Raw genomic sequence first — 56129 nt, forward strand, 5'->3', positions numbered from 1 at the left:
GTCTTTGATTACCTGAAACAGCACCTCCACCTACAGACCTCGTTCCCGAGGTCTGTGCAGGGCTACGCCCTGCACTACACTAGGGTGCTCCTGGGATACCAGTTGTTACAGCGGGGGTGGTGAGTTTCGTGATTCAGGTTAAGCACGTCTAGCTTTGCCCGTTTTTCGCTCTTTTAGAGCTCATCAGTGTAACTACCATATTTACAGAAACGGGTATGACAAAACAGATAGAGGTATGAGGCGGATCGCCAAGGTTTAAATCTGACGATCCGCCACCATACCAGAACAACCCGCAGGCTCAGAATCTGCCGGAAGCGGTCAACTTGAACAGTGTCCCGCCCACAAGAGCGAGAGCTCCACACATGATGACGCTCAGCTGAATGATTTTTCTGCATCTCTCACCTTCTTGTCACCCAGGAACATCTCCATGCCCTGGCTGGGCAAGAATGCTGTAAGGGTGGGGTGATGAGAGCAACTAGTTGCGGACGGTCTCGGTCACCGCCTTGGCAACATTGGTGGACTGAGTTGCCCCCACGACACGAGCGCGGGAGACGCCATTGCTGCCCGGAAGGGCGTAGAAGGCGGCAACGCGGTCGGTCTCGTCGATGAGATCTTCACCGGGATAGCGTCCGAGATAGTGTCCCATGATTGTTCTCCTCCTCACCGAGGACGTGGATGCCCCTAAGATGCACTGCTGCTGCACACAAAGTGAGGGATGAACTCGGGGAATTTCCCGGGCTTATCCCTCACTTTGTATCTATCTGTTTGTCAAAAAAACGTCTTTGAGGTTTCAAAGACCTATAAATTTTACCATACCGATCAACCATCCTGGCCCCCTGACCACCCTTTAGTAATAGTACCAGCGGTCCAGGCCAGAGGTGTTGGTCACATCCCGTATCTTCTTGGGCTGCCCGCCATCCAGGCTCAGCGCGTAGTCAGCCGTCTCTTGTTCGGTGTTGATACGGTAGACCACGGTTTTGTCAGTTACCCACCGGACCGGGTTCTTCAGGCCACTCTGGGTGTGTAGGACCTTGTCTTGCTTGGTGTCGAGTGTGTAGGCCAGCAGCACACCCTTGCCGTCGCGGTTGTCTATCCATAGGCTCTTCCGGCTGTCAGGGCTGTCTACGTAGACGCGTGACACCAAGTTACCTGGCTCGCCGCTCTGTTTGGTGGCGTCTTTGCTTCCTAGCTGGTAGCCATACCATTCGGACTGCGCCGAGGCCGTGATGTGGTCGTAGGCAGTGCGGAACATGGTCCACACCTCTTTGTTTATAATAATCTGCCGGTTTGCACCGTTGGCGTCTACCCTGAACAGGCTGACATTCACACCATTCTGGTAGGCGCTGGAGGGGGCATAGTATATTTTGTTAGCCGCAATCATGACGTCGTTAAAGTAGTTGGAGGCAGCTAGCTCCTTGTTGCCTTCTTCTTCGCTGTCATAGCTGATAAGACGGTGACGTTTGGGGTTAGCGGCACTTGCCCCAGAAGCTACCGACACATAAGCCAACCGACCGTCAGCCCAGCCCAGTACCTGGAGGCGTTCTGACGAAGCAATAGATTTGGTGGTGTTATCTACCAGATTAACAAGGGTCAGACTGCTCAGCAGATAGCCGTCTTTGTTGCGTTTGCCTTCGCGGGTGGACACCAGTACCGCCACTTCTTTGGTGGGGTGAGAAATCAGGACTATGTCGTCCCTTTCGGTTCCGGTGCCGGCCAGCACCAGCTGTTCGTTCTTGCCGTCTATGTCTACCTTATATAGGTCGTATTTGCCCGAGCGCTTGGAAACAAAGGCTTGTTTACGGGCCGGCACCAGGACGGCGGCAGTTTCGGACTTGGAGTCGGCGTCCACCTGCAGCTTTTCTTCCCGATATGTCTTGCCCTGCAGAGTAACCTCTATGGTGTCTGGCGGCTTGTCCATGGTCAGCAATATCTTGCCGTTCTCGTCAGAGAAAGCGCTGGAGTCGCCACTGATAGCCTCTACCTTGGACACAGGCTTGCCAGATAGAAAGTCAGTCACCACAAAGGCGTACTGCGTACCGGTTGGCTCCAGTTTGAATTCTCCCTGAGGGTTACTGCCCCACCCAACGGTTATTTTCTTGGTAACGCTTGAAAAGGCTCGCCTCTCTATGGTCAGCTGTTTGGCACCCAGCTTGACCTTTCCTAACTTTGCGTGGCCTTCGCCATCTGTCAAGGCCGTCGCACCGCCCACCGTCACCCGGACATTCTTGAGCGGCTGCTGGGTGCTTTGATCGGTCACATCCACCGTTACACCGCTACGAACACCCGCAGCGTTCAGCGTAAAGTAACGGCTAGGCGGCACCACCGCGATCATCAGCACAATAAGCAAAAGCGACCCTATGATGACTTTTTTGTGGTGGCCCACAAAATCCTTCAGGCGAGAACGCCACGAGGTCTTCTTGGCAGGCGGCACAGCAGCCAGTAGCTTGTCGTCTTCGGCAGCCAGTAGCTGGTCACTCTCGGTGGCTACGATATCGTCGACAGCCTTGCTGGTGGTGGGGTCCGAGTATTCCTCTGTTTCAGGCTGTGCCGGCTCTTCAGGAACGGGCGGCTCTTTCTTTTTGGCTACCACCTTTGGTGTTGGTTCTGGCTTGGACGGTTCTGCCGGTTCGTCCTTGAGGATCTTTATCTTCAGTGGTTCTTTGGGTACGGGCATTTCGCCCAATTCTGGCGCAGTGCCAGGGGTATCTACCGGCGAGTCGTCGTGCAGTACCTCTATTTTTCGGGTGCTGGTTTTATCGTCAGGTTCCATCATCTGACGGACACGTTCGTGCACGTTGTCATTTATTTCGTCAAAGTCTGGTTTATCAGGCATAGTATCCCTGATATTTTAACAGCTTATGGCTACTTTTTCTTGCGCTTGGATTTAGACTTCTTGGGCGGTTTCTTTTTGGGTGTAGATGTCTTTTGTGGAGGCGCTGCGGCTGGCTGGATGATCACTTCGGGCTTGGGCACCACTGTCTGTGTTTCGGTATCCAGGATGGTAGTGTCGGGCTCTGCCACCGGCATTGCTACCGGGCGGCGCTTGTCACGGCGGCGAAAGAAATATTCTGCAACTGCCACAATAATAATTGACGCAATAATGATAAAAGCAATGTTCATGCTGCCGCTGGGTGTAGCCACGGTCTCGCCCGGAGTTGTGGTTGTGCTGGGCACGGACAGCTGAGCGTTGGGATCGCTCAGTATTTCCTGCCCACTGGCATTCTGCGTACCAGTACCGGGCTGCAGGGTGCCTGGGGCAGTCTGCGGGTTACGCGTGGGTGGCTGAAAATCTTCCGCGTTGCTTGCGCCGTTGTTCGGGGCTTGGGTTGCTTGAGCTAGAACCATTGGGCTCTAGTATGTGGCCTTAGGCTTTTGTTTTCAACCTCACGCAAAGTTATTCACATTTTTTTAATGTTCCACAACCAAGGAGTTAACAGCGAGAATTCTCACAAAAGTCTTGACGAAGTATTATGCCAGCAGTAGGCTGAATATATGGTTCACTAAACCTCTCAAAGTTAGCGGCACTTTCCCCCCACCCCGGTGCCGGAAAAGCCAGCTGAGTTTGAGACCTAGTGTTCCAAAAAAGAAAACACTAAACCGCCTTGGCAAGTCTCCTTCCCCCAAAGAGGAGACTTGTCTTTTTATAAACACAGATTACAAGTCGAGAAATGTAGGCAAAAAACCACCGACGGCCTAGGCAGTCACGGGCGACTGGCTTTGTCAGGCGGCAGGTGGCTGCGCCGCGAAGCCCAGGGGTTAGAAGCCGCCGTAGCCGCCACCATACCCTTCAAACCGACCATTAGACCGATGATAATCAGTCACCTTAAACGGCGCCGCGTCCTTGGCAGTACTCTGGATATATAGCTCACTGCCCTTCTTGGAAGTCAGCAAATAATCCTCGCTAAACCAACCATAAGGGGTGAGTTCGCTCAGGCGAGCAACTTCGTCAGGCTCTTCGCCAGTAGCAGTCCCCAGGAACAGAGTGGACTTGCCATCACGAGACTCTGCCCAGAAGGTTCGTTTGCCTGACGGCGACAGAATATAGGTGTTGTACGGCTTGGATCCATCCTCGGCAGTGACGCTTGTGTCTTTAAAGGTGTCTTCTTCTAATTCAAACGCCTCGTTCTTGGTGTACTGGTAAGCCGTAAAGTACAGTTCTTGGGGCTTCTCTAGGCGAGCAGTTATATAGAACTGACGCCAGTACTGGTAGTACACGCCAGCAGGGATAGCCTTGAGAACTTTCTTATTACTGCCGTCGGGCTTGATAGAGATGATCGAAGGCTGCACCTTTGGTATGGTTGTATTGTATGAGTTGCCAACAGAAACATTGGTTGTATACACCACTTTGCCGTTCAGCAGATACACTTCGTTAAAGAGCGCCTGGAAGAAACCACCAGGCACAATCTCTGCGGTACTTTCGTCTAGTATGACTATTTGCTTGCTAGCGGCGTTATAGCTCTTGAGGGCTTCTTTTTTATTGTCGGTAGGGTATTTATCCTGGCGATCCACTTTGTAGATAAAGTGGTTGCCGTCCCAACCTTTGACGTCAAAGAAGGCGTTGCCCTCGTCCATAGTGGTCAGTTTGTCAGTAGCCGTTTCTATCAAGTACAGCTTGGACTTGTCACCATCGCGCCGCGACTTGAGAGCCAAGTACTTCCAGTCCCGCGAAGAGAGTAGGGTAGTCTCGGCGTCTTCCTTGCCTGTTCCGGCCAGCACTACCTGGCGGTCAGAACCGTCCAGATTAGTCTTGACCACGTCGATCTTGCCTGACTGCTTGCTCAAGAAATACACCTTGCCCGCCGGGCTAATGGACAGCTTGATGGTCTGTTCTACATTGATGTCGGCCGTCAGGTCATTGTAGCCCTCTAGCTTTACTGTAGCTTTTTCGGTCTTTTTGTCGGCTGGCAGCACCAGGACTGCTTCGCCGGTGTCGTTGGTCTTAGCCTCGGAGTCCAGTACTGTTACCACCGCCCCGGCCACACCTTTGCCTGTGATCTTATTGACTACCGCAACCGGTATCTGGCGACCAGTGGCTTCCATTTTTAGCTCAGTCTTGTTCTTAGAGTCAGTCAGTACTACTGTTACGTCCGCAGACAAATCTTTGTAGTACTTTTTGGTAACGGCCAGCTTTTGCTTGCCCAGCGGCGCATCAGACACTACTGCTTCGCCTTTTTCATTGGTTTTGGCGGTCTTTGTTGCCAGCTTTACGTCTGCCTGGCTGACTGGCTTGCCGGTCTCAGAATCCAAGACCGTCACAGTAAAGTTCTTTTGCATAAATAAGCCCAGCACTTTGTAACGTGACAAGGGAACAGCCAGCACTATCAAAACTACCACCAAGAAGGTGGCAGGAATGGTTATTTTCTTTTTAGAGGTATAGCCATGCCAAAGACGCTTGAGTTTGCCGTCACCTGATGTGTCCTTGGGCTTGGCTATGAGTGCCTCGGTTTTGTCTTCTGGCTCTACCACTTCCTCTGGCTCAACACTTAGATCCGGGGCTTCCGCCTCGGGTTCTTCTGCTTTCTTTTTTGTCATAGCGAAGTTCCTTGTTTGCTATCAGCATAGTGCTTCTGCTAATGACGTGCAATATGTAAGTGGCAAGGGGTAAAGATTTTAGGCTACTTCGGTTCTAGGAGCGGGATTTGTAGCGCGACACTGCCAGCGGCATAAATACCAACAGCATGCCGGCTACCCACAGCAAGAGCTTCCACCAGGCACCAGTGCTGGGCAGACCCAGCGCCAGCTCACGAGCGGCGTTCACGGCGTGTGTGACAGGCTGATTGCGGGCAAATACTTGCAGCCATGAAGGCATAGACTGAACGGGCACAAAGGCCGCACTGGCGAAGGTCAGGGGAAAGATAGATACAAAGCCAGCCATCTGGGCCGTCTCGGAATCTTTGACAGACAGGCCAACAAACCCAAGCATCCAGGCAAAGGCGTAGCTAAAGGCCAGTACGATCAGGACCGTCTCTATGGCACCCAGGAAACCGCCTAGGAACCGAAAGCCCAACAAGCTTCCTACCGTAATCATGATACTCATGGTGGCAATATTGCGGATCATGTCAGAGAACGTCCGGCCCGCCAACACGGCGCCCCGACTCATAGGCAGACTGCGAAAACGATCAACAATACCCTTACCCATATCCTCTGCCAAACCAACACCCGTATTGAGCGCACCAAATAGCGAAGACTGCACCAAGATACCAGGCAGCAAGTAGTTAATGTACTTGGCACCGGGGATGGCCGCCTCGTTACCAATGGCTCCACCAAACACAAAGTTAAACAACAAGAGGAACATGACGGGCTGCACGGACGAGAAAAATAGCAGTTGCGGTAGTCGCACGTAACGCAGCAGGTTGCGGCGCGTGATAGCCCACGTGTCAGTAACGTTATAGGTTATAGATTGAGCAAAGGTCATTTCTTGCCTCCCTTTTTCTTAGAATCTGTCCGAAGTCTCGCTCCCGATGCCAAAGCTGATCCATTTCGAGTGGCAATTCGTTCTGGCTTTCCTGGTGTAACCGTAGTTACGGTTGGAGAGCTAGGACGGATTGACGCCGGAATGGGCGGTTTTGGCGCGGGATTGGAGGCTTTGGATAGGTTCTTGGCATCCTTGGGTAGGTTCTTGGCATCTTTACCGGTAACTGCCAGAAAGACATCGTCCAGGCTAGGGCGGTGCAGGGCGATAGACTCGGGCGCAATCTTGGCAGCGTCTAGGGTCCGAACAACTTCTACCAGCTTTTTGCGTCCGTCACGCACGGGCAGGGTAATGGTGGCACCTTCTATCTTTGGATCTTTGGTGCCAAACATACGAACGGCCTGCGCAGCCTTCTCTACCTGGGATGGCTTGACTTCGAATTCTATGACGTCACCACCCATTTGGCTCTTCAGCTGGTCGCTGGTGCCTTCCACGATAACTTTGCCGTGGTCTATGACAGCAATCTGATCCGCCAGCTCATCTGCCTCTTCCAGGTACTGTGTGGTCAGTAGGATGCTGGTGCCATCCTGGACGAGTTCACGGATAGTGTCCCATAGATCCAGGCGAGTGCGGGGGTCTAGGCCAGTCGTGGGTTCGTCCAAAAACAGTATCTTGGGGCGAGCCACCAAGCTGCCACCCAGGTCCAGTCGACGGCGCATACCGCCAGAGTAGGTACGGGCTGGACGATTGGCAGCGTCGGTCAGGCCGAGGTTTTCCAAGATTTCATCGGCCCGTGCATAGGCTTCTTTTTTGCCCATGTGGTACAGCCGCCCCACCATGTATAGGTTCTCGCGGCCGGTCAAAAACTCGTCTACAGCAGCATACTGCCCAGCCAGCCCGATCATCTCACGCACACGATGTGGTTGCTTAACCACGTCTACGCCCATAACATGCAACGTTCCTTTGTCTGGGTTCATGAGCGTACTGAGCATACGCACCAGCGTAGTCTTGCCAGCGCCGTTAGGGCCCAGCAGGCCAAAAACTTTTCCTTGTTCTGCCCGGAGACTCACGCCATCCAGGGCTTTGACGTCGCCAAAATGTTTGTAGACGTCGGCTACTTCGAAAGCTATTTTCATATGTATAGTTAACTCGTTAAGTGTTATCGTCTCGTATTTTAGCTCTCGATACTTAACACGTCAAGTGTTTATCCACACAAACGGGCAGGGGACTAAAAAAGCGCTCCCTACTGCACTACTAACGACTTCAGAATAGCCTGGGCAACCGACAGAATCTTGTCACTCCCCCAGGCCTCGGGGTCAATAGCTATGCCCTCTTTGCACTCCTGGCCGCCATCACACTTCACAAAAGATACACCAATGATAGGTTCTGACTTGGCAACATCAGTTTTGGGAATATCCTGGCCTTTTTTATAACCCGCATCACCGGTGATATAGACCGCATCCACCCCTGTCGAGCCATCAAAGCCAGCAAAACTCAGGTAGGTCTCTTTGCGCTGGCTTTGCGAAGGCTGAGCATAGGCTATCTTTTGGGAGTCTACTACCGCCTTGCCTGTCGGGTTGGCAAACTTGGGCACTGTCGAGCCGGCAGTCACAATAGTTATAAGTACTTTGCCCGATTTTTTGCTGCCATCACTCGTAGTTATCTGGGCTGCGGGTGACTGCAGGGTAAGCTGCCCCTGCGTGGCATCGTCTTTCTGCCAGGTCTTGGGGTGGTCAATCGACATCTGAATATCCTGGGATACCAGGTGTTCGCTCAGTTCTTCGTCGACACTTTCTACGGGCTGCTGCTGTGGGGCTGACGGCTGGCCCGAGCCTTGCGACGGAGTGGACTGCCTGCGCAGCACCAAGAAATACATAGCGGCACCTATCGCCACCAGAACGACCAGTGCAATAAAAATAATGCCCTTTATTTTGCGTTTCTTTTTTTGCGCCTTTACGGGTTCTAGATTATGAATATAGTCAGCAGTCGATTGGCTGGCAGCAGCATATTCGTCCTGCTCTTCAGGAGGCTGCTGCGGAGGTGTTGGCGGTGGCCCTTGAACCGGGCCCTGCGGTTCCATACCTACTAGTATATCCTATAGCTATGGCAACAACCGCAAATGAACAGACTCTTACCTTGGCGATTCATTATTTATCGAAGGCCGACCCCAGTCTGGCCCCGGTTATCGCCAGCAGCCCCTTGCCTGACCTGCACCCACACCAGAACTACTATCAAGAGTTAGTGGATAGCATCATCAGCCAGCAGCTGAGCGTCAAAGCTGCCCGCACCATAGAGAAGCGCTTTTGCGAACTCTTTGGTGGCGCCGATTTCCCCCTGCCCGAACAGATCCTGACAAAAGACATAGAAGAGTTGCGCAGTGCTGGCCTAAGCCGCCCCAAGGCCGCGTATATTCGTGACCTAGCCCAGCACGTGGTAGACGGCAAAGTAAAGTTTGGCCACCTGGACAGCCTGTCTAACGACGAAGTTATTGCAGAGCTGACAGCCGTCAAAGGCATCGGCGAATGGACCGCCCACATGTTCCTGATGTTCTGCATGGGCCGCTTAGACGTGCTGCCCTCGGGCGACCTAGGCATTCGCAATGGTGTACGGGCCCTGTACGGCCTGGACCACTGCCCGCAATCTGACGAAGTCAAAGTACTTGCCCAGAAAAATCAGTGGCACCCTTATGAATCTGTTGCCGCCTGGTACCTGTGGCAATCCCTAGACAACGCGCCCGCTATTTAACGCAATGACCCTCAAGCCAAGCGGCTATTTCATTCACCGACAAATGGTCTGTTGCAACCTTTACTGCAAAATCCTCTAACTCACCCCGCTTAGCAGAAAATCGCTTCTTGTTCATCCGCAAGAACATGACACCACTCGTAATCCCCGTCCGTTTGTTGCCGTCAGCAAAAGGGTGGTCAGCAATAATATTGCGAACATAAACAGCCGCCTTCTCGTACAAGCTCGGATATTGCTCCACGCCGAAAGCTTCCTGCCGAACGGCGTGAGCAACCGACTTTATTCGTTCAATGTCACGCACGCCATGCGATCCACCATATCGCTCTACGAGCTGGAAGTGTACAAGCAGGATCTGCTCTTCAGTAAGATATGTAATCATCTCTGAGCAAGATTCTTTAGGTCCTGATCGTAGGTATCCATGAACTTCTCTAGATCGTTCATGAACTTCTCATGTTTGTTTTGTTTTGGCTTCTTGACATCAATCTGAGCATCGTCACCGATACGAAGCCCCAGCTCTTCGAGCTGCTTCTTTGGGATAATGACGCCGGCACTTGAGCCAACTTTTATAATCCTATAGGTCATAGCATTGATTATAACTATATTATAATAATGCGTCTACAAAATTATGCTTAGCCCAGAAGTTTTTCCAGTTCGGATTTTACCAGGTTCGAAATAAGTTCATGGCCTGTTTCGTTTGGATGAAGCCCGTCCACCAGCAGCTCGGGCTTGTCACGAAAGTGATTGAATAATCTCACCAGTGGAATATTCTGCTGGGTACAGAAGTCGCTCAGCATATTCTCGTACTCCAGAATACTTTCGTTAGTAAACACATAGTCGCCCCAAGAGACTGGTTTGGTTTTTGATTCATCACAAGCGGTCAGGCCGACAAATAGGATCTTGTCCGTATACTCCCTGATAGCATTCACAATATCCTGGAGGTCTTTAGGAAAGATTCTTGCCTCGTAACCCACCCTGAGACCGTGATCCCACATAGAGTCGTTGAGACCCACCGCCACTACGGCTACTACTTGCTGCTGGCGACTCCGGTAGAGTATCTCGCTGCCTATGCGCTCGGCTATATGTGGTGCTGCAGTACCGCCACTGACGCCCAGATTATAAACCTCGGGAATAGCAGCCCCTAAATCGCGTAGCTGTAGCTCATCATAATGACGCTTGATGCGAGCCACCCAGCCACCGCCTTCTACATCCCACATGCCGTACACAATGCTATCGCCAAAAACTAATATCCTCATGTCAGCTCCTTCAGCAAATCGTCTAGATGTCTCTTTACTTCTGCAACTTTGTTGCCAGACTTATTTTTAAAGTTGTGGTCTACATTTGGGATTTTTATGAGTCTTTTGTTGTCGCCCGGAATGGCATCGAATAATAGCTTTTGGTGAGCATAAGGCGTCGGCTCGTCATTGCTACCGGCCATCAGGAGCACGGGCATGGTCAGGGCTTTCGCGCCCTTCAGCAAATCGTGATTTTTCAAGTCCTCTACAAAACCCCAGCCCGGTCGCAGTAGTAGTCCGGGCCTGGACAGGCTTTCTCTTTCAAAGTAGCCTCTGTCCTTCCAGGCTTTCAAGAAGTCTGGATCGACAGTACCAACAAAGAGCTCTTGGTTTATGCACGCAGAAATAGGCGCTACACAAAAAACTTCGGCTGGATGATTTTCGGCGTACAGCGCCGTAGACATGCCGCCCATGCTGTGCCCCGCCAGACCAAATGGCTGCTTGAACCACTCTTGGGTGCGCGCCCAGGCAACCACGTCCTCTAGGTCTTCGTAGTAGTTAGTAATGGTCACATTGCGCATATCACCATCACTTTCACCAGTAGAGTTGGTGGCATCGAACCGGACCACCCGATAGCCGTTTTCTAAGAATGCCTCGGCAAAAGCCTGAATATGTTTCTGACCCATAAAGCCGCCTTGGCCGTGAGCCACAAACGCCAAGCCGGTCTCATGCTCGGGCTCATCCACCCGAATCACCAGCTTCAGACCATGCCGATTTTTGATCTCGGGGCGCTTCATCGGAGCGCTTGCGCCCTCCCCCCGGACTTCTTGATCAAATCATTGTCATAGGTATAGAGCGGCGAAGCATTGTTGAGCTCTGCATAAAATAGACTGCAACAATCAACCCAGGATAGCCGAGACTCTGTCTCATACAGCTTGAGGGCTCGCTTGATAAGCGGGCGATTACAGTTTATTGCCCTTTCGGCTACGATTCTGCTCAGGTTTTTGGTAATCGCGACTCTTGGAAATTTAGCAGACTGCAGCACGTACACAATTTCGGCAAACACCATATCAGAGACATGCAGGGTTAGTGTGCTATCGAGCAACCGCTGGGTTGCTGCCGATCGAGCGCTGTCCCTATCGAGCAACCAATCAAGCAGTACGTTAGTGTCAAGACTTGCTGATGTCGCCATATTTTTCTTTTACATGGGCAGCAAACCCGTCACCAGCCTTGTAATTTTTCAGTATATCCGTGGTCCCAAGTTTTTTCAGAAGTGCTTGGTTCATAGACCGAACTTCTTCGATAGAGGGCATTGGCTCAAGTGTGATAGCTCCGGTTTTGGCATCTTCCTCAAAACGAACCTCACTGCCCGGCTTAAGCCCGAGCTTTTCGCGTATATCCGCAGGGATGGTAGTCGTGCCCTTGCTGGTAATTCTTGAGGTATAGATCATGTATTACATGATACATGATGTAATACCTCGTGTCAATGGTATTACGGCGTCAAGCGATTCATATCGCGGGGGAAGAGTGTGGCCTCTTTGACATTGTTGAGGTTCAGAATTTTCTCTACAGTGCGCTCCAGTCCCCAGCCCCAGCCACCATGTGGTGGCATGCCGTGACGATACACGCTGAGCAGTGGTGCAAAGCCCGGATTTTTCGGATCGCCGCCCATGGCCTTTAGCTGTTTTAGTAGGCGGTCATAACGGTGTTCGCGCATGCTGAGGGTAGTGATCTCTACGCCACGAAATAGCAGGTCGGCGCGATCAGCGATCTCTGGATTTTCTTCGTTTGCACGGTGGTAGAACTTAAAGGTCTTGCTACGACTAGACCAGCCCGTTACCAGCACGGCCTCGCTACCCAGCTGTTTCTTGGCGTAGTCGCAGATCCAGCGTTCTTCTCCTGGAGCTAGGTCGTCCTCGCCCGTGTGGTCTTCTTTGGTGGCCTTCAGGAACTTCTCGTGAATTTCGTCGATACTAATACGGGGAATGTCCTGTGGTTTTTTGGGCAATGTAAAGCCCTGAATGTTCCACATCTTGAGTTCTTTGGCACACTCAGCCTCTGCATACCTAACCACCGTGAGCAGACAGCCGCCGGCTAGATTCTGTAGCTCGTCAAAATCTATAAAGCCGATCTCGGCATCAACAGACTGGTATTCGGTCATGTGGCGGGTGGTAGCGCTGGGTTCTGCCCGAAACACGGGGTTGGTTTCAAATACTCGCTCAAAAACGCCAACCATCATCTGCTTGTAGAACTGGGGCGACTGAGCCAGGGTGGCAGTTTTGCCAAAATAATCGAGCTTGAAGACTTCGGTGCCGCCCTCGGTAGCCTCGGCCAAAAGCTTGGGGGTGATGATCTCGGTAAAATCGTTGGCTGCAAAGAATGTACGAAAACCCTCTAGTACCTTGGCTTGGACTTTAAAAATAGCCGTCTCCTGTAAGTTGCGTAGTCCAATCGGGCGGTTGTCGAACAAGGTGTCTAGATTGTCGGGACGGTGGCTAAGGGGCTTGTCGATTTCTATAGGCGGTTCATCGGTGACAGGAATTACTACTTCCAGGGTGGGCTCGTGGATCTCGGCACCACCAGGGGCACGGTCGTCCTGAACCACTTGGCCTGTAATAGTCAAAACGGTGCCAATTTGCAGGCCACGTAGTTTCTCTACTTCATTTTTGTCCTCTACCAAGACCTGTATCAGGCCACTGCGGTCACGAATGTTTATAAAAGTCAGGCCGCCCATCAGACGCTTTTTGTGGATCCACCCCTGAACTTGAGCTGATGTACCGATATGGTCCTTCAGTTCGCGAGCTAGTGTTCTCATGTTTTTCTCCGAAAGTTAAGTGTCAGTAAAACGGCTGAAACGGGTCAGATGCCCCTGCTCGCCTAGCAGTGGCAGACCCGCAAATTTGTATCAGTGTTTACTCGTAACACAATCATTTGGCTTATTTTACCACCTCTGGCGGTTCTTCGGTAGGGGCTTCTGGTTCTTCTTGGGGCCTTTCGGGTTCATTGTTTTGGGTATGTTCTTTTTTGGCAGCCCGGGCAGCAACGGCTCGCATGTCGTCGTATCGGTCGAATTCATCAATAATAGGCTTGCCTATGGCCCGTTCCAGTATGTCCTCTATGGTGATAATACCTACAAACTCTTCAAAACTATTTACCACAATGAATAAGTGCCGTTTGGTTTTTAGTACAGCCTGCAGGGCGTCAGTGAGCGGTTGTTCTTCGTGCACATACATAACTTCTGCGTTCATATATTTTTCTATGTGTCCGCCGGACTTGGCCCGGATCAGGTCGCGCAAATACAAAATGCCAACAATGGTATCTTTTTTGTCAGCGTAGACCGGGAACCGCGAAAAACCACTGTCGTGGAGCTCGCTCATCAGCACCGTACCAACGGCTTCGGTGGCAGCTATCATTTTTACAGCCCGGCGCGGCACCATGGCCTGCACAACACTCACGTCACCGAATGTCAGAGCGTGCAGTGCAATCTCTAGCTCAGTTTTCTCGACCCGGTTGTCGGGCTGGGCTTGCTGATACTGCAACAGCTCTATGATGTCATTGCGATCATATAGTCCGGTATGAATAGTGACCGGCCAGTGACGCCCAAAAAAACCCGACAAGCCGTCGATAACAGGATGCAGATAACTGAGCAACCAAGCCAGTGCCGGCGCAAGTTTGCTAGCTGTCCAGGCGCTCAGCTTGGTAACGTTGCGGGCTGGCAGCCAGACAAATCCCGCCCAAATAACAAAAGCACTAACTATCACCGCAAACCAAGTTGGCGTACTGCGCGCTACCAGCACAAAGAACAATGCGTTGGTCACCCCGACAATAATCCACAGCACCGTGGTCAAGCTATGCCCATATGCCACTGCTTTATAGAGTGTCTTGGCTAGTTCGTCGCCTTCGCGTGCCCGCTTGCGCAGCTCGCGCTCTGGGACATGCCGATAGACCTTGAGCAGGCTAATAGAAGAAAGCGCCAGCAAAGCGGACACTAAAAGCACGATCATCATGAACTCATTTTACATCTCAAGTCTGTTAAGCAAAGCCTATTCTGATAAGTACGATTTGTCAGTTCTTGTACGAAGGCGTACCCGTAGGTACGCCGACAAGCAAGACTGGCAAAGCGCACACACCCCACAAAACAGATTTTGTGGGGACCTTGTTGTGCTATCAGAATGGCTTGAGGCTGGAGTGGAGATGTAAAATAAGTTCGCGCTCAATAGTAACAGACATGGACCCCATGATAATATGTACATACCAATTAAGGGGATATTTCATGAACAAACGCTTTATTGCTATTCTTGCCGCTTGTATCATTGCATTTGCCGGCTTGCTCATATTAACCAAAAAGGACAGCAAGACGCCTTCCGAGCAGACAGACAATAACCCAAGCTCCCAGCTGAGCAATCACATAAAAGGCCAAGGCACCACAGGCGTGACGCTTACCGAATACGGTGACTTTGCCTGCCCAGCCTGCTACCAATACTTCCCAATCGTGCAACAGGTCAAAGAAAAATACGGTGACCAGATCAAGTTCCAGTTCCGCCACTACCCACTGACCGAGATCCACCAGAACGCTCTGGTTAGCGCCCGGGCCGCCGAAGCAGCTGGCAAACAAAATAAGTTCTTTGAGATGCACGACCTGCTGTACCAAAACCAGCCGACCTGGCGCGACAGCAGCAATCCTACGCCACTGTTCGAGAATTATGCCAATCAGCTCGGCCTCGATCTGAGTAAGTTCAAAGAGGACGTAAAAAACAGCGTCACCAATGCCACAGTCCAGGCCGACCGTGCCGAGGCAAGACGACTCAACTACTCTTCTACCCCTACGTTTGAGGTAGATGGTAAGCAGGTCGAGAACCCACGTAGCCTCGAAGACTTTACAAAGCTGATAGACAACGCTATTAAAGAAAAACAGGCCCAGAAGCAACAGTAGTTGTTGCCTATTACAATGTTAAAACCGGCTCTTTGTGGCCGGTTTTAGTTTTTTGTTTTTGGTCCTAATGGGCTAGTAGGTTATAAATTGCTGCCATTTAGGACGCTTCACTTTTACTTGCACTCTCATACCTCGTGAAGACATTAGTTTTATTTTTACAGGCAAAGCCTGACTACTCCCTTTTTTCTCCTCACACCTCATGGAACACACCTAGTACCCTCTATTTTTTTGTAATGTTTTTGTCTTCGACGCGTCCTCAAACTGAACGCTAGAAGTAATTCAATAATACATAAGCATGATGTGGCCGTCAATGCCGCTTTTGGCTAGTTGCCCTTGCGGGTGGCGTGTGCTTCGGCAATCTTACTGTGTAGTTTCTTCATAGTCCTACTGGTCGACTGCTTGCTGTGGATCTCGCGAAACTCACGGTCCAGCTCGTCCAATTCTTCGTCGGTCATGTCCTCTAGATCCACGAATGCATCGCGGCCGCGTGTCGACAGTAGCAGCTCGTCCAGCTTTAGCTGCATAGCTTTGCCATCGCGGTTCTGCGTATTCTGAATAAGAAAAACCATCAGGAAGGTAGTGATTGTTGTACCGGTATTGATAAACAGCTGCCAGGTATTAGAAAACTCAAAGAATGGGCCAGTTACTGCCCAGCCAATGACCAACAAAAAGGCCAAGGTAAAGGCCGCAGCATGACCGGTGGCGATGGAAATCCTCGTAGCAATTTTTCTAAACACTTTTTGTACCTGATTATTTGTTATAGAATAACACTTATAGTTATCTAGAAAATAAAAATGCATGCATAACGTCTTTAATGAACTGAGTCTAATCATCGCCATCGGCGTGGCGGTCAGTTTATTCATGCGCACTATTCGGCAACCGCTGACTATTGCCTATATTCTGACAGGCGTGTTGGTGGGACCGGCTGCATTCGACCTGATCAGCTCACCCGACACGCTCGAGGTCTTTTCTAGTTTTGGCATAGCCCTGCTGCTATTGATTGTTGGCCTGGGGCTCAACCCGAGAGTCATCAAAGAAATTGGTAAGATTGCCGCCTATATAGCCATTATCAAGGTATTGCTGGTGACTGCCATTGGGTACATATTGTCTGGCTTCTTGGGCTTTACCACCACCGAGTCGCTCTATATTGGTATTGCACTGTCTTTCTCTAGCACCATTATCATCTTGAAGCTACTGACTGATAAGCGAGAGCAGACACGTATGTACGGAAAGGTCGCTATTGGTTATCTGCTGATCGAGGACATACTGGCCACCCTTATTCTGGTGGGAGTGTCTACGTCCAGTGGCGGCGAGGTGTCGATGACCGCCTTTATTCAGTTACTCCTGAAGAGTCTCCTGCTGATCAGTGGGCTCGTGCTATTCCGCATGCTCGTCCTGCCCAGACTCAACACCATTATTGCCAAGTCTCAGGAATTCTTGTTTTTGTTTGCCATTGGCTGGGGGCTAGGAATTGCTGCCCTGTTCAGCGCTGCCGGCTTCTCTCTGGAGATTGGCGCCCTGGTAGCGGGCGTTATGCTGGCTTCGCTGCCCTACGCCACCGAGATCTCGTCCCGACTCAAGCCGTTGCGTGACTTCTTTATTGTGCTGTTTTTTGTGCAGCTGGGCTCGCACCTAGAACTGAGCCAGATAATCGACGTGCTGCCCAGAGCCCTGCTGTTCTCGCTAGTGGTGCTGATTGCCAACCCACTGATTGTTATGGCCGTTATGGGACTGGGCGGCTATACAAAAAAGACCAGCTTCAAGGCCGGGCTGACTGGTGCCCAGGTCAGTGAGTTCTCGCTGATTTTGCTGCTGCTGGCCTTTGACCTGGGCCATATCAGCGAACAAATAACTACCCTTATCACCGTAGTCGCTTTTGTTACCATTGCCGTGAGCACTTATACCATCACCTATGCCGACTGGCTCTACGACTTTCTGGAGAAATATATTCGGCTATTTGAACGCTCCAAGATTAGCGAGCAAAAAGAGGTGCACCATCACTACGACCTTGCTCTGCTGGGGTATCAGAAAGGCGGGCATGAGTTTGTGCGGGTCTTTAATCAGCTCAAAAAACCCTATGTGGTCATAGACTACGACCCTAACATTATTGACGTGCTAGAGAGCAAGCGGATTAACTTTATGTATGGCGACGTGACCGACCTAGAGCTGCTGGATGAGGTGAATTTGCGACACGCCCACCTGATTATTTCGTCTATCACTGACTTTGCTACCAACGTCTTTATCAGCCGCTGGCTCGAGAAAGAAAACCAGCACGCGGTCTTTATATGCACCGCAGACACCGTGGAACAAGCCGCAGAACTGTACGAGCTTGGCGCTGCGTACGTTATGCTGCCCCACTACATTGGCTCTGAGAAAATCGGCGCCTTCATACGCAAGAGCGGCCTAAAAAAGACCGAGTTCAAAAAGTACCGCGAGAAACATCTGGCCTACCTGCAAGAACACTACGAGCTTATGCCCGATCCAGACCCAGATTCAACTGAAGCATAGAGCCCTTCTTGCTTAATGTAGGCGTACACCACTAGTGGCAAATCCCGTGGCTTGTGTCCCCGCCTGACGCTAATTCTGATAGCCCTGGACGAACAAGCCGGTAAGTCAGTAGACAAGATCTGGTAGTCCATGACTAGGGCCCGCGTACGCTGCACCGTGTCCAGCCGACGTTCGACCTCTGCCTTTTCATGAGTGCGCAGACCAATAATAAAACGCACCTGCCGCATCAGCTCTTCTACGTGCGGCCAGTCACCAAAATGACTCAGTGTGTCGTCGCCCATGATCAAGTACAGTTCTGCGCCCTTGAATCGTTCCATGAGCAGCGGCAGCGTATCTAGTGGCGTAAAGCGCTGCTGCTCTAGCAGGATAGACCCAAACCGTGGCTCGTGCTTGATAGCCAGACGAACCATAGCACTGCGATGCTCTAGTGCCTTGACGCCCTGCTTGCGCCGAGGCCGTGGCTCTATCAAAAAGAATACTTTTTCAAGATCGCACTCTTGGGCGGCGGCTGCCGCAAGCGCCAGGTGTCCTTCGTGAATGGGATCAAACGTCCCAAAATAAATCCCAACCTTTTTCATTACAGCTCTGCTGGAATACCTTCGCAGCATTTTGTGGGTAGGTGGCACTCCGGACATACAAAATGTCCGTGCACGGGCACGATGGGATAGTGTCCACAGTTATCGCAAAAGAATTCTGGGGACTGTTCTTTTACGAGCTGCTGGTAGGTCTCGTCGTCTGCTTGCATGGCCTTACCTGTTCACCGTGACTTCGCATTTGGGGCAACTGATGGTAGTGGGCGTCAGAATAGCGTTGACGACTTCTTTGCAAAACGGGCAGGTGACGCAGCGCATCAGGTCTGGCCGGGCCGCCAGCATATCGTCTGTAATAATACACAGCCCATCACAGTCGGCTACCTGCTGTTCATAGTGTTCTTTGGTCAGATGCGTGTGTGTCATATGTTGTCCTTTATTTTATCCGCTTAGGCCGCAAGTGGCATAGGCTCGGGCTCGACTATCTTTGGTTTGATGAGTTCTATCGTTGCAGGCGCCTTGGGCTTGGGCCGGGTTGTCAGCTTGGTAGGATCCTGGCCTTTGTCGAATTTGGCCTGACACTTGCGACAGACGCTACAGGGCCCAACTTCGGTTTGGCCTGGGCGAGTTGCACAGCTCATCACGCGGCAAATGCCTGCCTTCCACCCCCAAAGTTCCTTGGTGTTTTTCAAGTTGTTTGCCATGCTGTCCAGACCCAAGCCCAGTTCGGCCTCTTCTTCGTCGCTCAGTGATGCTCCACATATCACTACTACTTCTTCATGCTGACGGGCATCACTGATAATTCGCTGCGCCCGATCAAAGTCCCCGGTCAAAACTGCGTCTGATGCCCGCTGATAGTACGTGGCCGCCTTTTGCCCGAAACAGTCAGCGGCATATTCGGGCGCCATGGTACAAATGGCCCGCAAGGTGTGCAGGATTTTCTTGCCATACTGGCTATCGCGCTGGCGCTGTTCTATAAGGCCTTGGGCCACCAGTGCGTCCAACTTCTCTTCGTACGCAGCTATTCCGTCCAGGAGCTTCTCGGCCTGCTTTTCACGCGCCATAGATTCTTGGCGCACCTGGTCGTAGTTAACATGCAACGGGTTGGCACCAATAATTTCGCCGTAGCGAATGTTGGGGCCAGCGTGTTGGTCCAGTCGCTTTTGGATATCAACCACGCCGTTGGTGTAATCCTGGACGCTATATAAGAAAGGTGTTGCTAGCGCTGTGACGTCCGCTGTTTCCCGATGCATGGGCGTAATCCCCGCAGCCTTCAAGAATCCAAAAGTACTGCGCCAGGTACCATTACTGCGGCTCATCTGTTCGATGATCCGCGTATAAGTACCGTCTGGGTGAGCCACTAGGTGAGTCGAGCGCACCATGCCTTTTTTGTTATCTGGTCGGTAGCCCAAGTTGCGGGCACTTTTTTCCGGCATGTCCTCTGGGAAATCACTGGCCAGGGCTACTGCAGTCGATTCTGGCAGTTCGTCTGCAACAATAGCTTTTTGGACCGCCTGGATGGTCAGCTCTTCGCATATCTCCGGAAAACGACGTCGTTTTTCGGCCTCTGGCAGACGATCGCTCCAGCCTCGTAGCAACCGAGACAGTACTTGGGCATTGATCTCTTCGAATGTTCCATGGATTTCTATACGGGACAGGTGACCGGATTTGGTCAGACCCTCCCACAGGGCTGTGCGGGCATTGTCACGACGCTCTTGCTGAGCTACCTCGACATCGTTCAGGGATTCGCGGTTAGCAATAAGACCCCAGGCCTGTGCCTCTATGGCATCACGATCCACGAACTCAGCAGCATCACAGATACCTGGATGCTCTGGCCCTCGTGGCCGTTCCCCCGAAAAATCCCCCTCCATTGAACTCATTTCACACCTCACGTCTGTTAAGTGAAAGCCGTTCTGGCGAGTACAGTATGTCAGTTCTCGCGACAAAGCGTACCCGTAGGTACACTGCGAAGCGAAACTGCCATAGTGTGCCGTCAGAACGGCTTGAGGCTGGAGGGGAGATGTGAAATGAGTTCATAAAAAACCCTACTTTTTTCTTTGGTCTCGAAAAGCAGGGTATGATGGTCCGTTTGTGACGCTCCTGCTCGAGAGACTTAATCTACCGTGTCTGGCTTGGCGCATTCCTTTGAGGAGAGGCACCTTACAGTTGCGGCACAGCTCAGGATTCTCACCTGATTCCGGCATATTTTCACACATCACGCACCAGCCAGCTTGCTCCTGAGCAGAGCCCAGGACCCTGCTGTCTTCTTGGCACCCAGCACATTTTTTCTCTGCGATGCTCCCGCACCGTACTAAAGTACGGCTTGGTCCACTTCTCGAGAATAAAATGCACTGAGCACTCAAGTGCGAAATGCGTGTTTGTTAAACCTGAAGTGTTTTGCTGTTACTTCTACTAGTAGTATAGCTTATCGCGCTCACGCTATATGTAGTATTTTTGCCTGCAACTTGCCCTCCGTGCATAGTGCTACGCCAAGACTACTGTACAGAACTTATGGGATCAGGGTAGAGTACCCACTCCGCGACTGCCGTTTTAGCAAGGTGCGTCTTAGCTTGACTATGCCCCTCTGCTTTTGTAGATTTCCAAATTGAAAATCCTTCGGCTGTCCAGGGACGTTTTTCGGTAATCCATTGTTCTGGTCGAGCAATGGCAACCATAGGAACTCCCTGTCTCTGGGCAGCTACCGCCAATTGCAAATCTGAAGCATTACGCATTGGAAAATCCTCATCGAGGTCAAGTTTAATTGTATCCCGGCTCCACATTGTTGTTGCCGTGCCCAGTAGGTGCACCTGGCGTGCCTTGTCGAGTGGCTCATAGAAACGAAAGCGCTCATCACGCGACTCAACAAAATCTTCTACAGGGTGCAGAAACGTGGAGCCATGAACGCCGACAATAGCCTGCCCCCCCGAGCATCAAATTCGCGAACGAGCGTTGAGACGTAATCGTCCGGATAGCCTAGATCATCGTCAATAGTTAGGTAGTGAGTATGATCTTCCAGGCCATCTTTTCCGTCCATCCAGTAGAGTTTGCCTTCGGCACCGAGGTCACCTCGAGCATCACCAGAGAGCGTTGCTTCTTCAGGGCCAAGGAAGTCCGGCACCTCCACGAAGTTATTGAGGTAGACGCGCAAAACATCTACTTGTGGACGTATGGTTTCGACCACTTCTTCTAAATAGGGCAAACGATCCGGCATAGTAGCCATTCCTGCGACGAGCATATAGATACTCCATTTAAAGGATTAATTTTGTAACCTGACTAGGCGGCTATGTGAACGATTTCGCGAAAGCTCTCAATAATATGGGTGGGATGTAACCGCCTGAGCTCTTCAATGTCATAGAACTTGGCGTGCTCAGGTGGAAAGAACAGGACAGAATCAACCCCAGCGTTATTAGCGGCCCTGATATCACTGGCTGCGTCACCAACCATGACGGCTTCGACTTTTGTAGCACCGAATAGTTTTATCGCCCTCTCGATTGGTTCGGGGTTTGGCTTGTGGTGCGTGACATCATCACCGCACACGATTAGGTCAAACATATCTTGCAGCTTGTACTTTTCTAACAAAGGGTCGATCTGGCCATGACGTGAAGTTGTTACGAGTGCGATTTTTTTGCCTGCTTTATGGAGCATATCAAGTGTCACTAATGCATCGGGGTAAAGTTCAACATTCGGTGCTTCACGGGTGGCGATCTCGTCTGCCTCAGCTACCATAGCGTCAATATCAGTAATCCCAAGTGCTTCCATACGTTCTTGAAAGACCGTAAAGTTGGCACCAATTTCTTCATCACTAAAGAAGTGGCCACGCTTCTCCAGCGGCACCTTGAGGGCCGCCAGCCAAATGTCGAGGGTTCGCGCCAGATTACCATCCCAGTCCAACAGGATATATTTGTATTGTTTCACAGCGCATATTTTAGCAGGCTTTGGTTAAGCGCCCGAATCAAAATAAGAAATATTAGACCGTACAGTAATAGTGGCTTGTACGAGTTTCAGGTAAACCGAAGGTGCAATTTGCCCTCCGAGCATAGTGCTATACTGCTTGACTATGAGCACGCTAGAAACTTTCCGGTATGATGATTTATCTGACAACCTGCGGGCGAGTGTACATGACGACCTAGCAAGTACTACCTTGAAGCACATCATGGCCAACCCTGACCTATTCGAGCCACTTCCCTACGACCCAGAAAAACACAGGTCACAACAACTCGAAACCGTTGAGTTATCGCCCACTCTTGCTACCTACGATGAGATAGAAGCCATAGCCACTGGCGCTGCCCCGGAACTGTTTCTGGCTGCCCGTACAGCCCTGCGAGAACAGACCGACATTCGCGATGCGGTGCTCGAAAAACTAAGACAGGGCGAGCATGTTTCTGCAGTCACCACCCACGGCACATTGGCAGACGTAGCAATTTGGTCTGCCGCCCTGGCAGAATATTTAGAAGAAGAGGACTCTGAGGCCTGGAAGGACCATAACGGTTTGGTAATTAGTCGAGGGATCACTACCATCGGGATTGTCGGCATGGGGATAGCAGGCTCAGAGCTTCTCCAGAAGGGTAATCGTGTATTCATGAGCCTGCAACGAACTAACACTATTGCCCAGCTTGGCCTACCGGATTCACTCGTTAGCACCAATAACGCTCGCATGCGCCAGAGAGTCCACCGCTGGATCGACCAGCCAGCAGCCTCACGTACGCTCACTGGGAGAAACCTCAACATGGCTTGGTCTGGCAAGACTGACGCCATAGAATATGGCGACGATCATCAACCCGAACACGTAACACTGGGCAGTGTAAATCAGCGCACCGTAGACATTGTCAGGCGAGGCTGGGTACTACCCGCTGTCCTCTGGGCTGATGCCGAACGCCAAAAGGCAGTGCTCGGCGCCCCCACTAAGGTCGAGACCAAACTCGGTGCCCAAAGAGTACAGCGCTGGCAGGCAGACACCCTTGCTACTATCCTAGAGATATCTGCCGACGCCGTAGATGTCGAGTCTTAGAGCGCCCTGAAAGACCGGACAATGGTATACAGGATGGTGTAGTCCGGCTGGATATTGTGGTCAGTATAAACAAAGAAGTATTTGTGTTTGCCCTTGGTGGGTCCGGCAATGGTGGCAGCGTTCAGGGCACCTGGCGTGTTTACCCCCACCTTGTTCTGCACAAAATTAGGGACATCACATATAAAATCGACCCCTTGCCACTTGGATGGTAATGGGGTCTTGTTCTGCGGGTTTGGCACCGTCGTGAAATTGGCGCAGTTATCTGATACCTGGCGGTAGGACAGCGTATTGTCCACGATATCTACCGGCAACAGACGGTTGACTGGTAGGTCGGCGGGAATGGTGTCGAAATAAATCTTGAACCACCGATTGTCCTCGCCTTTTTTAGTAGCCTGCCAGGTTATACTCTGTTCGTTAGGGCTCTTGGTGCGTTCTTTTAGCTTCCAGTCTGGCGGCAGACTAAAAGAAAAAAGAGGTTCTGTCACATTTACTGGATCGGTGGCGTCTTTTTCACCGGCCTGGGTTACCGTCCGGCTAACGCCCATGACTTCTTCTTGCTTACTGTTTCGTTGAGTGTCCCAGACCAAGAACCCGCCCAGCCCGCCAACAATAACCATCGAACACGCCACCACCGCAAAGACTTTGCGTCCACGGTTTTTGGGGTTACGACCTACACGATACTTTCTTGTCATATGTGAATCTCATTATAACGTGACGAGCAAAACAAGTAGGCCCAAACCAATCCGATAATAAGCAAAAGCAGCCAGCGTATGTCCCGAAAGATATTTCAGTAAGAATTTGATGGCGAACAGTCCGCTCACCAAAGCCGTCACAATGCCTACCACAAACAAACCTGTCTCTTGCCCCATCATGTGTGCCGACTCACCCGTTGCCAGAACTTTTACAATGGCTCCGGCGGTAATAGGTATGCCCAGCAAGAACGAGAACCGCGTGGCCGCCACCCGGTCGATCCCCATAAACAAACCAGTGGTAATGGTGCCGCCCGAACGTGACACGCCGGGAACAATTGCCGCCCCCTGGGCTATGCCCACGGCCAGCGCTTGCTTCCACGAGATCTCTTTTAGTCCCGCCTTATGTTTGTAGCGCTTGGCAAAAGCTTCGGCCGCCAGCATAAGTAGTGCCACTGCAATCAGGTTGACCGCCACCAACCGAGTAGACCGAAAAGCTGATTCGGCAGAACCCTGTAGCACCATGCCAGCAATCACTGCCGGAATGGTTGCCAGAGCAATCAGCCAAGCCACCCGCTTGTATTCGTTTCTGCCCAGTATTCCCTGAATCAACAAAACAATGTCTTTACAAAAATACAGCACAAGCGCACCAAGCGTGCCAATATGTAAGGCCACGTCAAAGGTCAGGCCATTTTCTGTAATCCCCATGGCTTGATGCAACAGTACCAAGTGGCCAGAACTCGATACCGGGATAAACTCGGTCAGACCCTGCGTCAGTCCTAGGATAATCGCCTCTATGGTAGTCATGCTAAAAGTATACCGTGCTGTTAGCATTCCCCATACTTGCCAGGCCACCGCCCCATCAGATACCTTATACTTTATATGGGAAGTCCTTTTGATTTTGCATCACCAGAAACCTTTGATGAATGGTGGGCAGACAGTCTTCGGAGTGGCATTATGATACTTGGTGGCATGCACGGCAACGAACCACTCGGTCCAGCCGTAGTCGAACACCTAAATGAGACGAGTGAATCGCTCTATCCGTCCATAGCAAACACTTCGGCCGTTCAAGAGGCAGAGCGCTATATACATTGCGAGCTAAGCACAGCGAAGATACGCCCCCATTCAAACAAGTTTGAAGAACGAAGATTGCCTCGGCTTATACGGATCTGCAACGCCTTTCCCCTTACTATAGATATCCATAACTCTCTTTCCTCAGAATATGCCTTTACCGGTCCAAACCCGGAGCCAAGCCTGCTCAAGGTTGCCTCTTTTTTAGGACGCAGTCGTATTCTACTTACCGATTACACCTTTTATGAAAGAGTCCCGCGTGCACTGGGTGTTGAATTTGCCTGCCCTGCAGACACTGCAGAACTTGAGCCATGGCTTGAGCAAAAAGTGCCTGAAGTCTGTGAACGACTGGGTAAACTCGCAACTTTTGGTAGTTTTTCAGAGTTGCCAGAGGTTGATTGGGACAGTCTTGAATTCTACAGAGACTGGCGAAGTATTGATCAGCAGGAGGCGGTCAAGCTTGGGCTGCCCGATTACTCCATTCAGCCATTCGAAGCCTTGCCTTCACGGTTGGCGTCAGGCTTGGGCAGATCACCAGAGCAGCCGCCTGTACATGCTCTGTTTTGGGATAATCTCTCATACGGCCCTAACTTTGCTGGTCTGGCCGAACGGTGCGATCCACCCCTTAAGCTTCAGGAATTATTGGCAGCATAATGTATCTTCACAGTCTGTGCCAGGTCCTTAAGATTGCAGGCGGCACGTATGTTTGAGACTATTAAAAGTATGGATGAACAACAAAACGCTATAGATGTGAAGAACCTGGTGAAAAAGTTCGGCAACTTTAAGGCGTTGGACGGACTAGAGCTGGCCGTCCGCAAAGGTGAAGTGCATGGCCTGCTTGGGCCCAACGGAGCCGGCAAGTCGACAACCATTCGCGTTCTGTTGGGCCTGCTCGACAAAACTTCTGGGTCTGCTCAGCTGCTGGGCGGTGACCCAAAGAAAGATGCCGTCACCCTACACCGCCGTTTGGCCTATGTGCCCGGTGATGTAAATCTGTGGCCAAACTTGTCCGGCGGCGAGTCTATTGACCTGCTGGGCGCACTGCGTGGTGGCCTAGACAAAGAACGCCGAGCCATGTTGCTGGACCGCTTCCAGCTGGACCCACGCAAAAAATTCCGCACCTACTCTAAGGGTAATCGCCAAAAGGTCGCCCTCATCGCCGCCCTGGCTTCTGACGTCGATCTGTATATATTAGACGAACCAACCTCTGGCTTGGATCCGCTCATGGAAGCTGTCTTCCAGGAGTGCATAAAAGAGCTCAAGAAAGCTGATAAAACTATTCTACTTTCTAGTCACATCCTGGCCGAGGTCGAGGCACTGTGTGACAGAGTCACCATCATCCGCGAGGGGCGCACCGTCCAATCCGGCACGCTCGACGACCTTCGCCACTTGCACCGCACCACTGTCAAAGCCCATGTGGAACACCCGGCGACCAAGTCACTGTTCAAGGACGTCCATAATCTGGAGGTCAACGACAAAGGCCGTTATGTCCAGTTCGAGGTAGACAGTCACCGATTAGACGCCGCACTGGAAGCACTCACCAAGCTCAACGTCCGCTCCCTCACCAGTCACCCACCGACGCTCGAGGAGCTATTCCTTTCGCACTACGATAACGACACCAAGCCGACGGAGACAGAGTAATGCATGGGTTTACTGGGACATGGCGACTCGTCAGACTCGCCCTGCGACGTGATCGGATCAAGCTTCCGATCATAATCGCTGTACTGTTCTTTGTTTTCATGTCTTCTGTAGCGCAGACCATCACGGTATACGGAAGCTCTACCGAGCAGTTAGTGCTGTATGCCCGGACATCCGCCCCAAGCGTGGTGCAGCGCGTGTTTGCGGGACCACTGGACGGGCCGAACATTGGTGCCATCGTCCTGAACGAGACCTTTCTGTTCCTTGCCCTGGCTATAGCTTTCATGAGCACCCTCACCGTCGTACGTCACACCCGACAGAACGAAGAGTTCGGCCGTTCAGAACTGATCGAATCAGGTGTCGTCAGCCGACACGCCAGTCTGATCGCCGCCTTGGTTGTGGCCGTCTTGGCCAACCTTGTCTTTGCCGGACTTGCCACCCTTGCTCTGCTGTCCAACGACCTGCCTACTGCCGGTTCTGCTGGCACCGGGCTGGCCTTTGCAGCCACCGGGATCACGTTTGCCGCCATCGCGGCGGTAGCAGCCCAACTGGCTGATAGCGCTCGCGGGGCTAACAGTTTCTCTGCTATGGCTATTGGCACTGCGTTTCTGCTACGCGCTGTTGGTGACAGTCTGGGCAGCCTGAAAGATGGTGGGCTGGCTATCCAGAGCGCTTTTCCAACCTGGTTATCACCTCTTGGCTGGGCCCAGCTGATACATCCCTATACCCAAGCTAACTGGTGGATATTCGGCCTGTTCGGCACGCTATTTGTAATAACGGTCGGCCTGTCTGTGGCTTTTATGGCCAAACGAGACATTGGCCTGGGCATGATAGCCACCCGTCCCGGACCAGCCCGCGCTGCGCGCTCATTGCTCAGTACATTTGGTCTGGCCATACGGCTGCAGCGTGGTATCTTGCGCGGTTGGATTGCCACCATTGTGGTTTTGGGTGTGACCTATGGCCTGGTGGTTAAAGAATTCCAGGACCTTTTGGCAGAAAATGAAGAATTTCAACAATTTATTGGACAGCTTGGGGGTGATGTTAACGATGCTTTCTTGGGCATACTCATCAGCTTTATGGCTGTCACCGTTGCCGGCTACGCCGCGCAGTCGCTGCTGAGGATGCGCAGCGAAGAAGCCAATGGGCAGCTCGAATCTGTCCTGAGCGGCAGTGTTGGTAGGCGCCAATGGATGCTGAGTCACATCATCTACATCGCTATAGGTATAGTCACCCTGATGCTACTGACCGCCCTCAGCATGGGCGTCACATTTGTCCTAGCTTCTGACGCAGCGTGGAGCAAGTTGGGCGAGATCATCATCGCTTCGCTGGTCCAATCGGCCGCTATTTTTGCCTTCGCTGGTTTTGCCATAGCCGTGTTCAGCTTTTTGCCACGCATGGCTGTAGCAGTCGTATGGGGAGGTTTCGCCGCCTGTCTACTGGTCATGCAGTTGGGTGTTCTCTTGGAATTGCCACAATGGATAATGGACCTTTCACCATTTGGCCACCTGCCGCCCATGCCAGCCTCGGACTTCTCTACCGCTCCCGTAATTGGCCTGATGGCTGCCGCTATCATTCTGACCGTACTTGGACTGACCTATTTCAACCACCGCGATATAACTACAACCTAGTCTTTGTCGATCGTCTGCTTGATGGCACTCAATCGGGGCATGAAGCTCTGGGCTGCGCCGTCCAGACCCAATACTTTGAGGGCACCAATCAGCACGTATAGTTCGTCTATTTTAGCCTGCTCAGCTTTGGCGGCTTGCTCTAGTTGCGAAAAGAAATGTTCTACTTTTTCTACCAGCCACTTTTCTTCACCGTCTTTGACAACGTTGGTCTTGACCTTGGTTTGCTCGCTTGGAGCCACCACTTCGAGCGATCGGGCCGACCGGTCGCGTTTGCGCAAATGCCCTCGCTTAATAAGATTGTTGACGTGCAGTGCTACTGTGGCGACGGACGTGTATTCCAGGCCCGTCATGATCTCTCGGTAGCTCGGGCTGTAGCCGTGCTCGGTGATAAAAGCTTCTATATAAGCCAGCAGCTCGCGCTGCTTTTTAGTGGGCCGAACGCTGTTAGTTGGTTCTGATGCTGCCTGTGCCATTATTTGCCCCTTAGATAGCCATGGTGGCTGTGTGCCCGGTGCGCTACCACCTTAGGCACGGTGATCTTAGTCTTCTTGGTAAACTTCTCTGGAAAAACCCAGTATTTGTACCATAGATAATTCCAAACAGTGAAGAAACCGGACGACGCAAACTGGCCCAAATACGGCGTAATGCCGACAGACTGTAGACTAGCCACAATGACATAGTCCAACACCCAGTCTACGAGCGTAATTATACTGTAACGCCCCGTGACTTCTGTCTGATTTTTAGCCAAGGCCGGATTATTAAATACCCAGTAGCGCTGCAGAGCATAGTTGATCAGCCAACCGGTTACGTTGGCCAGTAGCTTAGCCCACCACAAGTTGAGCCCCAAACCCTTGTCCAGCACAAAGAACATGAGGTAGCCCGACCAAAAGTACGCCCCGCCGGTCACCATATATTCGGTGATACGGATGAGTTCTTTGCGCTGTTTCTTTTTGAGTCGAGCCATAAACGCTTTCGCTTTTTGTTTAGTATACCAGGAGTAACCAGCGAAAGACGAGTCATCTCGCCATAGACATACCGATACGCTTAGCGGACCGACATCACCTTTGTCTGGTTCTCGGCCAGCTCCCGTCCAGAGGTATCTTGATCAAGCGAACGCACTGCAATATAGCTGTCTGTTGCTACTACCATGGCAACGTCATGGTAGACCCCGAGCTGGCCATTTTCTCCAGGCTCAAAAGTATAACGGACGGGCAGTATGTGTGATGCCGGAATGCCCCGATCCTCGTAATACTGCTGATCATCGACGAGTGCCTTGGCCGACCAGGACTGCTCTTCATGACTCAGGCTGGCCACAACATAAGTGTTACCTGGGGATATGCCCTTGTCTTCAAAAAACTTTAGCACCACGTCTGTAGCATCCGTCTCGCTGAAGGCCACGTGGCCAACTGCCATACCATCGGACCCATACCCCACTAGTAGGCTGCATGAACTTAGACCAGCAAACGCGTAGGGCTTGGGCCCGTACGGAACTTCCCACACAGAACCTTGATCGATCTCTAGGATGCGTCGATCGGGAGTATCCAGAACCCTAAAGTCCCTTCTGGTGGCATTGGCCTGATAATCTTCTATAACTGCGTCTTTGGTTGCATTGCCTGGCATATCCGGGTGCACAGACCGTCGAAGGCCATGCCTTGGCTCGTCAAGCGTCCACGTTTGATGTCCCTGGTCATACCATCGCTCGCCAAAAGCTTGCGTAACAGTTGTAATAATAAGCGAGGCGGCAGCATCTCTTTCGTCTGGATCTTCAGATTCAATCAGCAACGACTCGGCGTAGTCTAGCTCTTGATCGGTCGCAGAAGTTAGGACTTCTTGTCCAGACAAAGTGTTTGACATAGATATAATTATTATAACACAATTTTATAGTAAAGTAAATATTTTAAGCTCACATCCTGGCGGTATGCCGTCATGCAAAAATTATTACAGCCGCACACGCAGGCGGAAAGATTGTAAAACGCTACTTTGGCGAAGTACTAACGATCGAGGAAAAGTCCAAGGCCGGCGATCTAGAAGATTACGTAGCTGCCAAAGTATGGTCAGTGAGGCTGGCGGTAAGGTTACTGACTTTTCAAGACAAACCAGTGAATGGCGAGCTCCTGACTTTGTAACTACCAACGGAACAACCCTACATGACAAGATCGTGGAGCTGCTGGGCTAATTAGCAAAATCGAGCTGGCCGCCCTCAAGAAGGTCAAAGGCTTTACGAAGATTGCGGATCTCTATATCATCTTCACCTTTTCCGGCAGATATAACTTTGTGCAATTCGTTCTTGGCTACCCACTCATAAGATGAGTGATCTTCGAGATGAAGCTTGATGGCGTCCGGCGAGTCAACCAGGGTTGCAAAGTAAATAACCTCGATCGAATGTGAACCCTTTACGTGATTCGTGTAACCAAAGGCCGCAAATGGATCACCAATAGCAATAGTCACGCTTAACTCTTCTTGTATCTCGCGCTTAAGGCCGGCAATAATATCTTCGCCGAAGTCTATGTGACCACCTGGAAGCTCATAGATGCTAGGCAAGAATTTCTTAGTATCCGCTCGCTTGGGCAGTAGTATTTTAGTAGCTCCATCAAATACGTGATGAATAACTGCGACCGCCGTTATGACTTGCTGGCCGTGAGCCGGAGTCTCGCTATCATGGGAAATTTTACTCATAGCCTCACTATAACAAACCGTAGAACGTAACAGTGGTACAATGATGCCTAGATAATGAAAAACAACGCCTCTCTTGTGTATGCACTTATCCTGGTACTCGGCGACTTCTTGGCCCTGGTTGCCGCCTTTACGGCTGCCTACATCTTGCGAGTCAAGGTAGACCCTCGTCCGCTTATCGAACAAATACCGGCCATGACCTACCTGCACGCCTCGTTGACTATCTTGCCACTCTGGGTTTTGGTGCATGGCTTTATCGGCCTGTACAGTCCCGATGTATACGAAAAACGATTCTCTGAATTTGGTCGGTTGTTGGTTGGCTCTTTTATAGGCATCCTGGTGGTTATTGGCTATGACTTTGTAAGCGCCAACGAATTATTCCCAGCTCGATTGGTGCCCGTATACGCCCTGGTGCTCGGGTTTAGTTTTTTGCTGCTTTTCCGCACCATTGCACGCATTGCTCGGCGTACCCTCTTTAAATACGGTATTGGCATCAGCAACGTCCTGTTGGTTGGCAACACCAGCGCCAGCCAGGAAATGGCCTTTGCTATCAGCAACACCAAGCGAACAGGGCAGCATGTCTTGGGTATTGTCGGACGTGACGTCAAACAGTTTCGCGACTTCCCCACCTTTGCCGAAGCTATTCAGGACCTAGCAGAGCCTATTCATGGCATTATTCAGACAGAGCTCTACAAAGACCAGGACAGGAATAACGAGATCTTGCAATACTCCCAGCAAAACCACGTCTCGTACCGCTTTGTCCCCGGCAACACCGACCTGTTTGTGGGCAATATCGCCGTAGAACTGTTTGCCGGCAGCCTGCCAGTGATTGCCGTGCACCAAACTGCCCTGATTGGCTGGGGGCGCATCGTGAAGCGCATTTTTGACCTGATTGCCGCCACACTTATTCTGATCATTTTGTCCCCGCTCTTTATGCTGGTGGCCATTGCTATCAAGCTATCTGACCCTAGGGAACCTGTGTTCTTCCGGCAGAACCGGCTAACACGGTTCAATCGTGAATTCCGGGTTTTCAAGTTTCGCAGTATCAAGCGTGGCTATAACTGCTCGCCCGAAGAAGGGTTCAAGCGCATGCACCGGTTGGACCTACTCAAAGAATTTCGGGCCAATGGCGATTTTCTACCCAACGATCCACGCATATCCAAAATCGGCAGGTTTACGCGTGCCACCAGCATCGACGAACTACCCCAACTATTCAACGTCCTCCAGGGCGATATTAGCCTGGTAGGACCCCGTGCGCTGGTGCCACAAGAACTGAATGCCTACGAAAAGAAACACGCCATCCTGAGCGTCAAATCAGGCATGACAGGCCTGGCCCAAATCTCTGGCCGCAAAGATATCGACTTTGACGAACGGCGACAACTGGACATCTACTACGTGCAAAACTGGAGCTTTTGGAACGACGTGGTTATCATCATCAAGACCTTTCGCAAAATTATTACCGCAAGTAGCAATTAGCATTGACAAACTTAGCTAAGTTAGCTAATATGTAAACATGAAAACCGTCAGCATCCACGATGCAAAGACCAACCTCAGTAAGTACATCGCCGCAGTCAAGCGTGGCGAGGATATTTATATTGGCAGCCACGGCAAACCAGAAGTTAAGCTAGTGGTAGAAGTACCAAAAAAGCCAAAACGTAAACTTGGCGTCCTGAAGGGACAAATATCCAAAGAATCGCTTACCTACGACAAACATACCGATCCTGAGTGGCAACAAATGGTCGAGGATATGTACAACAAACCCATCGAACCACATGAATAAACTACTCCTTGATACTCATGCACTTGTTTGGCTTGCGGCCGGCGTAAAGCTCGGCCCTCAGACTTTGCGCCACATAAGCGAGGCAGACGTAGTCCTCGTATCGGCGCTAAGTATCTTTGAGCTTCGCCTAAAAGCCGCAACAGGCAAGTTCCCAGAAGCCGAAGTTATCATCTCGAGCATATCGACCATGAGCCTGGAAGTATTGAACTTTACCGAGTGGCATACAGAGGCCTATAAAATATTTAACTCTCTGAATAAGGATCCTTACGACAATGCACTTGTCAGCGTTGCTATTGCTGAATCAGTGCCACTCGTCACCGCAGATAGAGTTATCCTGTCATTAAAGATTAAAGGACTGCGAAGTGTCAGTGCCAGCGCCTAAAGTTGCCATTGTCTGCGACTGGCTGGTTGGGATTGGTGGTGCCGAGCTGGTGGTGTTGGAAGTACACAAGATGTTCCCCAATGCCCCTATTTACACCTCACAGTACGACCCCCAAAAGCTGGACTGGTTTGTCGATGCCAATATTCGGACGGGGTGGCTACAAAAGCTGCCTATTGGTCTAAAGAAATTCCTGCCGGTGCTGCGGGCCTGGTACTTTAGCCACCTGGACCTGAGCGGCTATGACATGGTAGTTAGCATCAATTTTGGCGCAGAGTCCAAGGCCATAAAGACCGGACCCAACACCACACACATCTGCTACTGCAATGCCCCTACGCATTATTACTGGAGCCGTTACGAAGACTACATAAAACACCCCGGCTTTGGGGTATTTGACCCGCTAGCCCGCCTGGGCCTGAAGCTCTTGGTTGGACCCATGCGGCGCTGGGACTTCAAAGCCGCGCAAAGGCCAGACCACATGATCGCCAACTCCAGCCACATTCAAAAAGAGATCAAAAAGTACTACCACCGCGACTCCGAGATCATTCACCCACCCGTAGACACCGAGCGCTTTGGCAAGTCCAAATCCACCCCACGCTCAGGCTTTGTCATTACCGGGCGACACACACCCTACAAAAAAATAGATCTGGCCGTCCAGGCCTGTACCAAGTTGAATCTGCCGCTAACCGTCATTGGCGATGGCCCCGAGCACCAAAAGCTCGTAGACATGGCAGGACCCACCATCACGTTTGCCGGCCAACTGCCGCATGACGAGGTGCCTACCTACTTGGCCAGCGCCACAGCCTTTATTTTTCCCAACCTGGATGATTTTGGCATTGCACCGGTAGAGGCCATGGCCGCCGGGACGCCCGTAATTGCCTATAAGGCCGGCGGTACCTTGGATTACGTGGTGCCGGGCAAGTCCGGCGAGTTCTTTACGCCCCAAACGGCCGAGGCGCTCCAAAAAACATTAGCGCGTTTCAAACCTACCAAATATTCATCTGGTGATATAAAAACCCATGCCCGAGCGTTCTCGCAAGTAAACTTTCAAAAAAGTTTGTCAAAATATATAAAAAACGTATTGCAAGACTGAAATAAAAAGAGCGGAGGTGACGGGGATTCTTGTTCTGGGATATACCCAGGAATCCCCGTCACGCTGCCGCATTTGTCAGTATCGTCCGTCTCGATACTGAGGACTTATCTACTTACGAACCAGCCCCGTGCCCGTGGATCCACTGGGTGGGTGAGTAGAACCCGGTGCCGCTTGAGATTGACACATACCAGTCTCCGTTTGTCGCAGCGGCATCGAAGAAGATGAAGTCAGCCTTGTCGTCGCCAGTCACGTCGGCCAGGTATTGCTCCGTTGGGTTCAAACCGTGGCCGTGTGCCCATGCACCGTTGGCAGCAAAGCCCGTACCGGTCGAGAGTGAGGCATCGATATGTCCGACGTCCGCATAGTAGTACGCAGTGTCGGCTTTGCCACCGCCGTTGATGTCACCAACCATCTTCCTGCCTGATCCCTGCATGTAAGACCACTGGCCAGGAGTACCGAGCGTCGTGCTGCCGGGATATGCCGAGAGCCCGACATACCAGCTTTCGCTGCCTGCCACATAGATCCCAGCATCCGCTTTGCTGTCGCCATTGAAATCGGCAACTGCCTGTGTCGTCGAGTTCACTCCATGCCCAGTGCGCCACAGTGTGGGCGGCCCAACGAAACCATTGCCATCCGAAAGCGACACTCGCCAATCACCATTGACCGTCCCGTCAAAAGTGATGGCATCGGCCTTGTCGTCATCGTCGACATCAGCAACCCACTGAGCGACAGTGCCCTGACCCTGGCTGGCTGCCCAATCAGTCGGTGGCCAGAAGCCTGAACTTGACGACAGACTTACTGTCCACCTTCCACTCGCCGAGTAGAAAGCCACCAAGTCATCCCAGCCGTCACCATTGACGTCACCGAGCATGTAGCGATCAGCATCCGGTGAGTGACCGATTGCCCATGCGCCTTGATTGACAAACGTTGTCGTCTGAGGGTAATCCGAGAGTGCCACATAGGCGTTACCGGGACTCCTATACATCACCACAGCGTCTGCCTTGCCATCACCGTTCACATCGCCGACGAGGCGAGCATTACCCGATGTACCACTTGTTTGTGTCCCGGGCTGCGTACCGCTACAGGTCTGCCGAATCCCGGCATTGTTGGCACCAAGCCACCCAAGTACCGCGCCCTCGGCCAGAGAAGCCCCGGGGTTGCCCCAGCTCTGATAGCAGGCACGATTGTTTGAGTTCTTCAGCTCGAAGTGAACGTGCGGGCCAGGGTTGCACCCTGCTGTGGCAACCTTGCCCACCACCATGCCATTCGTTGGTGCGGTCGCCGTAGAGGCTGCGTCGGTCAAGTGAGTGAAGTAGATACTTCCTACGCCCACACTGTCAACGCTCACATTGATGACGCGGGCAACTTGACCCGTGCAAGGCGCGGACCCTGAGCCCCAGGAGAGGCTCAGCACACCCGAGGGATTGCTGAGCTTCAGCTTGACCTCAGTGCCGGTCCCAGCATACAGATCGGTTGCCCAATCTCCCCAGAGATACCCCGTGTCCGCATCGGTTGAGTGCACGGTTGGGTGACTGGAAGTCGAGTCGCTGTAGTTGCCGTTGGCATCCGGGTTAACGTTAGCATTGTATGCCCACTTACCCCCAAACAGCATTCCAACCTGGACACTTTCATTGTTGTCGGTGGCAGCAGCCGGCGAAGCCGACTGAACCACGGTGGCAGTTGTGATCCCCAGCGTTCCAGCCATGAGGGCAAAGAACGCCACCAAAAAACGAAGCACGGGATGCTTCGCCTGTGTCGTCTCGGACAATTCTACCTCTTTCAAGGTTTTGTAGGTATGTAAGTACAAGTGCCCGCTACTTAGGGTTCACGGAAGACTCTACCTCCTTTTATGTAAGGGAGCACACTCTAAGATAATTAAAGAGTAAGCGATATACAAAGACAACTATTTTATATGATTATGTTTTCTGAAGTCTTTTACGGCAAGCTCGATGAAATTTTCCTGGGACTGCATGAGGTTATCTGGCAGATTGTCGGCTGGATAGAAGTGGCCGGCCTTGGGTTTGCCAAGCACCTCCACCCAAAATATCTGGGCTTGCTCTACACCGCGCTGACTAGAATGCAAATTACTGCCCACATAATGAGGAAGGGCAACTTCTGTGCCACCCAGCTCTTCCATGATTCGATCAAACGCCTGGTAGTTCCTCTTCGTGCTGTCTGTGGCCCGGATAACCGTGCCGGGAGTATGCAGCCCAAATGGCCAAACATCACGCTCCAGCAGCAGCACTTCCACACGCCCTTCGCTGGTACGCAGAGGCACAAACTCAATAATAGGCAAAACCACCAGCCGAGCCACCTCTATAAACACTTCGAATGGCAGAAAGCCAGGATGCAGTTTTTGGAGGAGTTCGACGAGTGTTTGCTTGTCAGCGTCAGTTAGCACATCCGCGTTAAGCGACATGCACTAGTACCCCTATCGCCAATGCGGTGTCTTGCCACCGTGATACTTCCAGAGAGTCAATTCCCATAGCTTTCACCGGGTAGTCGTTGCCGCCCTCTTGCAAACGATCGCCCAAAAACAAAATGTCGTCTTTGGAGATATCCAGCACACCCATGAGTTTTTTCATGCCATAGGCTTTGTCTATGCCCAATTTCGTAACGTCTATAGAGGTAACGCCACCAACGCGGACCTCAAAATCTGGGATCAAAGGGGCCACATAGTCTCGTACTTTTTGTTTCTTGGAATTATCAGGATCCCATTCTTCTTTGCGACGTACGCCTTCTTTACCAAGTTCGTCCACAATGTCTTGTCCCAAAACCGAAAAGGTTACCTGGCTACCACGATCTTCAACGGTTTCGCCGTAAACTTCTTTTTCGCGCAGGCCCAGGTCATCAAAACCTTTGTTGAGTGCAGCAATAATCTTTTTCTTTTCTGATTCGGTAAAGTCTTCGGCATAAACCTGCTCCCACTCACCCCTACCAGCGTCAAAGTGATAGTACCGGGTGCCGCAGGTGGGCATGAGGTGTAGTTTCTCTAGCTTGTCTGGCGCAACCTTTAGGTTGGACAACAGTTGCTTTTCGAACTGGCCAAATTTACCGCCAGAGATAACGCATACATGAAACTTCTCGAGTAGTTGGCCGAGTAGTTCGCTGACCCGGTCTTCTACGGGCGATTTGCTGTCTGCTAAGGTACCGTCCAGGTCGAACGCAATTGCTTTCTTCATAGATACTCCGTTACTTCTTGCTGATTCGCTTACTTACTTCACCGATTTTTTGGGCCTGATCCTTGCGGGCCACCAATATACCGTCTTTGGTGTTTATGACCACTACGTTATCTAGTCCCACGACAGCCACCGGCTTTTCTTCGAAGTTCTGAACAAAAGAGTTTTCTACCCCCTCTAGTTCTACGCCCGGCCCAAAGATATGGTTGCCTTGTTCGTTGCTGACCACCGCCTTGTGCAAGTCGCTATATGACCCCAGGTCCATCCAATCAAAGGCCGCAGGTACTACTAGCAGATCGTCCAGGTGCTCCATGAGCGCGTAGTCGATAGTGTCGTTCTTGAACGACAGGTAGATCTCTGCGTATTCTTCGGGATTTTTGGCAGCCAACAGCTTTTGGTAATTCTCGAGCATACCAGGGGCGTGCTTTTTCATCTTGTCCTGGAACGTCTCGAGCGATCCTATAAAGTAGCTGCAGTTCCATAGATAGTTTCCGCTCTGGACATACTGCTGGGCAACTGCGTATTCTGGCTTTTCCTTGAAGGAGTGCACGTCAAACACGACAGCCTCTGCGTCATACAGCCCGTCCTTCTGAATATAACCAAAGCCTGTTGCGGGATGATCAGGCTCAACCCCCACCAGCACAATTCGCTTGGCCTTCTCAGAGGCCTCGGCGGCAACCTGGAAGCTACTGGCAAACCCATCCGTATCGCGGATGTAATGGTCGGACGCAATAAAGGCAATTGGCTCATTGGCGTCATGCTTGTCAGTGATATGTGCCAGGGCGGCCACAATACAGTTGGCCGTTCCCCGGCGGCCCGGCTCCGTTACAAAAGCGTCTTCTGGCAGTTCGCTCAGTTGCTCTTTTACGTGTTCTACATGGCTGATATCCGGTACAACATACACACTATCGGTCAGCTTCTTGGCCCGATCATAGGTGTGTTGCAGCAGACTCCGCTTGTCGCCGTCGATCTTTAATAAGTGCTTTGGATAGGTCGGCGTAGATAGCGGCCACAGTCGCGTACCTGATCCGCCGGCGATGATAACAACAATCATGCAACCATCATAGCAAACCATCGCAAACCCGCTGGCTGTAAAAACCACATTGGTTTAGTAAAGCTTCTGTAATATATTGAACTGCTTGGTTACTTCTCTTATAGTATAAAGTCCCTTGCCTAGCACAAGCGCAATCTTGAATTCTGCTTATGTTTGTGGTATACTACGTAATGAATAGGACAAAACAAATAATGCAGCAACCCAAGCGAATACGGTTCACCAAAAAATCACTTATCATCGGCGCCGTTCTAGCCCTTGTTATCGCCGGTGGCGGAGTATTTGCTTATCAACAGACGCGTCCAGATAACCCCCGCAAGGTTTCCGAAAATCCAGAGAGCACTGCCCAGAATGAAGACGAGATCAACCTAGACCCAGCTACCGATGAAGAAAAGAAAGAAACCGACCAACACAAAGACGAGCTAGTAAAACAGAACGAACAGCCCCAACCAGGCGGCGGCAACAAGTCTGTCACCCCCAGTATCGTAGACGCTTCACAGTACGGCCAACAAGTCGAAGTCCGCGCCCTAGTATCTGGCGTATACGAAGAAGGCGGCACCTGCAAAGCAACCTTTACCAAAAGCGGCCAAACGGTTAGCAAACAATCTGCCGGTTTTAAAGACGCCACCACTACCACCTGCACACCCATGACCATCCCGCGCGCAGAGTTCCCAAGCGCTGGTGACTGGAGCGTAACCGTAACTTACACCTCTGGCAGCTCCACGGGCACTTCGGCTAGCAAAACTGTGAGGATCCAGTAGTGCGTCGGCAAGCGTTTAGATTCGCGCTTGCCTTGTTGCTTCCTCTATTTATTGTCGCTCCGTATTTTGGCAGCCTGTCTCCCCAGAAGGCCTCGGCACTTGCCGGCCACGAGTTTCAGTCTGGGCGCATCATAGACGATGGTGTGTTCTTTAACGGCAACGCTCTCTCCCAGCAACAGATCCAAGAATTTATGAATGCCAAGGTGTCCACCTGTGACACCTGGGGTAGCCAGCCGCGTGGTGGTACCACCCGGGCCGCCCATGGTTCGGCCAACGGAGCACCGCCTCCTTATATATGCCTCAAGGAATACAGCATGTCTACGCCGTTCAAACCTGCAGATGGTCTGTGCAACGGCCACAACCCGGGCAACAAAGGCAGTGCTCAGATTTTGTACGAGGTCCAACAGAGCTGTGGCGTCAGTGCCAAGGCCTTGTTGGTTCTCTTGCAAAAAGAGCAGTCCCTGGTCACCGACGATTGGCCGTGGCCCATCCAGTACCGCAGTGCCACCGGCTATGGCTGCCCAGATAGCGCTCCTTGTGATTCAGAATATTATGGCTTCTTTAACCAGGTCTATAACGCCGCTCGGCAGTTTAGGCGTTATGCCCGCGATGCCAGCATGTTCAACTATCGTCGTGACCGCAACAACTTTATCCAGTACAACCCCAACGGCGGTTGTGGCGGTGGCAATGTCTACATACAGAACAGTGCAACAGCCGGACTGTACAACTACACACCCTACCAACCCAACTCCGCCGCCTTGAATAACCTATATGGCACTGGCGACGGCTGTAGCGCCTACGGCAATCGCAACTTTTGGCGCATGTACAACGACTGGTTTGGTAATACCTTTGGCTTTCCGTTTGCCGCTTCATTCAGGGGTGGTAGTCCACCCGTTGTCGTCAAACACGGGCAAAATGCCTCTATGTCCTTTGACTTCCAGAATACTGGGTCGCAGTTCTGGAAAGACGATGCCAGTGCCCTGCCTTATTACCCACGCACTCGACTGATGGGAACCTGGCCAATCAACCGCGGCAGCGCCTTTAGCAATGCAACATGGCCAAATCCCAGCCGGCCAGTATCAGTCTTTACGGCTGTCTACGAAAACGACGGAACTACTCCGGCTGCCGACCAACACACGGTGTGGCCGGGACAGGTCGGACGCTTCCAGTTCGCCGTTTCCTACCCGGGCTACGGCATCGGTGGTGGCATTCACCAAGAACACTTCGAACTGGTCCAAGACGGCGCATCTAATTTCTGGGTACCTGGTGGCTATGCCTGGCAGTCAATTGTAACGGCCGAACCATTTGCTGCTGGCTTCCGCGGCGTCAGCCCCGAGCCAACCGTACGCCCCGGTATCAACGACACCATGTATTTTGACTTCCAAAACCTCGGGTCGCAGTTCTGGAAGGACGATGCCAGCGCATTATCCTACTATCCTCGCACTCGACTGATGGGCGCTTGGCCTATCAACCGTAATAGCGCCTTTGTGCATAGTTCGTGGCTATCTGCCAGCCGACCAGTAAATGTCTTTAACAAAGTCTACGAAGCCGACGGAGTCACCCTGGCTGCCGACCAACACACTGTATGGCCGGGACAGGTCGGACGCTTCCTGATGACCGTACAGCACCCCACCAACGGCACGCCTGTTGGCAAGTACAAAGAACACTTTGAACTAGTTCAAGACGGCGTACCCAACTTCTGGGTACCTGGTGGCTATGCCTGGCAAGCCGTCAACATCGCCCCTTAGTGCCCTACCCCAGATCTCCCTTTCGAGCCCAAAATTGATCCATTTTGGATGACAATCCGTTCTGGCTTCTGTGGCGTAACCATAGTTACGGCTCAGAAGTTAGGGCGGATTGGCGCCGGAATGGGCGGTTTTGGGACGGAATTGGGGATCTGGGGTAGGCTCTTAGATAAGTTCTAGTAGACCTGGACCTTAACGGTCACAGCGCTCTCGTCGATCCAGCCCACTCCCTCTTGGAGTACGCTAAATTCTTCGGTGTAGGTACCTGTCTCGAGCTTGTTACTGTCAAGGGTAAAAGCAAAACTAAAGTTCTGGCGCGGCCGTACATGATCAGCCAATTCATAGACTCCGCTCTTCTTTATGCGCAGGTCGTGAGCGGGCCGATTGTTATTGCTGCCCACCCAGGATTTATCCTGAAATTTTGACTCACGATCTTTGGGATCCGAAGTGCCCAGCACAATTGGCTTGGTCTCGCTCAGGCGACTATACAAACTGCAGAGTGGGTAGGGTGTTCTGTTGGTAAAATCCAAAAATACTTCTTTGCTGGTGCCCTTTTTTATACGGACCTTAACTTCCTTTTGGGCGGGTGTAATCTTGATACTGCCCAAAGGAGCCTTCTGGCTTTTTAGGAGTGCAGCAATCAGTGGATTCTTGCGCTTGTAGCCAAAGAGCGTCCGAATGTTTTGGGCGTACACGACGTTTAGGTGACTCTCGTGTTTTATGCGCGAAGCCTGCGCTTTTACCGACACATATGGCTGCAGGGGCTTATGAATAATCAGTATTGCCTGTGTTGCCAAGTGTCCGCCAACTTGGATCTTTGAGTAGTCGTTACCATACTGTGGACGCAGGCTGACGCGAGAGTCTTGCGCACGTGTGCCCAATGTAAATCGCAGCGGACTGACGCGGTAGCCTTTGCGCACCAGCCGGTTTTGCAGCCGTTGGATATCACGCAGCCGGAAAATCACAGTGCTGCCAGCGTCGACCGTCTTGGTGTTGGACAGCACGTTAATTTCAGTGGTGTGTACAGCCATGCCGCCTGGCTTTAGGCAGTCCAGGCTATTTTCTATAAAATCCAACCCAGCGTCTATAGACCCCAGGTGACCCAACGCGCAGTTGGACCATACAAAATCATACTTGCCCGCCAGCTTCTTGGAAATCTTGGTCATGTCTATTGGCATGTAGCTAACCATTTCTTTAAACTTTTTGGGATCACAAATACCCAAACGATTGAGCGACTGAGCGCTCTCAGCCAGCTCGTGCTGCTTCCAGTGCTTGGCCTTGGCAGTGGTAAAATCTTGGTCGGTGGCCATCACCTGCACGCCGTAATGGGCAAACAGTGCCGGCAATCGCTCTTGGCCCACGCCAAATCCAACGCCGCTCAAATCGCTTCTACTAAAGTCTAGGCGCTCCCACAGAGCTTGCACTAGCGCCGCGTTTTGCCAAAACTTGTTGGCACGCAGGGCGTGATTGTCCAGGTTGTGTTTGTCTTGTTTTAACTCTTTTGCCCACCGCTTGTACCAGTCGCTGTCAAAATCTTTTGTAACCAACGTGTGGCTTTTGATATGTATCATAACGACTGGCTTACCCTCCGTGCTACCACCCTGAGTTAAATTGGTGTTGTCTTGCCAAAGTATAGCACTCCCAAAACAAAACCTGTCTTTTTCTGGTGATGGATCAGTGAGCCAAAAAGCTGCTTTTGGGCCGCTGAGGCCCGGCAGAAATGGCGAGTTTTGTTTTGGGAGTGCTATATATAGGCAATGACGGTCTTTCGTCTACAGAGTCGTAACCTTTTTACGAGGCACTGACTGCTTGCTTGCCACATACCAGCCATACCACACACAAGCAGCTACCAGCGCCATTCCGGCAAGTGTCTTTAGCCAGCTGAAGCGACCAACCAACTCGGTGTGTAGCGTGTACTGTGGCAGCAGTCTATCAAACCCGACTCCCACCCGTTTCTCTAGTTCCGAGAAAAATACAGCCCGCGGTTCGTAACCTGGATAGCTCAGACGAATACGCGTGGCAAAAACTGTAACCATCAGCGTGGCTAGAGTCAGTACCGCTACAAACGCCTTTTGGTATGTGGTGCGTATCGCTAACAAAAAGAAAGCCACCGCCGGCATAAGAGCCGGCATAAAATCCATAAGGTAGCGACCCAAGGGAGCATACCCGCCCCACCATTCGCTGAATGACATAGTTATGACATAGGCTGGTATCAGGATTATGGCTACCGTAGACAGCGACGCCCTGTGTGCTTTCCACCACAGCGGTAACCCGCACAGTAGCAGCAAGAACCCTGGGTTATACACCAGCAAGCCGCGGCGAACATCCCACAAGCTAGCTGGAATACTGCTGAATGGCGACACCATGCCCAGGTAGGTGGGGTATATGGCTGTTGGATTCCACACCCCAAACCACCGATGCGTCAGCCAGAAAAATACCAATGCGGCGGGCACGCTGACCGCAAGCACGGGCCACGGGATCTGCTTGTGTTGCTTATAATTTTTGTACAGCATGAGTGTGCCCAACGGCAAGGCAAAGGCCAGAGACTTGGCATGCACAAAAGCCATGGCCACCAGTAGCACCGCAAAGACAGCTTGCCACAGCCTGTCTTTATAAAACCGCTGCAGAATAATGAGTGCGCCCAGCAGCAGCCCGGCCGTTACAAAGTCGGGATACAAATACCCGGCCAGGCCGTTGAAAAAGTAGCTGATAGCGAGCAGCAGCGTACTGAATAGGGATACCTTGGCATTTTTAGTGAGCAGCAGCGTCCACCACCATGTCAACAGCAGTACTATGGTGGCCACTAGCAGCATCACCAGCATGGGGCCGATCCGCTCGTTCCACAAAAAGGCGGGCAATATCATAAATGGCAGACCAATGCCGTGGAACGAATACCAGCCCGAGAACTTTTGGGTAGTGTTGAGCGGGCTGGCATGGTCTGGCGTTGGCGCCGGATAGTACCGGAAGTAGTCGAAGTTCTGATAGTTGTTCTTTAGGTCCAGGTCGTGATCATGGGTCAGGCTGTAGTCCATGAGTAGATAGTGCGGTTCATCACCACTCAGAGGGTGCTGCACATACTGCCGCACCCCATATAAAAAGCCAAACAATACCAGCCATACCAGAACGACAGAGAGCATCGGGTGTCCGACTGCCCACTGATAGACGGTGCCTGCAGACTTCTTCCAAGAGTGTTTACGCATATGCAGGAATTGTAGCAGTCGCTTGTCTGCCGGGCTATGTTTCATTTTTACCAAAACATAAGCAAACTACTGGTACAATATATATCTAGAATCATGGGAAAAAACTACGACCTCACTATTTTAGTGCCGGTTTACAACGAAGAAGTTAGCCTGCCAACTATTTTAAAGAAAATAGAGACTGCTGAGTTGCCAAACGCCGAGGTAGTTATCGTCAACGACGGCTCGGCCGACAACAGCAAACACATCATCGAAAAATGGGCCAAGAAAAAAGACCTGCCCTTCAGGGTGCGGGTAGTCCACCACCCCAAGAACAAAGGCAAAGGTGCAGCTATTCAGACGGGACTGAGCCTGTCCGAAGGCAGGTACTTTGTCATCCAAGACGCCGATCTAGAGTATGATCCCGCAGAAATCCCCAGCCTGCTCGAGGTTGTCCTGGAGAGCGAGGCACCGGTTATCTACGGCTCACGCTTTATGGGTACCATCAGTGACATGCCCAGAGCCAACTACTATGCCAATCGCTTTTATAACATTTTGGTACGCAGTCTCTACGGGGTCCGCATAACCGACATGCACACCTGCTACAAAATGATAGAAACCGACCTATTCAAGGAGTTGGACATTCAACAGCACGGCTTTGGCTATGCTCCAGAAGTTATCTCTAAATTGCTGCGCAAGAAGGTGCCTATCGTGGAAATACCTATCAGCTACACGGGCCGAACGGTCAAAGAAGGCAAAAAGATAAACACCCGCGATGGCTGGGAGTGCCTGACTCAGCTGGTAAGATATAGGTTCGTAAACGAAAGCAACTTGTTTGATCGTAAAGAAAATATTTGACCAGTTTGTAGTGTTCAGCACTAAGACCCAAGTGGGTCGTTTTTTGGTAGTGGGCTCCGGAGCCTTTCTGGTCAATGTCGTGCTGCTGTATCTCTTTCATGGCGTTATGGGAATACCCATTTTGCCTGCCCAGATCTTGGGCGCCGAGGGTACTATTATTTTTAGTTTCTACCTGCACCATTACTGGACATATCGTCAATACAGCGAAAAACCCCTGTGGCTTCGGTTTATCGAATTCAACGGCAGTGCCCTGGGCGGTTCGCTCATCTCTACCCTGTCGGTTCTTATCTGCACACAGCTGCTGCATGTTCACTACCTTGCCGGCCTGTCCATAGGGGCGGTCTTGGCTACATCGTGGAATTACTTCTCTAACCAGTATTTCATTTGGACAAAGGGCAGGAAGCAACAGGTGGAGTATGCAGAAGACTAAAACCACGAGACAAGTCTCGGGGGTGGGGTCGTCTGTGCTTAAAAAAGAAGCAAAGAGCTTTGCCCGTTATCTGGTCAGACAAGAACCAAGTAGACAAGTCATTGCTCGGTATACAGAAGCGCTTGCCCATAACCCTCCGTCTATATCTGCCACCGATATCCATTTGCTAGAGTTCATACGCAAACATCCATGGTCACTTGGCTGCATAGAGGCCGGATTGGCACTCAGGCAGCCCCACTCGGAAGTCCGCCGCCGGCTGTATATTATGCTAGCCATTTTAGAATCGTCGCCAGACCACACTGCTGCCTTTTTGCCCCAAGAACGATCAGCTTGGTACATAGTGCCTCTCGCTTTGGCGGGTCTGCGGGCCGTCGGCAAAGCCCTGGTTGGTGTAATCATGGTGGGAGTTGTACGGTGAAAACTTTCGACTACTTGGTAGTAGGATCAGGCTGTTCGGGCGCTATGGCAGCTCAGACTTTGGTAGAAGCCGGATTGGACGTTGTTATGCTAGACGCTGGGTTTACCAAAGACCCAGAGACCTCGACCATACCCGACGAAGACTACCTGGACCTGCGCCAGTCAGACACTAGCCAGCATCAGTACCTCATTGGTCCTCGTGCCGAGGGTGTGGCCTGGGGCAACGTTGGCAAGGGCGAACAAATTACCCCGCCGCGCAAGCACATCACCGAGCAAGTCGATGATCTTATACCCATAGACTCTGCCGATTTTTCACCGCTCGAGAGCCTAGCGTATGGCGGGCTGGGAGCCGGCTGGGGCCTGCAGTGCTGGCAGTTTTCTACCTACGACCTCAAACAAGCAGGACTAAAGCCAGCTATGTTTGACGCTTACGAAACCGTTGCCAAACGTATTGGCGTCAGCGCCACCGCCGACAAAGCCGCGCGATACACTCTGGGCAAGCTCAAAACTTACCAGCCCTCTGCCGACATGGACCGCAACCATACCTATATTCTTCGGAAGTACCTGGCGGATACCAAGCGCTTCAAGCACCAGGGCTTTATCATGGGCAGGACACCCCTAGCACTCATAACTCAGGACCACGATGGTCGGACCGGCTACAAGTATCGGGATATGGACTTTTATTCCGACAACGACCAGAGCGCCTGGCGCCCGTGGATTACCATAGACAAACTCAAACAGCATAAAAACTTCCACTATATTGGTGGCTATCTGGTACTCAGTTTTTCCGAAACTGCCGAGGGCGTGGTGGTCGAATGCCTGCGCACCGCCGACAACAGCCGCCAAACCGTCCGCTGTCGCAAACTCATCCTGGCTACCAGCGCTCTGGGCAGCGCCCGCGTAGTACTGCGCTCTCTGGGTGACGAAGCGACCAAACTACCCTTGCTGTGCAATCCCTATCGCTATGTTCCCTGCGTACAGCCCAAGCTGGTCGGTAAGGCTGCCGAGAGCCACAAGCTCGGGTTTACCCAATTGTCGCTTTTCTTGGACGAGGCCCATCGCAACCAAGACGTATCGGTCGCTTCTTTGTATAGCTACCAATCGCTTATGTTGTTTAGGATCATCCGCCATGCGCCGCTCGATTTTGTCGACGCTCGGCTGCTCATTCAGTATCTGATGTCCGGCATTGTTATCATGGGCATTCACCACCCAGACAGACAAACCGCCAACAAATGGCTGCAACTGCAACCCACACCTGACACGCCAACTGGCGACAATCTGCGCATTATGTACCAATTACAGGCAGAAGAAAGTGCCGAGTTTGATCGTCGCGAAAAGAAGTACCTAAAGGCTATGCGCAGCATGGGAACCTACGGACTCAAGCGCATCAATCCCGGCGAAGGTGCTAGTATTCATTATGCGGGCACCTTGCCGTTTAGCCAGGAGCCAAAAGACTTCAGTCTTAGTCCAGATGGGCGGCTGCACGGTACGCGTAATGTCTATGTGGCGGACAGCGCTGGCTTTACTTACCTGCCCGCCAAAGGCCTGACATTCTCACTCATGGCCAATGCCCATCTCGTGGCAGAAAGCGTTATAAAAAATGGCTAAGACAGTTATCATTACCGGCGCCAATGGATTCCTCGGGACCCAGCTGGTCAAACATTTCTCGGGTCAGGGATGGCACGTTCGGGCCTTGGTCCGAGAGCCCCAAAAGCATATCAGTACCAGGCAGCTCACTTACCTGGCCTACGACTTGACCAAATCACTCAATCCGGACATCTTTAAAGGCGCCGACTATCTGGTACACGCCGCTTATATAAAACATGACAAACACCACCCCCACGCCAGCGAACTCAACATCGACGCAGCCAAACAGTTACTGGCTGCCAGCCGAGTCCACAACTTAAAGAAGAATGTGTTTATTTCTAGCATGTCTGCCCACGCCGAGGCCGTATCGGTTTACGGCAAGCACAAGTTTGCCATAGAAAAACTGTTCAACACCTCCGCCGACATCAGCCTGCGACCGGGTCTCATCATTGGCAACGGCGGTATTGTCCGTACCATGGTGGCCTTCATGAAGACCAAACACGTGGTGCCACTCATGGGTGGCGGCAAGCAGCCGGTGCAGATTATTGGCCGAGACGATCTGGTACAGGCTATCGACACAGCCCTTGTCACCAAGGTCTCCGGCGTCCTCACCATAGCCCATCCAAAAGTGCTGACCTACAAGCAGTTTTACCAAACCATCAGCAAACAGCTGGGCATCAAAGTTGTCTTTGTACCCGTTCCATATCACGCTGTGCTGGCTGGCCTGACCATTGCCAGCAAACTCCCCCTACCGCTGGGTATTGGGCCCGACAATCTGCGTGGCCTTAGAAAACTACAATCAGTAGACAACCACGCCGACCTAGAGCAGCTCCACCTCAAGCTCATGACTCTAGAAAAATGCCTGCAAAAAACCACCCTCCATTGACAGAAATATGATAGTCTTTTATGCATGACAAACTCTTATGAATTCATAGAGGGCACACCGGGCGTTACCGAAGATGACATAACCCACCTCATTATTCCCAGTCGCTACCGCGGACCAGACGGCCTTGGCTTGGGCGAAATCAGTCAACAGCGAGTCGACACAGCGGCCGCCTTTTTTATAGATCATGCACTTGACGGTTTTATCATCTGCAGCGGCTACAAGAATCCTGCCGACAAAGGAGGCACCCCTTGGCGTGACCCGATCGGCCGCGAATTTGAAGGACAACCGGAAGCCTATGGCATGCTCGATAGGTTGCGGAGCACACACCCTGGCGTAGATCCCAACCGCCACCTGGTCGAACCCTTTTCTATAGACACCGTAACTAATATGACTCTTGTGCAGCATCTTCTAGATATTGGCCCTGACGAACGACCAGTTGGTATTGTCGCCCACCAAGAGCACCTAGAGCGGATTCTGGACATCATTGCTCCGCGGACCCTGAAACAACCCTTTGCCGGGATCATGGCACCAGAGGTACCCGGCCACCCAGACAAAGACCCTCGTGGCGTGCGGCTGGTTAGCCGCTGGGTAACTCGTGGACTTACACCCGACACCCCCAACATCACTGAGATCGCCGAACGACGCATACTCAAAATCTACGGCGTCGTGCTTGCTCCCCAAGCACTCAAAGAACATCTTGGCGGACTTTTTGACCGCAAGACTCAAGAAGTTGTGTAAACTAAGCATTTCCCGGTATCATAGACGGTATACATATCACTAATATATAAAGCCAGGTTAAGTACATTGGGGACCATCTGGCTTACGGGGGATTCATGCAAAGAGTCAGTTACTCAAAGTTAACCAAGGAGGCCGAAGCCTATTGGAAATGGGCCGAAGAAACCCCCATTGTTCCCGTTCCCGCTAGCGTAGCCCGCGAAGGCGCCGGGTCCGAGATCCGCACCCCAATCATGCACTACGGCGTTATCATGCCAGTCTATATGTCCGTAGCCCGCTACCTGCGTGCCCTCAAGCCCAAAAAGGGCATGCGTCTTATCGAGCTAGGCTCTGGCTCTGGCCGGCCGCTCACCTACCTAAAGACCCTGTTTCCAGAACTAGAAGTTTGGGGTGTCGATTATTCCGAAGGTGGTATAACTTACGCCAAGCAAGTCTATGGCAAGCAAGGCGTCAAGTTCAAACACGTACCAGCGCAAGATACCTCACTGAAGGCTGGGTACTTTGACTTTGTTATTTCGTCGCATGTTATCGAGCACGTCACCAAAGAAGAAGCACTAGACTTCATGCAAGAAGCAAACCGACTGCTCAAAAAAGGCGGCTACGCCTTCATCGGTACGCCAGAACGACGCAAGTGCCAAGAGCTATACATGAAGAACCCGACCGAGGCCAAAAAGAATCGCCTGGTCCCACCACACGAACATGAATTCAGGCTGCCCGAGCTACAAGCACTGGGCGAGCAAGTCTTTCCAAAAAAGAACGTTCGAGTAGACTCGCTAGTAAACCCAACTTTTCATAAAGTTTTCAAATCTAGCATCGACAAGTTTCGACCCAAAAAGTCTGTCAGCAGCAAGCTGGTCAATACCACCTATCGCACCATTCGCGACAAGACTCCACGCCCCGTCTTTGACACCATCACCCGCATTGGTGCCAAGCGGCAGATGAAGCAGCACGACATCAGCTTCCAGGACATCCTAATGGACAACAGTATCGCAAGCGCCAAAGACAAGCCATCTCCAGACAACCTATTCCTGGTCTGCCAGAAGCCAGAGTAAAGAGGAGCTCTAACCCTTCACAATCTTAGACGCGTAGCCGCGGGCCCGGCGCTTGCCGGCGGCAGCTATAGTACGTACCTGCCGGCGGCGAATCTTGTGGTATTCGGTTTCCAGCTGATCGTAAGCTTGGGACTTTCCAGCCAGCTGCGTCTCTAGCTCGTCAATTTTCTTCTGTAGCTGCAGCTCGCGCGAAGTGTAATTGCCGGTACCCAAAACTCGTGGTGCGTAGTTATAAATGGTAAGCGACTCGGGTTCTACAGTATCCAGGTAGTAATTGTTCAGCCCGTCAAAAAACTCCAGCTTGTAACCAAGTTTCTTTAGCATAGGGTTAATTTTTTGGCGTACCGTAGCCTCGACAGCTAGGACGCTTGGCCGGTATTTATCCCAATCGTTGCCGTTAAGCGCCTCAACCTCAAAGCCCTCGACGTCTACCTTCATAAAATCTATCGGTGGAATATCTTGTTTGGCCAGCAAATCAGACAGAGGTTTTACCTCGACTTCTGAATCTTCGTAGGGCAGGTCCTGCCCTTCGTGAATCTTCATGATCTCTTCAGAGAATGTCGAAAGTCCGTTGTGGTGAGGATAGTTCCGAAAACGTAGCAGGCCTTTTTTATCGGCCACACCGAGGTTTAGGTTGATATCGCGGCGACGGGTGCGGGCAAAGGTCTTGTGAAGCTCCGGATTTGGTTCGATATTAATTCCGCGCCAGCCACGATCATAGAACAACTTGGTAACCGAATGAAACTCTGGGTGGTGCGCGCCAACATCTACATAAAAACCTTTTTTGCGGTGCCCTAGTAGGGCCCACAAGTACATATCCTCACGATTTTGTGCATACGTTACAAGCGGCGTGCTCACTGTTTATCCCCTTTTGTGACACTATAGCATCTGCCAGCATGATTTGGGACAAATTGTTTTATTTACATACCAAACTCATCCAGCTTAAAAAGAATGATTTTGCATGCTGCTCTGCTCTTTGAGGAAAAGTCGATTATTTACTACAGCATTTATGAATCAACAGAACTTACAATAAATAACATTCGTAGAGGAACGCCCTCTTTGGCTCCTCTTTGACTTTGATCTGAAAATACTTGACAAGCTAGACAGTCTAGCCTATCATCATACCATGACGTGGCAAATGCAAGACGCAAAAAATAAACTGAGCGAAGTCGTTGATACCAGCATCAGCAAGGGGCCGCAAATTATTAGTCGGCGTGGCCGCAACACCGCTGTTGTTATGAGTTACGAGGACTACCGGCGGCACATTACGCCAAAGAAAGGGCTTAAAAAGCTCCTCATGTCTACTGACCTTGACGAGCTTGACCTTGCCCGAGATCAATCCGTATCCGGTCGCGCCACCGACCTCAAACTATGACAAACTACCTGTTGGATACCAACGCGCTTAGCGAAGCGCCAAAAAAGGCTCCCGATGGCAGCTTTATGGAGTGGTTTGCATCTGCTGATGAGCTCAACCTTTTCACTTCCTGCCTTGTGCTGGGTGAAATTAAAAAAGGTATATCCCTAAACACAGACGGTGATAAACAAAAGCTTTTCAACAAGTGGCTGGCTGAAATCGTAGACGGTTTTGATAACCGAATTATAGAAGTAGATAAAGAAGTGTGCTTACTATGGGGTGAGCTTACAGCTACTGGCCAGCGACTTGGCAAGACCCCTCCCGCCATCGATGCCCTCATCGCCGCACAATGTCTCCAGCACAACCTAGTACTCGTCACTCGCAATGTGAAGGATTTCGAACAGTTCTCTGACTTGAAGATTCTTTGCCCCTGGTCTAACCAGTAGCTAGCAAGCTCTTCTATCTGTTAGAAGACAGTCTTCGTTATTACAGTCTTCGTTATTACCTTCTATCTGTTAGAAGACAGTCTTCGTTATTACTGTTATTATTGCGGTTTTACTCGAGAGCGCCTCACCAAAAGAAACGCGAATAGCGAAACATTCATGAAAAAGACAACACCCGGATATAGTATATTTGTCAGTGAGTAGACTTCAAGGGCAAGAAGAGAGAAACATATGGAAGTTGCGTAAGTGAAATAAGCAAACGCAGTTTCTTCGTAAGGATTGCTGTAAGATTTTCGAAAAGTAGGGAAAAATCCACCAACTGCCTCCACGAGAGTAATGAGTACGGCGGCGATCAGAGGTTGATCTGTAGCAATCCAAAAAACAAAGGCTATGCCCGCGAAAAGCAGGCTTACTTTATCGACAATTTGTATGTCCTTGTGTCCGTAAAGCAGAGAGAGTATGAAGATAAAGAGAGTCGCAGCCACAGTTAAGCCTAGAAGCCACGAGCCAGGCCCCCCTTTACCCTGAACCTGTATACCGAAGCCCACCAACCCCAACACGGCCCAAACTAACCATGAATAAGCATGCGGCTTTGTTCTTTTTCTTAGGACATTATTGATGTATGGCACATAGCCGACAGATGCCACAACAAGAGAACATACTCCGAGAACAACTTTTAGATCCATGCCGTGTAGTGTAGCAGAAGGATTAGCGCAACACCCACCTCCTAGTAGTTATATGAACACCCAGCAAATCTATGACACGATAGAGTTTGCTTTACAGAACACCGCCAGTAAATGCCGCATGGAAGCCCCCAAATATCCTTAATAGTCGTAAGTATATAGCCAGGCTTAGATTATGGGAATGTTTTTGTAGAACTTACTGGTTTAGTCGTTCGAGTTCGCACAGCCGGAACTTGAGCGGGATCGTTTCGCGTGTATAGACAGGCAGCTCCTGGCATGACCGTGTCTTGAAGCCAAAGTGATTCAGGGTGTTCTCGGTAGCCACCGCCTCTTCATCGGCCTTGAGGGCATAGAACGGCGCGTTCTGCCTTTTCTTTTGCTCTACGGCCTGACGTAATTTGTTCTGCATGGCTGGAGTGCCCATGGCGGGCGAGCTCAGGTCACTTTCTATGCGAATGGCTTGGCTACTTTCTGGAAAATACGGCACCGTAAATCCAAATGGCGCAAAGCCCGGTATCAGCACGGCGGCATTTTCTAGGTGCGCAAAAGTGGCCTTACTCACACCAAAGTATGTCGGCCGCCACGAGACCCGCCCCCAGTCTATGGGCACCGTCAGCCGGGTAATAGTCACGGCCACCACGACGACCGCTGCGGTAGCGTAGGTAAATCGAGGTACCAGGGTGTACACAGCGGTAGTTATAGCTACGAGCGCTAGTAGTTCGAGTGGCATGAGGTAACGATAGTACGAGAACTTGGCCGTCCAGATCACAAATGACACCACCACAAAAATCCAAAAAGCGGTGTGCGGTTTGGACCATCTTGGCAGCGATGTCTTTTCCTTCAGCACCCACTTGCGCACCACGAAATATCCGACCAGCACAACCAGCGCAGTGTAGGCTACGGCCAGCCGCGGATCTTTAAATGGTATTTCCGAAGATAGTGCCTGCTTGGATGCATAGTAGAACGGCGCAAAGACTGCGTGCAGCAAAGACTTTGGTATCCAACGCACGTCTTCAAAATTCTTGGCCGGATAATAGGGCGACTGAAAAACAGCATTATAAAAAGGGAAGATAGGACTCTTAAATAACTGCCATAGCTTGAGATACCAGAAGCCACCCGTCAGCAGCGTGCCAATGCCTATGGCCAATCCATGAAAGAAGCCTTCTTTGATTTTTTTGACCCAGCTGCCCTCTACCAATAGCCCCGCCGCCAGGAGTGCCAAAGCATAGATAACCCCGGTCAGCTTCAACCCAACACCAGCGCCAATAACAAAGTACGCCGCCAAACGAACTAGCCTCTGCGACGGCCAGACTTTTGGCCTAGAAAAGCTAAAGAGCAACAGCAGCAGGCCGCCCAGCACAAATAGACTGGCCAAATTATCGCCCATAGTATTGCCGACTTCTGATATATTGCCTGCCCCAAAGAACGACAAAATACCGACGAACAAGGCAACCGCCCAGCGCTGCCAGCTCCAGATCCTCTTCCGCGGCAACAAGAGCAGCACAATCTCAAAGATTAGGAAGATGTTCAGACCCTGGATCATGCCCAAGCCGGTTGCTGCTATCCGCGGACGAACATGGCTGATCAGCAGATAGCCCGGAATATCAGGCAGCGGGTTGGCATAGCTCTCCAGTTCGCCAATGGCTATGTCGTGCTCTATACGGTCGTTTAGGAATATATGTGGGTTAGCGTAGTGGTAATTCTGCAAGTCAAAGTTAATATCCTGGCCCAGACGTGCTGCCATGAAGCCACCAATGCCCACCGCAACAACCAGAGCAAAGATATGAATTCCGTATTTTTTTAGTGAGTGTTTTATTTTTGTTTTCACTGGTTTATTGCTTACATCTTATCTACAAACTTTTTTACTTGAGTAAAGGTGTGGTCCCATGCAACGGGCTGGTAGGTCTTTTGTATCTGCGCCTCTTTCTTTGCCAGCGTGGGCTTGTCCATGTATTTCTGTAGCAGCTCCAAACAACCAACCGTGTCATAGGGCGAGAAGTACTCTATGAGGTCTCCGGCAATCTCGGTCATAGACGAAGTGTCAGACGCCAAGCACAATTTGCCATGAGCCAATGACTCGGCAATAGGCAGCCCCCAGCCCTCATACACAGACGGATAAACCGTCAACAGACAATTTTGATACAGCCACTCTAGCTCTTGGTCACTGCGGCCGCCAATATACACCATGTCACGAAACGCTGGGTCATGCGTAAACTGGTACATGACATCGCCCGTGTACCACCCCTTACCCCCTACCACTACCAGTTTGGGCAGTTTGAGGCCACGCCGAAAGCCTTCTTTGTAGGCGGTATACAGTAGCTGGTGATTCTTGCGTACCTCGACCGTGCCACAGCACAGTATAAAGTTGCCCGGCTTGAGTGATTTTATCCCCGGCTTTACCGGCTCTACTTTGGCAAAATCATCACCCAGTCTAATGACATCGATGGGGGGCGGCGGAATCAGCATGCCTTTGCAATAATTCAGCATATCCCGCTTGGACGACTCAGAAATAGCCAGCAAGCCATCAGACAAAGCACCCACCTCAAACATGTGTTGGGTATAGGGTTTGAACAGCGGCAGGCCAAACAGGTGCGGGAAAAAGATCGGTATAAGATCGTACACTACCTGGATAATTTTGAAGTGCTGATCCAGCTTGTCCTTGCGCAGCGCTTCCATAAATGACCGATAGTCCCACGCCTTGCCCGTTATCAGCACTATGTCATCAGCACCAAATCGCATAGCCGGAGTAGTAGGGGTCGCCACTGCGGGCTGCGGTGGCCGCATGGTGCGCTTGGCTTTTTTTAGCACGCGCTTTATAAGAGTTCGTCGTTCGGGTGTCAGCCGCTTGCGCACCGCTTCTGGAGAATTCTGGTACACGCGAGCTACCATAACACGAGCCCGAATAGACTTGGACGGCTTGGGGGGTGGTGCACCTGCTTCGGCTTCTTGCGCGGCAGCCTCGACGCGTTGGATCACTTCATCAAATGAATGCTGGTGAAAGGTATTGCTGCGTGGATTAAACACAAAGTAGTCAACGTTTGGCTGGCCCCGATACCGTTTGGCAATCTGATAGACCACACGCTGAGTGCCGGTATGGTAGCCAGCCCAAACACTAATGTCACTGATATCAATCCATACTTTTTTGGCGCTCATAGTGCTTTGACCCCTTCCACCATTGGCTGCAGGCAGTATTCCCACTGCACTTTTTCGGCTAGAGCCTCCTGCTCTTTGGTCCTTTTTTTGAATGGTGCATCAAAGGCTTTTAACAGTGTTTCGCGAAAAGCCTCGGGCGTGTCGGCCACATAGACATTGGGCAGATCCATATAGTCTTCAAACGACCGAAAGGCATAACTGGTAGCCACAATCTTTTTGCCGGACAGGATAGCTTCGGCGGTTTTTAGATTTGACCCACCGCCTTCGGTAATCGGCAGCAGAATAACGTCGCTGCTATCTATG

At 51.4% G+C, this 56129-nt stretch carries 63 protein-coding genes and 1 riboswitch (1 of these 64 running past the window's edge); of the genes, 23 read left to right on the forward strand and 40 right to left on the reverse strand.

Annotated features, from left to right (window positions below):
- Positions 1-475: 475 nt before the first annotated feature.
- The 7 genes from VK694_02390 to VK694_02420 all read right to left on the reverse strand — a co-directional run bounded on the left by VK694_02390 (position 476) and on the right by VK694_02420 (position 8492).
- Positions 476-664 carry a hypothetical protein gene (locus tag VK694_02390; protein ID HTE57565.1) on the reverse strand — a complete coding sequence of 63 codons (189 nt, stop codon included), beginning with the start codon at positions 662-664 and terminating at the stop codon, positions 476-478.
- 183 nt (positions 665-847) lie between these two features.
- A complete protein-coding gene (locus tag VK694_02395) occupies positions 848-2833 on the reverse strand; it encodes a hypothetical protein (GenBank protein ID HTE57566.1) in 1986 nt (661 codons plus the stop codon).
- 29 nt (positions 2834-2862) lie between these two features.
- The gene (locus VK694_02400; protein ID HTE57567.1) at positions 2863-3345 is read right to left on the reverse strand and encodes a hypothetical protein; all 483 of its coding nucleotides are present in this window, start codon (positions 3343-3345) and stop codon (positions 2863-2865) included.
- Between the two features lie 411 nt (positions 3346-3756).
- Entirely contained in the window at positions 3757-5532 is a 1776-nt protein-coding gene (locus VK694_02405) for a hypothetical protein (GenBank protein HTE57568.1), read from the reverse strand.
- A 94-nt stretch (positions 5533-5626) separates the two neighbouring features.
- Positions 5627-6415, reverse strand: coding sequence for an ABC transporter permease (locus VK694_02410; protein ID HTE57569.1), 789 nt, complete (start codon positions 6413-6415; stop codon positions 5627-5629).
- Positions 6412-7548, reverse strand: a complete 1137-nt coding sequence (locus VK694_02415) for an ATP-binding cassette domain-containing protein (protein ID HTE57570.1) — start codon at positions 7546-7548, stop codon at positions 6412-6414. Before VK694_02415 ends, VK694_02410 begins: the two co-directional genes overlap by 4 nt.
- Before the next feature lie 107 nt (positions 7549-7655).
- Positions 7656-8492 (reverse strand): hypothetical protein, encoded by an 837-nt coding sequence (locus VK694_02420; protein ID HTE57571.1) that lies wholly within the window; start codon positions 8490-8492, stop codon positions 7656-7658.
- Positions 8493-8515: 23 nt separating this feature from the next.
- Between VK694_02420 and VK694_02425 the strand changes: the two genes are divergently transcribed.
- Positions 8516-9157, forward strand: a complete 642-nt coding sequence (locus tag VK694_02425) for a DNA-3-methyladenine glycosylase (GenBank protein ID HTE57572.1) — start codon at positions 8516-8518, stop codon at positions 9155-9157.
- Here the strand turns inward: VK694_02425 and VK694_02430 are convergent.
- The 8 genes from VK694_02430 to VK694_02465 all read right to left on the reverse strand — a co-directional run bounded on the left by VK694_02430 (position 9150) and on the right by VK694_02465 (position 14393).
- A complete protein-coding gene (locus VK694_02430) occupies positions 9150-9533 on the reverse strand; it encodes a type II toxin-antitoxin system death-on-curing family toxin (GenBank protein ID HTE57573.1) in 384 nt (127 codons plus the stop codon). The two genes, VK694_02425 and VK694_02430, sit on opposite strands and share 8 nt — an antisense overlap.
- The gene (locus VK694_02435; protein HTE57574.1) at positions 9530-9736 is read right to left on the reverse strand and encodes a hypothetical protein; all 207 of its coding nucleotides are present in this window, start codon (positions 9734-9736) and stop codon (positions 9530-9532) included. The genes VK694_02430 and VK694_02435 overlap by 4 nt, the downstream gene beginning before the upstream one ends.
- A gap of 47 nt (positions 9737-9783) precedes the next feature.
- On the reverse strand, positions 9784-10407 hold the full coding sequence (locus VK694_02440) for a GDSL-type esterase/lipase family protein (GenBank protein ID HTE57575.1): 624 nt from the start codon (positions 10405-10407) through the stop codon (positions 9784-9786).
- Positions 10404-11183: an alpha/beta fold hydrolase gene (locus VK694_02445; GenBank protein ID HTE57576.1), complete on the reverse strand. Its 780-nt coding sequence runs from the start codon at positions 11181-11183 to the stop codon at positions 10404-10406. Before VK694_02445 ends, VK694_02440 begins: the two co-directional genes overlap by 4 nt.
- Positions 11180-11578 carry a PIN domain-containing protein gene (locus tag VK694_02450; GenBank protein HTE57577.1) on the reverse strand — a complete coding sequence of 133 codons (399 nt, stop codon included), beginning with the start codon at positions 11576-11578 and terminating at the stop codon, positions 11180-11182. Before VK694_02450 ends, VK694_02445 begins: the two co-directional genes overlap by 4 nt.
- Entirely contained in the window at positions 11556-11837 is a 282-nt protein-coding gene (locus VK694_02455; GenBank protein HTE57578.1) for an AbrB/MazE/SpoVT family DNA-binding domain-containing protein, read from the reverse strand. Before VK694_02455 ends, VK694_02450 begins: the two co-directional genes overlap by 23 nt.
- 41 nt (positions 11838-11878) lie before the next feature.
- Complete coding sequence (gene aspS, locus VK694_02460; GenBank protein HTE57579.1) at positions 11879-13201, reverse strand: aspartate--tRNA(Asn) ligase; 1323 nt, start codon at positions 13199-13201, stop codon at positions 11879-11881.
- A 121-nt stretch (positions 13202-13322) separates the two neighbouring features.
- Positions 13323-14393: a CBS domain-containing protein gene (locus VK694_02465; GenBank protein HTE57580.1), complete on the reverse strand. Its 1071-nt coding sequence runs from the start codon at positions 14391-14393 to the stop codon at positions 13323-13325.
- A 266-nt stretch (positions 14394-14659) separates the two neighbouring features.
- Between VK694_02465 and VK694_02470 the strand changes: the two genes are divergently transcribed.
- Entirely contained in the window at positions 14660-15319 is a 660-nt protein-coding gene (locus VK694_02470; protein HTE57581.1) for a thioredoxin domain-containing protein, read from the forward strand.
- Between the two features lie 323 nt (positions 15320-15642).
- Here VK694_02470 and VK694_02475 read toward each other — a convergent pair whose 3' ends face one another.
- Complete coding sequence (locus VK694_02475; GenBank protein ID HTE57582.1) at positions 15643-16056, reverse strand: low affinity iron permease family protein; 414 nt, start codon at positions 16054-16056, stop codon at positions 15643-15645.
- A gap of 61 nt (positions 16057-16117) precedes the next feature.
- On the opposite strand from VK694_02475, the gene VK694_02480 reads away from it, so the two are divergent.
- Positions 16118-17827, forward strand: coding sequence for a cation:proton antiporter (locus VK694_02480; protein ID HTE57583.1), 1710 nt, complete (start codon positions 16118-16120; stop codon positions 17825-17827).
- Here the strand turns inward: VK694_02480 and VK694_02485 are convergent.
- The 7 genes from VK694_02485 to VK694_02515 all read right to left on the reverse strand — a co-directional run bounded on the left by VK694_02485 (position 17782) and on the right by VK694_02515 (position 22272).
- Positions 17782-18405, reverse strand: a complete 624-nt coding sequence (locus VK694_02485; protein ID HTE57584.1) for an adenylyltransferase/cytidyltransferase family protein — start codon at positions 18403-18405, stop codon at positions 17782-17784. The two genes, VK694_02480 and VK694_02485, sit on opposite strands and share 46 nt — an antisense overlap.
- Positions 18405-18572, reverse strand: coding sequence for a hypothetical protein (locus VK694_02490; protein HTE57585.1), 168 nt, complete (start codon positions 18570-18572; stop codon positions 18405-18407). The genes VK694_02485 and VK694_02490 overlap by 1 nt, the downstream gene beginning before the upstream one ends.
- A 4-nt stretch (positions 18573-18576) precedes the next feature.
- Positions 18577-18783, reverse strand: a complete 207-nt coding sequence (locus VK694_02495) for a hypothetical protein (GenBank protein HTE57586.1) — start codon at positions 18781-18783, stop codon at positions 18577-18579.
- Positions 18784-18806: 23 nt separating this feature from the next.
- The gene (locus VK694_02500) at positions 18807-20237 is read right to left on the reverse strand and encodes a hypothetical protein (protein ID HTE57587.1); all 1431 of its coding nucleotides are present in this window, start codon (positions 20235-20237) and stop codon (positions 18807-18809) included.
- A gap of 243 nt (positions 20238-20480) precedes the next feature.
- Positions 20481-20556: riboswitch (cobalamin riboswitch) on the reverse strand.
- Positions 20557-20852: 296 nt separating this feature from the next.
- Positions 20853-21089 carry a hypothetical protein gene (locus VK694_02505; GenBank protein ID HTE57588.1) on the reverse strand — a complete coding sequence of 79 codons (237 nt, stop codon included), beginning with the start codon at positions 21087-21089 and terminating at the stop codon, positions 20853-20855.
- A gap of 140 nt (positions 21090-21229) precedes the next feature.
- The gene (locus VK694_02510; protein ID HTE57589.1) at positions 21230-21592 is read right to left on the reverse strand and encodes a hypothetical protein; all 363 of its coding nucleotides are present in this window, start codon (positions 21590-21592) and stop codon (positions 21230-21232) included.
- A 38-nt stretch (positions 21593-21630) separates the two neighbouring features.
- Entirely contained in the window at positions 21631-22272 is a 642-nt protein-coding gene (locus VK694_02515; GenBank protein ID HTE57590.1) for an HAD-IIIA family hydrolase, read from the reverse strand.
- 142 nt (positions 22273-22414) lie between these two features.
- On the opposite strand from VK694_02515, the gene VK694_02520 reads away from it, so the two are divergent.
- Positions 22415-23365 (forward strand): hypothetical protein, encoded by a 951-nt coding sequence (locus VK694_02520; GenBank protein ID HTE57591.1) that lies wholly within the window; start codon positions 22415-22417, stop codon positions 23363-23365.
- On the opposite strand, the gene VK694_02525 is transcribed toward VK694_02520, so the two are convergent.
- Both VK694_02525 and uppP read right to left on the reverse strand, forming a co-directional pair.
- Positions 23362-24057 carry a hypothetical protein gene (locus VK694_02525; protein HTE57592.1) on the reverse strand — a complete coding sequence of 232 codons (696 nt, stop codon included), beginning with the start codon at positions 24055-24057 and terminating at the stop codon, positions 23362-23364. The two genes, VK694_02520 and VK694_02525, sit on opposite strands and share 4 nt — an antisense overlap.
- A gap of 12 nt (positions 24058-24069) precedes the next feature.
- Complete coding sequence (gene uppP / locus VK694_02530) at positions 24070-24861, reverse strand: undecaprenyl-diphosphatase UppP (GenBank protein HTE57593.1); 792 nt, start codon at positions 24859-24861, stop codon at positions 24070-24072.
- A 75-nt stretch (positions 24862-24936) separates the two neighbouring features.
- Between uppP and VK694_02535 the strand changes: the two genes are divergently transcribed.
- The 3 genes from VK694_02535 (at position 24937) to VK694_02545 (ending at position 28391) form a co-directional block, all read left to right on the forward strand.
- A complete protein-coding gene (locus VK694_02535; protein HTE57594.1) occupies positions 24937-25779 on the forward strand; it encodes a hypothetical protein in 843 nt (280 codons plus the stop codon).
- Positions 25780-25848: 69 nt separating this feature from the next.
- Entirely contained in the window at positions 25849-26766 is a 918-nt protein-coding gene (locus tag VK694_02540) for an ABC transporter ATP-binding protein (GenBank protein ID HTE57595.1), read from the forward strand.
- Positions 26766-28391, forward strand: coding sequence for an anibiotic ABC transporter (locus tag VK694_02545; protein HTE57596.1), 1626 nt, complete (start codon positions 26766-26768; stop codon positions 28389-28391). Before VK694_02540 ends, VK694_02545 begins: the two co-directional genes overlap by 1 nt.
- Here the strand turns inward: VK694_02545 and VK694_02550 are convergent.
- The 3 genes from VK694_02550 to VK694_02560 all read right to left on the reverse strand — a co-directional run bounded on the left by VK694_02550 (position 28388) and on the right by VK694_02560 (position 30245).
- Entirely contained in the window at positions 28388-28864 is a 477-nt protein-coding gene (locus tag VK694_02550; protein HTE57597.1) for a hypothetical protein, read from the reverse strand. The genes VK694_02545 and VK694_02550 overlap by 4 nt on opposite strands.
- On the reverse strand, positions 28864-29355 hold the full coding sequence (locus VK694_02555; protein HTE57598.1) for a GtrA family protein: 492 nt from the start codon (positions 29353-29355) through the stop codon (positions 28864-28866). The genes VK694_02550 and VK694_02555 overlap by 1 nt, the downstream gene beginning before the upstream one ends.
- A gap of 80 nt (positions 29356-29435) precedes the next feature.
- Entirely contained in the window at positions 29436-30245 is an 810-nt protein-coding gene (locus VK694_02560) for a hypothetical protein (GenBank protein ID HTE57599.1), read from the reverse strand.
- 196 nt (positions 30246-30441) lie between these two features.
- On the opposite strand from VK694_02560, the gene VK694_02565 reads away from it, so the two are divergent.
- On the forward strand, positions 30442-30567 hold the full coding sequence (locus VK694_02565; protein HTE57600.1) for a hypothetical protein: 126 nt from the start codon (positions 30442-30444) through the stop codon (positions 30565-30567).
- Here VK694_02565 and VK694_02570 read toward each other — a convergent pair.
- Positions 30564-31067, reverse strand: a complete 504-nt coding sequence (locus VK694_02570; protein ID HTE57601.1) for an NUDIX hydrolase — start codon at positions 31065-31067, stop codon at positions 30564-30566. The genes VK694_02565 and VK694_02570 overlap by 4 nt on opposite strands.
- Positions 31068-31121: 54 nt before the next feature.
- Here VK694_02570 and VK694_02575 point away from each other — a divergent pair, with 54 nt between their 5' ends.
- The 4 genes from VK694_02575 to VK694_02590 are packed head-to-tail and all read left to right on the forward strand — an operon-like array spanning position 31122 to position 34316.
- Positions 31122-32540 carry a sugar transferase gene (locus VK694_02575; protein HTE57602.1) on the forward strand — a complete coding sequence of 473 codons (1419 nt, stop codon included), beginning with the start codon at positions 31122-31124 and terminating at the stop codon, positions 32538-32540.
- A gap of 37 nt (positions 32541-32577) precedes the next feature.
- Positions 32578-32844 (forward strand): type II toxin-antitoxin system prevent-host-death family antitoxin, encoded by a 267-nt coding sequence (locus VK694_02580; GenBank protein ID HTE57603.1) that lies wholly within the window; start codon positions 32578-32580, stop codon positions 32842-32844.
- Complete coding sequence (locus VK694_02585; GenBank protein ID HTE57604.1) at positions 32837-33226, forward strand: PIN domain-containing protein; 390 nt, start codon at positions 32837-32839, stop codon at positions 33224-33226. The genes VK694_02580 and VK694_02585 overlap by 8 nt, the downstream gene beginning before the upstream one ends.
- Complete coding sequence (locus tag VK694_02590) at positions 33213-34316, forward strand: glycosyltransferase (protein ID HTE57605.1); 1104 nt, start codon at positions 33213-33215, stop codon at positions 34314-34316. Before VK694_02585 ends, VK694_02590 begins: the two co-directional genes overlap by 14 nt.
- 112 nt (positions 34317-34428) lie before the next feature.
- Here VK694_02590 and VK694_02595 read toward each other — a convergent pair whose 3' ends face one another.
- The 4 genes from VK694_02595 to VK694_02610 form a co-directional block, all read right to left on the reverse strand.
- Positions 34429-36084 (reverse strand): VCBS repeat-containing protein, encoded by a 1656-nt coding sequence (locus VK694_02595; GenBank protein HTE57606.1) that lies wholly within the window; start codon positions 36082-36084, stop codon positions 34429-34431.
- A gap of 135 nt (positions 36085-36219) precedes the next feature.
- Complete coding sequence (locus VK694_02600) at positions 36220-36735, reverse strand: hypothetical protein (GenBank protein HTE57607.1); 516 nt, start codon at positions 36733-36735, stop codon at positions 36220-36222.
- Positions 36725-37498 (reverse strand): HAD-IIB family hydrolase, encoded by a 774-nt coding sequence (locus VK694_02605; protein ID HTE57608.1) that lies wholly within the window; start codon positions 37496-37498, stop codon positions 36725-36727. Before VK694_02605 ends, VK694_02600 begins: the two co-directional genes overlap by 11 nt.
- A gap of 10 nt (positions 37499-37508) precedes the next feature.
- Positions 37509-38549: a mannose-1-phosphate guanylyltransferase gene (locus tag VK694_02610; GenBank protein HTE57609.1), complete on the reverse strand. Its 1041-nt coding sequence runs from the start codon at positions 38547-38549 to the stop codon at positions 37509-37511.
- A 170-nt stretch (positions 38550-38719) separates the two neighbouring features.
- Between VK694_02610 and VK694_02615 the strand changes: the two genes are divergently transcribed.
- A complete protein-coding gene (locus VK694_02615; GenBank protein HTE57610.1) occupies positions 38720-39307 on the forward strand; it encodes a hypothetical protein in 588 nt (195 codons plus the stop codon).
- On the forward strand, positions 39307-41055 hold the full coding sequence (locus VK694_02620; protein ID HTE57611.1) for a hypothetical protein: 1749 nt from the start codon (positions 39307-39309) through the stop codon (positions 41053-41055). Before VK694_02615 ends, VK694_02620 begins: the two co-directional genes overlap by 1 nt.
- A 173-nt stretch (positions 41056-41228) precedes the next feature.
- On the opposite strand, the gene VK694_02625 is transcribed toward VK694_02620, so the two are convergent.
- Both VK694_02625 and VK694_02630 read right to left on the reverse strand, forming a co-directional pair.
- A complete protein-coding gene (locus tag VK694_02625; GenBank protein ID HTE57612.1) occupies positions 41229-42623 on the reverse strand; it encodes a hypothetical protein in 1395 nt (464 codons plus the stop codon).
- Positions 42624-42824: 201 nt separating this feature from the next.
- Entirely contained in the window at positions 42825-44252 is a 1428-nt protein-coding gene (locus VK694_02630) for a hypothetical protein (GenBank protein HTE57613.1), read from the reverse strand.
- Between the two features lie 93 nt (positions 44253-44345).
- Between VK694_02630 and VK694_02635 the strand changes: the two genes are divergently transcribed.
- The 7 genes from VK694_02635 to VK694_02665 all read left to right on the forward strand — a co-directional run bounded on the left by VK694_02635 (position 44346) and on the right by VK694_02665 (position 50193).
- Positions 44346-45086 (forward strand): glycosyltransferase family 2 protein, encoded by a 741-nt coding sequence (locus VK694_02635; protein ID HTE57614.1) that lies wholly within the window; start codon positions 44346-44348, stop codon positions 45084-45086.
- Positions 45064-45516 (forward strand): GtrA family protein, encoded by a 453-nt coding sequence (locus tag VK694_02640; protein HTE57615.1) that lies wholly within the window; start codon positions 45064-45066, stop codon positions 45514-45516. Before VK694_02635 ends, VK694_02640 begins: the two co-directional genes overlap by 23 nt.
- Positions 45503-45934 (forward strand): hypothetical protein, encoded by a 432-nt coding sequence (locus VK694_02645; GenBank protein HTE57616.1) that lies wholly within the window; start codon positions 45503-45505, stop codon positions 45932-45934. Before VK694_02640 ends, VK694_02645 begins: the two co-directional genes overlap by 14 nt.
- A complete protein-coding gene (locus VK694_02650; protein HTE57617.1) occupies positions 45931-47541 on the forward strand; it encodes a GMC oxidoreductase in 1611 nt (536 codons plus the stop codon). Before VK694_02645 ends, VK694_02650 begins: the two co-directional genes overlap by 4 nt.
- A complete protein-coding gene (locus VK694_02655; GenBank protein HTE57618.1) occupies positions 47534-48406 on the forward strand; it encodes an NAD-dependent epimerase/dehydratase family protein in 873 nt (290 codons plus the stop codon). Before VK694_02650 ends, VK694_02655 begins: the two co-directional genes overlap by 8 nt.
- 24 nt (positions 48407-48430) lie before the next feature.
- Positions 48431-49144 carry an ElyC/SanA/YdcF family protein gene (locus VK694_02660; protein ID HTE57619.1) on the forward strand — a complete coding sequence of 238 codons (714 nt, stop codon included), beginning with the start codon at positions 48431-48433 and terminating at the stop codon, positions 49142-49144.
- A gap of 95 nt (positions 49145-49239) precedes the next feature.
- Entirely contained in the window at positions 49240-50193 is a 954-nt protein-coding gene (locus VK694_02665; GenBank protein HTE57620.1) for a methyltransferase domain-containing protein, read from the forward strand.
- A 9-nt stretch (positions 50194-50202) separates the two neighbouring features.
- On the opposite strand, the gene VK694_02670 is transcribed toward VK694_02665, so the two are convergent.
- On the reverse strand, positions 50203-51009 hold the full coding sequence (locus VK694_02670; GenBank protein HTE57621.1) for an FkbM family methyltransferase: 807 nt from the start codon (positions 51007-51009) through the stop codon (positions 50203-50205).
- A gap of 322 nt (positions 51010-51331) precedes the next feature.
- Between VK694_02670 and VK694_02675 the strand changes: the two genes are divergently transcribed.
- Entirely contained in the window at positions 51332-51568 is a 237-nt protein-coding gene (locus tag VK694_02675) for a type II toxin-antitoxin system Phd/YefM family antitoxin (protein ID HTE57622.1), read from the forward strand.
- Complete coding sequence (locus VK694_02680; protein ID HTE57623.1) at positions 51565-51993, forward strand: type II toxin-antitoxin system VapC family toxin; 429 nt, start codon at positions 51565-51567, stop codon at positions 51991-51993. Before VK694_02675 ends, VK694_02680 begins: the two co-directional genes overlap by 4 nt.
- 98 nt (positions 51994-52091) lie before the next feature.
- Here the strand turns inward: VK694_02680 and VK694_02685 are convergent, their stop codons facing one another.
- The 4 genes from VK694_02685 to VK694_02700 all read right to left on the reverse strand — a co-directional run.
- Positions 52092-52676 carry a hypothetical protein gene (locus tag VK694_02685; GenBank protein ID HTE57624.1) on the reverse strand — a complete coding sequence of 195 codons (585 nt, stop codon included), beginning with the start codon at positions 52674-52676 and terminating at the stop codon, positions 52092-52094.
- Between the two features lie 193 nt (positions 52677-52869).
- Complete coding sequence (locus VK694_02690) at positions 52870-54501, reverse strand: hypothetical protein (GenBank protein ID HTE57625.1); 1632 nt, start codon at positions 54499-54501, stop codon at positions 52870-52872.
- An 11-nt stretch (positions 54502-54512) separates the two neighbouring features.
- Positions 54513-55826, reverse strand: coding sequence for a glycosyltransferase family 1 protein (locus VK694_02695; GenBank protein ID HTE57626.1), 1314 nt, complete (start codon positions 55824-55826; stop codon positions 54513-54515).
- Positions 55823-56129: the final stretch of a glycosyltransferase gene (locus tag VK694_02700; protein HTE57627.1), read on the reverse strand. It continues 905 nt past the right edge of the window; 307 of the gene's 1212 nt are visible here — the last part of the coding sequence; its start codon lies off the right edge, out of view; the stop codon is at positions 55823-55825. The genes VK694_02695 and VK694_02700 overlap by 4 nt, the downstream gene beginning before the upstream one ends.

This window comes from Verrucomicrobiia bacterium (assembly GCA_035489575.1).
Taxonomy (GTDB): domain Bacteria; phylum Patescibacteriota; class Saccharimonadia; order Saccharimonadales; family JAGQNK01; genus DATHJY01.

Bases quoted from the DNA above. Each gene is read 5' to 3' on its own strand.
- VK694_02395 (HTE57566.1), bottom strand. From the start codon at position 2,833: ATGCCTGATAAACCAGACTTTGACGAAATAAATGACAACGTGCACGAA.
- VK694_02400 (HTE57567.1), bottom strand. From the start codon at position 3,345: ATGGTTCTAGCTCAAGCAACCCAAGCCCCGAACAACGGCGCAAGCAAC.
- VK694_02405 (HTE57568.1), bottom strand. From the start codon at position 5,532: ATGACAAAAAAGAAAGCAGAAGAACCCGAGGCGGAAGCCCCGGATCTA.
- VK694_02410 (HTE57569.1), bottom strand. From the start codon at position 6,415: ATGACCTTTGCTCAATCTATAACCTATAACGTTACTGACACGTGGGCT.
- VK694_02415 (HTE57570.1), bottom strand. From the start codon at position 7,548: ATGAAAATAGCTTTCGAAGTAGCCGACGTCTACAAACATTTTGGCGAC.
- VK694_02420 (HTE57571.1), bottom strand. From the start codon at position 8,492: ATGGAACCGCAGGGCCCGGTTCAAGGGCCACCGCCAACACCTCCGCAG.
- VK694_02425 (HTE57572.1), top strand. From the start codon at position 8,516: ATGGCAACAACCGCAAATGAACAGACTCTTACCTTGGCGATTCATTAT.
- VK694_02430 (HTE57573.1), bottom strand. From the start codon at position 9,533: ATGATTACATATCTTACTGAAGAGCAGATCCTGCTTGTACACTTCCAG.
- VK694_02435 (HTE57574.1), bottom strand. From the start codon at position 9,736: ATGACCTATAGGATTATAAAAGTTGGCTCAAGTGCCGGCGTCATTATC.
- VK694_02440 (HTE57575.1), bottom strand. From the start codon at position 10,407: ATGAGGATATTAGTTTTTGGCGATAGCATTGTGTACGGCATGTGGGAT.
- VK694_02445 (HTE57576.1), bottom strand. From the start codon at position 11,183: ATGAAGCGCCCCGAGATCAAAAATCGGCATGGTCTGAAGCTGGTGATT.
- VK694_02450 (HTE57577.1), bottom strand. From the start codon at position 11,578: ATGGCGACATCAGCAAGTCTTGACACTAACGTACTGCTTGATTGGTTG.
- VK694_02455 (HTE57578.1), bottom strand. From the start codon at position 11,837: ATGATCTATACCTCAAGAATTACCAGCAAGGGCACGACTACCATCCCT.
- aspS (HTE57579.1), bottom strand. From the start codon at position 13,201: ATGAGAACACTAGCTCGCGAACTGAAGGACCATATCGGTACATCAGCT.
- VK694_02465 (HTE57580.1), bottom strand. From the start codon at position 14,393: ATGATGATCGTGCTTTTAGTGTCCGCTTTGCTGGCGCTTTCTTCTATT.
- VK694_02470 (HTE57581.1), top strand. From the start codon at position 14,660: ATGAACAAACGCTTTATTGCTATTCTTGCCGCTTGTATCATTGCATTT.
- VK694_02480 (HTE57583.1), top strand. From the start codon at position 16,118: ATGCATAACGTCTTTAATGAACTGAGTCTAATCATCGCCATCGGCGTG.
- VK694_02485 (HTE57584.1), bottom strand. From the start codon at position 18,405: ATGAAAAAGGTTGGGATTTATTTTGGGACGTTTGATCCCATTCACGAA.
- VK694_02490 (HTE57585.1), bottom strand. From the start codon at position 18,572: ATGCAAGCAGACGACGAGACCTACCAGCAGCTCGTAAAAGAACAGTCC.
- VK694_02495 (HTE57586.1), bottom strand. From the start codon at position 18,783: ATGACACACACGCATCTGACCAAAGAACACTATGAACAGCAGGTAGCC.
- VK694_02500 (HTE57587.1), bottom strand. From the start codon at position 20,237: ATGAGTTCAATGGAGGGGGATTTTTCGGGGGAACGGCCACGAGGGCCA.
- VK694_02505 (HTE57588.1), bottom strand. From the start codon at position 21,089: ATGCGTAATGCTTCAGATTTGCAATTGGCGGTAGCTGCCCAGAGACAG.
- VK694_02510 (HTE57589.1), bottom strand. From the start codon at position 21,592: ATGCTCGTCGCAGGAATGGCTACTATGCCGGATCGTTTGCCCTATTTA.
- VK694_02520 (HTE57591.1), top strand. From the start codon at position 22,415: ATGAGCACGCTAGAAACTTTCCGGTATGATGATTTATCTGACAACCTG.
- VK694_02525 (HTE57592.1), bottom strand. From the start codon at position 24,057: ATGACAAGAAAGTATCGTGTAGGTCGTAACCCCAAAAACCGTGGACGC.
- uppP (HTE57593.1), bottom strand. From the start codon at position 24,861: ATGACTACCATAGAGGCGATTATCCTAGGACTGACGCAGGGTCTGACC.
- VK694_02535 (HTE57594.1), top strand. From the start codon at position 24,937: ATGGGAAGTCCTTTTGATTTTGCATCACCAGAAACCTTTGATGAATGG.
- VK694_02540 (HTE57595.1), top strand. From the start codon at position 25,849: ATGGATGAACAACAAAACGCTATAGATGTGAAGAACCTGGTGAAAAAG.
- VK694_02545 (HTE57596.1), top strand. From the start codon at position 26,766: ATGCATGGGTTTACTGGGACATGGCGACTCGTCAGACTCGCCCTGCGA.
- VK694_02550 (HTE57597.1), bottom strand. From the start codon at position 28,864: ATGGCACAGGCAGCATCAGAACCAACTAACAGCGTTCGGCCCACTAAA.
- VK694_02555 (HTE57598.1), bottom strand. From the start codon at position 29,355: ATGGCTCGACTCAAAAAGAAACAGCGCAAAGAACTCATCCGTATCACC.
- VK694_02560 (HTE57599.1), bottom strand. From the start codon at position 30,245: ATGTCAAACACTTTGTCTGGACAAGAAGTCCTAACTTCTGCGACCGAT.
- VK694_02565 (HTE57600.1), top strand. From the start codon at position 30,442: ATGGTCAGTGAGGCTGGCGGTAAGGTTACTGACTTTTCAAGACAAACC.
- VK694_02570 (HTE57601.1), bottom strand. From the start codon at position 31,067: ATGAGTAAAATTTCCCATGATAGCGAGACTCCGGCTCACGGCCAGCAA.
- VK694_02575 (HTE57602.1), top strand. From the start codon at position 31,122: ATGAAAAACAACGCCTCTCTTGTGTATGCACTTATCCTGGTACTCGGC.
- VK694_02580 (HTE57603.1), top strand. From the start codon at position 32,578: ATGAAAACCGTCAGCATCCACGATGCAAAGACCAACCTCAGTAAGTAC.
- VK694_02585 (HTE57604.1), top strand. From the start codon at position 32,837: ATGAATAAACTACTCCTTGATACTCATGCACTTGTTTGGCTTGCGGCC.
- VK694_02600 (HTE57607.1), bottom strand. From the start codon at position 36,735: ATGTCGCTTAACGCGGATGTGCTAACTGACGCTGACAAGCAAACACTC.
- VK694_02605 (HTE57608.1), bottom strand. From the start codon at position 37,498: ATGAAGAAAGCAATTGCGTTCGACCTGGACGGTACCTTAGCAGACAGC.
- VK694_02610 (HTE57609.1), bottom strand. From the start codon at position 38,549: ATGATTGTTGTTATCATCGCCGGCGGATCAGGTACGCGACTGTGGCCG.
- VK694_02615 (HTE57610.1), top strand. From the start codon at position 38,720: ATGAATAGGACAAAACAAATAATGCAGCAACCCAAGCGAATACGGTTC.
- VK694_02625 (HTE57612.1), bottom strand. From the start codon at position 42,623: ATGATACATATCAAAAGCCACACGTTGGTTACAAAAGATTTTGACAGC.
- VK694_02630 (HTE57613.1), bottom strand. From the start codon at position 44,252: ATGCGTAAACACTCTTGGAAGAAGTCTGCAGGCACCGTCTATCAGTGG.
- VK694_02635 (HTE57614.1), top strand. From the start codon at position 44,346: ATGGGAAAAAACTACGACCTCACTATTTTAGTGCCGGTTTACAACGAA.
- VK694_02645 (HTE57616.1), top strand. From the start codon at position 45,503: ATGCAGAAGACTAAAACCACGAGACAAGTCTCGGGGGTGGGGTCGTCT.
- VK694_02655 (HTE57618.1), top strand. From the start codon at position 47,534: ATGGCTAAGACAGTTATCATTACCGGCGCCAATGGATTCCTCGGGACC.
- VK694_02660 (HTE57619.1), top strand. From the start codon at position 48,431: ATGACAAACTCTTATGAATTCATAGAGGGCACACCGGGCGTTACCGAA.
- VK694_02665 (HTE57620.1), top strand. From the start codon at position 49,240: ATGCAAAGAGTCAGTTACTCAAAGTTAACCAAGGAGGCCGAAGCCTAT.
- VK694_02670 (HTE57621.1), bottom strand. From the start codon at position 51,009: ATGTACTTGTGGGCCCTACTAGGGCACCGCAAAAAAGGTTTTTATGTA.
- VK694_02675 (HTE57622.1), top strand. From the start codon at position 51,332: ATGCAAGACGCAAAAAATAAACTGAGCGAAGTCGTTGATACCAGCATC.
- VK694_02680 (HTE57623.1), top strand. From the start codon at position 51,565: ATGACAAACTACCTGTTGGATACCAACGCGCTTAGCGAAGCGCCAAAA.
- VK694_02685 (HTE57624.1), bottom strand. From the start codon at position 52,676: ATGGATCTAAAAGTTGTTCTCGGAGTATGTTCTCTTGTTGTGGCATCT.
- VK694_02695 (HTE57626.1), bottom strand. From the start codon at position 55,826: ATGAGCGCCAAAAAAGTATGGATTGATATCAGTGACATTAGTGTTTGG.